The sequence below is a fragment of the Sivoneniella epilithica UHCC 1019 genome (assembly GCF_040830845.1).
Taxonomy (GTDB): Bacteria; Cyanobacteriota; Cyanobacteriia; order Leptolyngbyales; family Leptolyngbyaceae; genus ULC077BIN1.
Window position 1 is genome coordinate 1 of the sequence record NZ_JBFPDP010000044.1, and the last position, 46,011, is coordinate 46,011.

37 protein-coding genes and 1 tRNA gene are annotated in these 46,011 nt (G+C 48.3%); 15 read left to right on the plus strand and 23 right to left on the minus strand.

Annotated elements, in window-relative coordinates; all coding sequences use genetic code 11:
* Positions 1–36: 36 nt before the first annotated feature.
* Entirely contained in the window at positions 37–1,746 is a 1,710-nt protein-coding gene (locus AB3R30_RS20925) for an NACHT domain-containing protein (protein WP_458651147.1), read from the minus strand.
* Between the two features lie 117 nt (positions 1,747–1,863).
* Here AB3R30_RS20925 and AB3R30_RS20930 point away from each other — a divergent pair, with 117 nt between their 5' ends.
* From AB3R30_RS20930 to AB3R30_RS20940, 3 genes are all read left to right on the plus strand, one after another.
* The gene (locus tag AB3R30_RS20930) at positions 1,864–2,025 is read left to right on the plus strand and encodes a hypothetical protein (RefSeq protein ID WP_458651148.1); all 162 of its coding nucleotides are present in this window, start codon (positions 1,864–1,866) and stop codon (positions 2,023–2,025) included.
* A gap of 118 nt (positions 2,026–2,143) precedes the next feature.
* Positions 2,144–2,734 (plus strand): hypothetical protein, encoded by a 591-nt coding sequence (locus AB3R30_RS20935; protein ID WP_458651149.1) that lies wholly within the window; start codon positions 2,144–2,146, stop codon positions 2,732–2,734.
* 175 nt (positions 2,735–2,909) lie between these two features.
* A complete protein-coding gene (locus AB3R30_RS20940) occupies positions 2,910–3,257 on the plus strand; it encodes a P-II family nitrogen regulator (protein WP_458651150.1) in 348 nt (115 codons plus the stop codon).
* Between the two features lie 182 nt (positions 3,258–3,439).
* Here the strand turns inward: AB3R30_RS20940 and AB3R30_RS20945 are convergent, their stop codons facing one another.
* The 7 genes from AB3R30_RS20945 to AB3R30_RS20975 form a co-directional block, all read right to left on the minus strand.
* A complete protein-coding gene (locus AB3R30_RS20945) occupies positions 3,440–4,267 on the minus strand; it encodes an ABC transporter ATP-binding protein (protein ID WP_458651151.1) in 828 nt (275 codons plus the stop codon).
* Positions 4,231–4,821 (minus strand): hypothetical protein, encoded by a 591-nt coding sequence (locus AB3R30_RS20950; RefSeq protein ID WP_458651152.1) that lies wholly within the window; start codon positions 4,819–4,821, stop codon positions 4,231–4,233. Before AB3R30_RS20950 ends, AB3R30_RS20945 begins: the two co-directional genes overlap by 37 nt.
* 51 nt (positions 4,822–4,872) lie before the next feature.
* Complete coding sequence (locus AB3R30_RS20955) at positions 4,873–5,310, minus strand: DUF4079 domain-containing protein (RefSeq protein WP_458651153.1); 438 nt, start codon at positions 5,308–5,310, stop codon at positions 4,873–4,875.
* 135 nt (positions 5,311–5,445) lie between these two features.
* Positions 5,446–10,074, minus strand: a complete 4,629-nt coding sequence (locus AB3R30_RS20960; protein ID WP_458651154.1) for a hypothetical protein — start codon at positions 10,072–10,074, stop codon at positions 5,446–5,448.
* Positions 10,075–10,441: 367 nt separating this feature from the next.
* Entirely contained in the window at positions 10,442–11,155 is a 714-nt protein-coding gene (nfi, locus tag AB3R30_RS20965) for a deoxyribonuclease V (protein WP_458651155.1), read from the minus strand.
* A gap of 6 nt (positions 11,156–11,161) precedes the next feature.
* Complete coding sequence (locus AB3R30_RS20970; protein WP_458651156.1) at positions 11,162–11,803, minus strand: antibiotic biosynthesis monooxygenase; 642 nt, start codon at positions 11,801–11,803, stop codon at positions 11,162–11,164.
* Between the two features lie 191 nt (positions 11,804–11,994).
* Complete coding sequence (locus AB3R30_RS20975) at positions 11,995–12,309, minus strand: RNA recognition motif domain-containing protein (protein WP_171575956.1); 315 nt, start codon at positions 12,307–12,309, stop codon at positions 11,995–11,997.
* A gap of 308 nt (positions 12,310–12,617) precedes the next feature.
* Here AB3R30_RS20975 and AB3R30_RS20980 point away from each other — a divergent pair, with 308 nt between their 5' ends.
* On the plus strand, positions 12,618–13,331 hold the full coding sequence (locus AB3R30_RS20980) for an EcsC family protein (RefSeq protein ID WP_458651157.1): 714 nt from the start codon (positions 12,618–12,620) through the stop codon (positions 13,329–13,331).
* A gap of 231 nt (positions 13,332–13,562) precedes the next feature.
* Here the strand turns inward: AB3R30_RS20980 and msrA are convergent, their stop codons facing one another.
* From msrA to AB3R30_RS21005, 5 genes are all read right to left on the minus strand, one after another.
* Positions 13,563–14,225 (minus strand): peptide-methionine (S)-S-oxide reductase MsrA, encoded by a 663-nt coding sequence (msrA, locus tag AB3R30_RS20985; protein ID WP_458651158.1) that lies wholly within the window; start codon positions 14,223–14,225, stop codon positions 13,563–13,565.
* Positions 14,226–14,350: 125 nt separating this feature from the next.
* Positions 14,351–15,469: a tetratricopeptide repeat protein gene (locus tag AB3R30_RS20990; RefSeq protein WP_458651159.1), complete on the minus strand. Its 1,119-nt coding sequence runs from the start codon at positions 15,467–15,469 to the stop codon at positions 14,351–14,353.
* A gap of 163 nt (positions 15,470–15,632) precedes the next feature.
* Complete coding sequence (gene metH / locus AB3R30_RS20995; protein ID WP_458651160.1) at positions 15,633–19,346, minus strand: methionine synthase; 3,714 nt, start codon at positions 19,344–19,346, stop codon at positions 15,633–15,635.
* Between the two features lie 190 nt (positions 19,347–19,536).
* Positions 19,537–22,230, minus strand: coding sequence for a hypothetical protein (locus AB3R30_RS21000; RefSeq protein WP_458651161.1), 2,694 nt, complete (start codon positions 22,228–22,230; stop codon positions 19,537–19,539).
* A gap of 927 nt (positions 22,231–23,157) precedes the next feature.
* A complete protein-coding gene (locus tag AB3R30_RS21005) occupies positions 23,158–24,483 on the minus strand; it encodes a glutamate-5-semialdehyde dehydrogenase (RefSeq protein WP_458651162.1) in 1,326 nt (441 codons plus the stop codon).
* A gap of 103 nt (positions 24,484–24,586) precedes the next feature.
* On the opposite strand from AB3R30_RS21005, the gene AB3R30_RS21010 reads away from it, so the two are divergent.
* A complete protein-coding gene (locus AB3R30_RS21010) occupies positions 24,587–24,919 on the plus strand; it encodes an arsenosugar biosynthesis-associated peroxidase-like protein (RefSeq protein ID WP_458651163.1) in 333 nt (110 codons plus the stop codon).
* Positions 24,920–24,987: 68 nt separating this feature from the next.
* On the opposite strand, the gene AB3R30_RS21015 is transcribed toward AB3R30_RS21010, so the two are convergent.
* Positions 24,988–26,106 carry a glycosyltransferase family 4 protein gene (locus AB3R30_RS21015; RefSeq protein WP_458651164.1) on the minus strand — a complete coding sequence of 373 codons (1,119 nt, stop codon included), beginning with the start codon at positions 26,104–26,106 and terminating at the stop codon, positions 24,988–24,990.
* A 591-nt stretch (positions 26,107–26,697) separates the two neighbouring features.
* On the opposite strand from AB3R30_RS21015, the gene AB3R30_RS21020 reads away from it, so the two are divergent.
* Positions 26,698–27,708, plus strand: coding sequence for a tetratricopeptide repeat protein (locus AB3R30_RS21020; RefSeq protein ID WP_458651165.1), 1,011 nt, complete (start codon positions 26,698–26,700; stop codon positions 27,706–27,708).
* 164 nt (positions 27,709–27,872) lie between these two features.
* Here AB3R30_RS21020 and purE read toward each other — a convergent pair whose 3' ends face one another.
* The 3 genes from purE to AB3R30_RS21035 all read right to left on the minus strand — a co-directional run bounded on the left by purE (position 27,873) and on the right by AB3R30_RS21035 (position 29,598).
* On the minus strand, positions 27,873–28,400 hold the full coding sequence (gene purE / locus AB3R30_RS21025) for a 5-(carboxyamino)imidazole ribonucleotide mutase (protein WP_458651166.1): 528 nt from the start codon (positions 28,398–28,400) through the stop codon (positions 27,873–27,875).
* A complete protein-coding gene (gene lspA / locus AB3R30_RS21030; protein WP_458651167.1) occupies positions 28,400–28,894 on the minus strand; it encodes a signal peptidase II in 495 nt (164 codons plus the stop codon). Before lspA ends, purE begins: the two co-directional genes overlap by 1 nt.
* 104 nt (positions 28,895–28,998) lie before the next feature.
* Entirely contained in the window at positions 28,999–29,598 is a 600-nt protein-coding gene (locus tag AB3R30_RS21035) for a biotin transporter BioY (RefSeq protein ID WP_458651168.1), read from the minus strand.
* A gap of 168 nt (positions 29,599–29,766) precedes the next feature.
* Between AB3R30_RS21035 and AB3R30_RS21040 the strand changes: the two genes are divergently transcribed.
* The 3 genes from AB3R30_RS21040 (at position 29,767) to AB3R30_RS21050 (ending at position 34,105) form a co-directional block, all read left to right on the plus strand.
* Positions 29,767–31,326: an FkbM family methyltransferase gene (locus AB3R30_RS21040; protein WP_458651169.1), complete on the plus strand. Its 1,560-nt coding sequence runs from the start codon at positions 29,767–29,769 to the stop codon at positions 31,324–31,326.
* A gap of 41 nt (positions 31,327–31,367) precedes the next feature.
* Positions 31,368–32,363 carry an FkbM family methyltransferase gene (locus AB3R30_RS21045; protein ID WP_458651170.1) on the plus strand — a complete coding sequence of 332 codons (996 nt, stop codon included), beginning with the start codon at positions 31,368–31,370 and terminating at the stop codon, positions 32,361–32,363.
* Between the two features lie 401 nt (positions 32,364–32,764).
* On the plus strand, positions 32,765–34,105 hold the full coding sequence (locus tag AB3R30_RS21050; protein ID WP_458651171.1) for a hypothetical protein: 1,341 nt from the start codon (positions 32,765–32,767) through the stop codon (positions 34,103–34,105).
* Here the strand turns inward: AB3R30_RS21050 and AB3R30_RS21055 are convergent, their stop codons facing one another.
* A complete protein-coding gene (locus tag AB3R30_RS21055) occupies positions 34,106–35,146 on the minus strand; it encodes a cysteine hydrolase family protein (protein WP_458651172.1) in 1,041 nt (346 codons plus the stop codon). It abuts the gene before it with no gap.
* 111 nt (positions 35,147–35,257) lie between these two features.
* Between AB3R30_RS21055 and AB3R30_RS21060 the strand changes: the two genes are divergently transcribed.
* Positions 35,258–36,493, plus strand: a complete 1,236-nt coding sequence (locus tag AB3R30_RS21060) for a DUF790 family protein (protein ID WP_458651173.1) — start codon at positions 35,258–35,260, stop codon at positions 36,491–36,493.
* A gap of 37 nt (positions 36,494–36,530) precedes the next feature.
* Here AB3R30_RS21060 and AB3R30_RS21065 read toward each other — a convergent pair whose 3' ends face one another.
* Positions 36,531–37,343: a COP23 domain-containing protein gene (locus AB3R30_RS21065; RefSeq protein ID WP_458651174.1), complete on the minus strand. Its 813-nt coding sequence runs from the start codon at positions 37,341–37,343 to the stop codon at positions 36,531–36,533.
* 258 nt (positions 37,344–37,601) lie between these two features.
* Between AB3R30_RS21065 and crtR the strand changes: the two genes are divergently transcribed.
* The 3 genes from crtR (at position 37,602) to AB3R30_RS21080 (ending at position 41,533) form a co-directional block, all read left to right on the plus strand.
* On the plus strand, positions 37,602–38,645 hold the full coding sequence (gene crtR, locus AB3R30_RS21070; RefSeq protein ID WP_458651175.1) for a beta-carotene hydroxylase: 1,044 nt from the start codon (positions 37,602–37,604) through the stop codon (positions 38,643–38,645).
* A 157-nt stretch (positions 38,646–38,802) separates the two neighbouring features.
* Positions 38,803–39,363, plus strand: coding sequence for an NUDIX hydrolase (locus tag AB3R30_RS21075; RefSeq protein WP_458651176.1), 561 nt, complete (start codon positions 38,803–38,805; stop codon positions 39,361–39,363).
* A gap of 133 nt (positions 39,364–39,496) precedes the next feature.
* Positions 39,497–41,533: a DUF3747 domain-containing protein gene (locus AB3R30_RS21080; RefSeq protein WP_458651177.1), complete on the plus strand. Its 2,037-nt coding sequence runs from the start codon at positions 39,497–39,499 to the stop codon at positions 41,531–41,533.
* A 60-nt stretch (positions 41,534–41,593) separates the two neighbouring features.
* Here AB3R30_RS21080 and AB3R30_RS21085 read toward each other — a convergent pair.
* From AB3R30_RS21085 to AB3R30_RS21095, 3 genes are all read right to left on the minus strand, one after another.
* Positions 41,594–41,666, minus strand: a tRNA-Arg gene (locus tag AB3R30_RS21085).
* Positions 41,667–41,771: 105 nt separating this feature from the next.
* Positions 41,772–42,962: an 8-amino-7-oxononanoate synthase gene (bioF, locus tag AB3R30_RS21090; protein WP_458651178.1), complete on the minus strand. Its 1,191-nt coding sequence runs from the start codon at positions 42,960–42,962 to the stop codon at positions 41,772–41,774.
* A gap of 6 nt (positions 42,963–42,968) precedes the next feature.
* A complete protein-coding gene (locus AB3R30_RS21095; protein WP_458651179.1) occupies positions 42,969–43,190 on the minus strand; it encodes a hypothetical protein in 222 nt (73 codons plus the stop codon).
* Between the two features lie 370 nt (positions 43,191–43,560).
* On the opposite strand from AB3R30_RS21095, the gene AB3R30_RS21100 reads away from it, so the two are divergent.
* Positions 43,561–44,589: a hemerythrin domain-containing protein gene (locus AB3R30_RS21100; protein ID WP_458651180.1), complete on the plus strand. Its 1,029-nt coding sequence runs from the start codon at positions 43,561–43,563 to the stop codon at positions 44,587–44,589.
* A gap of 105 nt (positions 44,590–44,694) precedes the next feature.
* Positions 44,695–45,561, plus strand: coding sequence for an SDR family oxidoreductase (locus tag AB3R30_RS21105; protein ID WP_458651181.1), 867 nt, complete (start codon positions 44,695–44,697; stop codon positions 45,559–45,561).
* A 101-nt stretch (positions 45,562–45,662) separates the two neighbouring features.
* Here the strand turns inward: AB3R30_RS21105 and AB3R30_RS21110 are convergent, their stop codons facing one another.
* Positions 45,663–45,926 (minus strand): hypothetical protein, encoded by a 264-nt coding sequence (locus tag AB3R30_RS21110; protein ID WP_458651182.1) that lies wholly within the window; start codon positions 45,924–45,926, stop codon positions 45,663–45,665.
* Between the last annotated feature and the right edge of the window lie 85 nt (positions 45,927–46,011).

A 46,011-nucleotide genomic window follows, 5' to 3' on the forward strand; every position in this document is an offset into this window, starting at 1 on the left:
AAACTTTCATTTATGTTGCCATGATTCGTCTGATGCTCAGGCGGCTAGCGTAGCCCCTAACTTCTCAGACATCCTCTGAGATGTTATTGATCGCGCCTTCTCATCCACCCAACGCAAAAACTCCTGTAATTTCTCATCTTTTGCTAAGAGCGAATTTACTTCAGCCTTCATCATTCGTAGCCACTCATCGGCATTGGGCAATAGTTCTGTCACCCGCAAAAACACCTCTCGCCAGCGTTTCTCGGTGATGTGGGTTGCCAACGCCTGCAACGCTGCCGGATCTCGTGACTCCACGATGCCCCGCGCTGCAAAATACTCGTGAAACGTCAGGTGTGAGAATGAATAGATGTTTCGTGCCCGTTCCACAAACAGCCCATGCTGTGCCTCGATCGCCTTCAGCACCGCCCCACTATCCACTTCCAGCGCGGCAGGATCAGCATTCGGCAAATTTTGGATATATTCGCCAATCAGCCGTTCCGCCTCGCGCTGCTTAAAGAAGTAGTTCCCTGCCTCAAAAGTCGATCGCGCCACATAACTGAGCAAATCTTCCTTCCGCTTCAGCGACAGCCCTTTGTAGACCTGTTGGCGATCAATATTCCGCTTCGTGTCCCACTTTTTCAGCAACACCTCCACGCCCGTTCCATACAGTTCCGCCCGATTGCTGGGGAAACTGCCCGAATTCTCAAACACCAGACACAGCAGCGTCAGCAGTAGGGGGCTAGTGGCAAGCTCGGCGATCGCTTTCTCGTCCTTCAGCTTTGCTAAAAACCGCTCTGCCTTCACCGGATCGTTTTTGTGGTTGAACCAGTTTCCCACGAACTCCGCCACCTGCTCCGGGTTAAAGTCGGCAACCTCCACCTCAGTGAATTGCTCAAAGGTGTATTCTCGCGCTGCAATCCGGCAGGTGATGACAAACTGGTTGCCCGGAAACTGCACCGAAAACTGCTGAATCTGTCGCAGCACTCGACTGGCATCTGCCTCCCGCACCTCATCCAGCCCATCCAGCAGCACCAACGCTCTGCCGTTGCGGAATAGCTCGATCGCCCCCATCCTTGCCAATCGATCGCAAAACTCCAGCAATCCCGGTTCTCCCTTCTCCTCTGCAAACTCCTTCAGCGTGATGAAAAAGGGGACGCGATCGCCCTGAAATTTGCCGTCAATACACTGCATTGCTAGATGCTTCAGAAAGGTGGTTTTCCCCGCTCCCGGCTTGCCCAAAATCATCAGCTTTGAGAACTTCTCCACCGCTTCCAGTCCCGGCACTCGCTTTTGTTGCACATTGCCAATGCAGAAGCGATCGAAGTTTTCCAGCGACCCTTCCCGCAGCAGTTCCGCCAGTTCCGATCCCCGCGATCGCGTCAGTTTGTGCAGAATGTTGACCTGAATGTAAATGTTGTCCAAGTCGATCGGCTGGGTCATATCCAGCACCCGCATCGTCCCGCACCGTTCCTGCGTGTATGTCTGGATCTGCGATCGGGCTTTGGATACCAGTTCAACAATGCTCGGATCTGGAGTTTCTTCTTCAGGTTCAGCAATATCTTTGATCAACAGATCCAGCAGGCGACAGGCTTCCTCAAAAATCCATCGATCTACAGGTTTTCCATTAGCAAAATTACCAATAGTGGAACGACTTACTTTCAAGTCAGGCGCGTCTGCCAGATTCTGCTGTGTCCAGCTATCCCGATTCATTGCCTTTCTGATCTTCTTTACGCCTGCTTCAGATGCCCGCAACGATCGATCCACCATATCTTCACCAAAAGATTCGATTGCTTTTGTTCTAACTCATGCAAGTCACGCAAGTCACGCACGGGTTGTCATGCACACCCCAGCAATTCTGGAGAAGTCAACTCACAAGAACTTCCAATGAAACCTTCCAACTTCAAGAAATGGCGTAAGGTGACTGAGTTTGCGATCGTTGGTTTCGCCATTTGGCTCAATCCCCAGGCAGGTCTACCAATTTTTCTGCTTAAACTCAGCTTTCAGATCCTCTGGACCCTGCAAGACAAAGACGACCTACAGAAGTAAACGTAAGGGGCGATCGCGCAAGGGTGACTTGTCAGTTCAAGAAAAACGGTCACTTTTTAAGTTTGGGTTTATCGTGTGGGCAATCATTTTTTGCTGTATCCACAAACACTTCTTTCCTATGACCTCTAACGTCAATACTAAACCGATGATGCAACTTGCCAAAACATCCACGCCTTCAAAACTAGAAGCACCCCGTAGCCCGTCTGTTCCTATTTCGGTCTATCGAGAAGTCGCCAGTGAACTGCAATCTACTCGAACGTCCCTCGATTCTTTAAAGGTTCAAAATAACGATCTGGTTCAAAGAAATCAGCAGTTGCGGCTAGAAATTGAGCGAGTAGTGCAGTCAGCCCTCTATCTTCGTCAGCTTGCAGATACTACTTTACAGGGAGACAACTCACAGGGAGGCAACGCAAGTCCAGACAACTTTTCCAGCTCAGTTGCCGAGACTTCACTGACCGCTGAAACCCTAGCACGCCCTGTTCACTTAAATCGTTCGTCTGCTGGAACTCCTGCCAAAAACGCTTTGAAGCAGCTTACCAATTTCCCTGGGAAACTGTTTACGGGGCAGCCTAGTCAGTCTGCTTCGACTACTCAAGCGGAAGCGAAAGAAATTGGGGCATGGTGGCTAGTTTTGGTCATTTGCATGATTATTGTGACGGCGTTTGGCACCGGATTTTTGATTGTGCGCCCGTTGCTGCCTTCCCGTTAGAGATCTTTACTTCCATGAATGCTTGAAACATCTTTAGTATCTTGCTATTAGGCAAGTATTTGATAAAGTGTGCGATCGCCAGACAGCAGACTGTAGTTTTTGTTACAAAATATTCGCTCTGGACGGTGATAGAAAGTGACATGCTAAATAACAAAGCAGCCCATAAAAATAAGGAGTGAAGGAGTTGAAAAAAGTTGAGGCTATTATTCGCCCGTTTAAGCTTGATGAAGTAAAGATTGCGCTTGTCAATGCAGGCATTGTTGGCATGACGGTTTCTGAGGTCAGAGGCTTTGGTCGCCAGAAGGGACAAACTGAGCGCTATCGCGGGTCAGAGTATACCGTTGAGTTTTTGCAAAAGCTCAAGGTTGAAATTGTGGTTGAAGACGAACAGGTAGACATGGTGATCGATAAGATTATCGTAGCGGCTCGAACGGGTGAGATCGGCGATGGCAAGATCTTTGTGACTCCAGTTGATCAAATTATTCGCATCCGCACCAGCGAAAAGAACCAGGAAGCCGTTTGAGCGGTTTTAGTTGGGTTTCTAACAGTGTTGGAGGCTTTTACCCGTTCGCTTCCCCTACTCTGTCGCCAAATCTAGACAGAGTTGTCCTAGTTTATAAGCGTTTGTAAAGTTCTGTTTCTAACCTCTTGATTCAGTGGCTCCCCTATAGGAGGAGCCTTTTTCATTTTCAGATTTTTGACCTCTCACGCCCATTCTTCTTCCTGGGCGATCGCGGTTTGCTGCAAGGCTTCTTCAAGGGTTCGCCAGTTAATCTTACTTGCGGGTTGATCTACAACTAACTGTCCTCCCTGAAAGTGTAAAACACGAGTACACCATGCTTGAGCCAGATCCAGTTGATGTGTCACCATTAAAACCGTGGGCGCATATCCAGATTGCTTAAAGACCGCGAAAAACTGCTGGCACTGATTGGCATCTAATGCGGCAGTGGGTTCATCGAGCAATAAAACTTGAGGCTGGGCAATTAGGGCACGGGCGATCGCCACCCATTGCCGTTGTCCTAACGATAATTGCGGCTCAGTTCGATGCAGCCACTCAACCGGAATGGGCAGGCGATCGCGCCACTCGCTCACCTGGGCTGCGATCGCTTGCGGCGAAAAACCCCGTAGTTGCAGCGGATAAGCTAAGGCATCTTGTACTGTCATTCCCAGCAACTTAGATTCTTGGGGTAGCAAGAGAATATGTTGTCGCAGGTCAACGGGAGAAATTTCGGTATTTGGGCGATCGCCCAAATAAATCGATCCCTGAGTTGGAGAAATTAGGCGGTTCAGCAGCCGTAATAGAGTAGTTTTACCGGCTCCAGCGGCACCCACAATCGCAACGCGATCGCCCTCAAAGACTTCAAACGACACCTCCCGCAGCGAATAGTAAGCAGGCAGGTTGAATTGATCCCTGCGCCCCAATTTGGCAGACTTCAACAATTGCGGTGCGAAACTCACCCGATCTACGCGAATTTGGGTAGGTTGAGTCGGGGAGATCATGCCGTGAGGGAAAGTGCCGTCCAAATTGTCCAACTATCCACCAACAGCAACAGCACCGTTAACCCTAGCAGCATTAAATACATCCATGGTTGCGACAATGGACGCACATCACTGGTATCAATCCCTGTTCGTTCTTGCACTAAGCGAACTAACCGTGAAAACCCTGCAACGCGCATTGGCAACAAATACGCCTGCCCAGCCTGACTCAAAAAATAATACACAATGCCTCCCTGCCCAGTAGAGCGAGGTTTCAAAGCTTTTACTTCTGCCCAGGGTAAAACCCATCCTTTCCGCAAAAAGCGCGGCATCCAGGCTGGATAGGTCACCTGAATCTCTGTTTCAGTGACAATCACTCGCTCTGACAATGCTCCATATAGGGCAACAAAGCCTAAGCTAATGCCCAACCACAGCCATTGGGGAGAAACAACCACTCCGTCTGTTTGCGGCAGTAAGGGCAATGGCGATGTTAATGCCCCATATAACCCCAGCAACGTTATCCGAATCAGCGGTGAAAGCCTAAACGTTACCGGAAAAGTTTCTTTTACAGAAATAGACTGCGTTTCGGGTGATGATTGAACCGATTCCACTCATCTTGCTCCATTTTTCTATACTTTACACCCTACCGTCGAGTCGCTCCTTCAAGGCAGGTATTTCTGCACCACTGTCCAACCTGTAGCCGATACCCCAATAAACCCCACCAGCAAGATTGTATTAATGCCAATGTGTAGCCGCCTTGCCCATAGTCGCTCTGTAGTGATCTGCACGGCACTCCAAGCCGACAGAAACACGAGATAGACAACGGCTAAACCGGATATGAAATGCACGGAATGCCCTAAACTGCCATATTCGCCCAAGGTGCCAACAATGCCGATCGCCAATAGCACTAGTACCAAAACGGCTAAAGTTAATCCCAGCATGAAATGCACTGGGCGTAACCAATCCGGGCGAGCCTGTCCATTTTGCCGCAGCGATCGCATCCACAGCCCAGAAATTCCCAGCAATAAATAGGCAAGCCAGGATAAGCCCATTGACCATGCTGCAATTCGCCACAGCCAGATGAAAGAAGGAAGATTCACGAGTCGATAGGGTTTGAAAGATCACTTTTTAGCTGGTTCATCCTAGGGTACAGCCCAATCCGTGAGAAAAGGGACATGAAAATCCACGTCCCTTTGTTTATTTATTTAAGGAGTGAGATCGCCCCTCTCGTTTTCCTACATCGACAGTAGCCGCTGACCTAGAGCTTTGGCGCTACCAACCGGGTCGTTGAAGTTGAATGTCATTGACAGGTTAGTGAGCTTATCTTGATAGGTGAGGCTGATTGCCATCGTCACCACTCCACCAGAAGCAGTATTTAAGTCTGCCTCGAAACTGGCAGCATTCACCACCAGCAGAGCATCTAAGCCGCGACGGGTAATGAACTCGCTGGCAACCCCGACTGCACCCAAACCCCGCTTGGTTGCTTCAAGGGTTTGTTTGTAGCCGTTGAGAACCCCGATCGCCGTATCACGACTGACGATCAAGCCTGACACACGCGGATCGAGATCAATTGGCGTGTTGACGGCACCTTTCACCACCTTATCAAGAAATGCCTCGGCAGCGGCTAGCCCAGCTTTTTCGGTGCCTAATTGGGTATACAAGCCGGTAATTTCTCCTTGTAGCACCCCTGCCTTGGCGACTGATACTGGATTGGGCACACAGGTTGTGCGGTTTTCCCAACGACCAGCCCAAGGTTTTCTCCAAGAGGGGGTTGGCACCCAAATCCTGATTGTGGTACAGCTTTGATCTCGACCCAAGCGATCGCGCTCTGCTTCTTTTTGTCGAATTGTGTTACCCAGATTATTGACCTTCGTTTGTTCATTGGCGACTTTACGGCGAGCATCGTCAATCCCACGGTTGGCAGCAGCCCGTTCGTTGTTTACAATCGCCCGTTGGGTATCAATTTGCTGATTCAAGGAATTGACCCTTGTTTGCGCCTCATCAACTTGTCTCTGCTGGGCGTCAATGCGAGATTGCGCCTCACCCACCGCTTGCTGAATCACCTTTGTGGCTTCCGTTTTGAGGAATTGCCGCAGATCATTTTGCAGGGTGGCAGCCACCCGGAAGTTTGCCGTGTTGTTAAGACGAGTTCCCGATGCGGTTAAGGCGCACCTGAATTTGTTGAACAGATTGCCCGTCGTGGTGAATTGGAAGCCGCGATCGCTCACACTCACTTGGGTTTCACTCTGAATACCGAGCAACTGCACCGCTCCAGACAATGCCATCGTTGGAACTTGATTCGAGCGAATTTGAATGGCAACGCTAGGTTTTGGTCTGCCGCCTGCTCCAGTCAGCTTGAACACGCCTAGGTCGATCGCATTCAGGTCGCCCCGCAGGTCTGCACCTTGGTCACGATCAATTGCCAGCATCACGGAACCGCCTAAGCCATACAGGTCGAGGCTGCCCTGACACTGGAAGCGGCGATCGCTGATTTGCACATCACCCTGAAAGATCCGTTGATTCAGGAAGGTGAGGTAGCTTTGTCCTGTCAGTTGGAAAGCAGCATCGCTAGCAGTGCGGCGAGAACCCGCTTGTCCAGGCACTACCACACGACCGTTGATGCCAAGCTCCAGCCCATCGCTGACTTTGCCTACCATGCGGAAGCCCGTATTGAAGCCGAGGGTTTTGGATGTCGCTAACCCAAACGTGGTCTCGAAGCTTGCCAGATTGTTGATGGCGCAGGTGCCCCTCAAAAATGTGACTAACCCTTGCTCGTTGCCGACTCCTGTGGGTGCGGGTGGCAATACTGAGAGCATTCCAGTGGCTTGAGCGTCAGTGGTCAAACCCAGCCGTTGATAAGCCTGAGCTTTCAGTTGAGGTTGGCTGGCAATTTGGCGAAACTCATCGGGGGTGGTAACGAACCAGCCTAAGCTGCCGGAAAAGGGACCAAAGGCGATCGCGGTGCTGTTGACCCGTTGTTCGATCGGCATTGCCTGGATGAGTTGATTCACCGACAGGGTTTTCATGCCGTTGAGCAACTGCGCCAGACTGCGGTAAGCATTGATTTCGGGTCCTGATTGGCGATCGCCTAGCAATGCTGTGTCAGGCGCGAGATAGGGCGGCAGTTGCAAAAAGTTCTTTCTGAGGGAGAACTTCAGGTTCATGTTTTCAGGGGCGGCGTTAGGGTCGAGCAGATAGCTGCGATCGCTAAAAAACTGCTTGAAGCCAGAGAGTAACTTACCTGCTTCCACGAGATTCAGCGTGGGCATCGGGAATTGCGCGTGGGCACCCAGTTCCAGTCCTTCCAGTCCCAAATATTCAATCCCCACTTCGTTGTAGAACAGTGGAATGGGGATGGGAATCACCGTTTGATACACAATCACCATAAACAAGTCATTCAACACCAATCGCCGATGCAATGTTCGGGTGGAGGGCAGCAGTTTGGCAGACACCTCCGGCAGCGCGACTGAAGTTGCCAGCGTCACCAAGTCAAATTGATCGAGCGTGGCATCCACTTGCAGCAGGAACAAACTACCACCTGCCAGTTGACCAAATGACAGCTTGCGGAGTTGGATGCCATTCAGCACGGGCACAATCCCCAGCATTCCGGGTAGTAATAGCTTGATTGGGGGATCACCCTGTTTGACTCTGGCATCAAAGCGAACCGTGCCTTCGGGCGTAACGGCAATGTCAAAGGCGAAGCTTTGGGGAATCTCAATATTGAGATATTGCTTGAAACTGTCGGGCAGTTTATCAAGCTGCTGACCCAGGGTCGCGATCGCCTCTTTCACCTCGCTCGATAAACTGGTGCCCAAGGTTCCTAACACTTTGAACAGTTCGTCCACTTTAAAGTCGCCTTGCTTGTCCACAATCTCCACACCCTTGAGCGGCAAGCCAGCAGGGAGTGCATCCGCAGCCCCCTGAAGTTTGCAAGCAGACAGCAGTTGTTTCATTAATGTCATTGGCAACGACAACGGACGCACCGTATCAAAAGCGCCACTGGCGGCAAAGCTAGACGTTTGGGTGTCGTAACTGAAGGTGGGCACCTTAAATTTGATTGCGCCAAACTCTTGTAGATCACACAGCCACCAGGGATCTTCACCCGGTTGCAGAAGTTGCCCCTGTTCGTTGGTCAGGCTGATGGCGCGAATGATTGAGGACGTGGGCACTACCTGAATACCTGCTGTACCAATCCGTAGTTCGGCTTTGATGGTGGTTTGGTCGCGATCGCTCGGATCAAACGTGTTGAAAAACTCCAGTTTAGGGGTGCCGTCCGGATTCGTGCCGAACAGGTTATTCAATTGAGAAGGCAAGCCCACACCTAGTTGAGCGGCGATCGCAATTTCTTTGCCTAACAAAATGAACAAATCGGAGACATCAATGCTGGCACTGCCCAATTCAACGGAAGCATCGCCCACTTCAACGTTTGGCAACGCAAAATCAAACGGATTGACCACGCGATCGGCGACCAGTTGAACGCCTTTGCGATTCGCCTTGAACTCAGTGGCAATCGTTTCAGGCAAATAGCGGTGTACCTTAGGATGCCAACCTTTAAAGGAAACATCAACAGCCGCTTCAAACTGCCAATCTGCTTTTCTCGCTGGATCGAGGCTGGGTTGACGGATGATCGCCACTTCGCCAAAACTCAAATCCATTGCAGCGGTTTTGTCGGGTGGCAAGGGAATATGAACCAGTGCTTGATCGGGCTGGAAGACCAGGCTAGCAGTGCCATCAATCTGTTTTGCCAACGTCAATCTGCCGTTGACATCCACCACATCCGTTAGCGCGATCGCGCCCGTTGCCGAGACACTCCATGCCGACTGCGGTGGGGTTTCGGGTGTTGGTGCAGGCTGTTGCAGCAGATCCACAACCAGACTGGAAACGCTCAGGTGTCCCGTTGAATCCAGGTTGATCAAGGTCACTGCTGGATTCGCTGCCAGTGATAGCTGGAAATGTTTCTCTTCCGGCGTTTGGTAATACTCCGCCTTGAGCATAAATGCTGTTGCAAAAATATCGGCTTCCACTTCACCGATCACTTGCCAATCTTGTCCGGTCAATTTCATCTCCAGTTGGAAGCGGTTTAGAACCAGTTCCTCAGCAACTTGCAAGGGTTGATTGCCACTCAGGGCGATCGCGCAGTTAATCTGATTTGTTGCCTCTACTGCGACACGAGCCACCGAAATTTGAGTTTGCGTAATGCTGAGTCCATTGCCGCTAGCCGGGAAGTTAAGCGGTGTCGCAGTGGATGCCTGGAAAGAAAAGGTGCGGGATTGAGGCTTGATCACGGTTTCCACATCTTTGAATGCCAGATTTGGCAGTTCTGGTGGCAGAGAAGCGCCTGCCAAAAAGGTCTGAGCGATCGCGGCGAGACTAATTTCGGCAATCGTCCATTCAAATACCAATTCGCCCTCTTTCTGCCCAACCAGCAGAACCATGGCAATGTCGCGATCGCCTGCCTGAATGGAACCGCTGATGCTACCTGCAACCGTCGAGTCATCGACTTGCAATGCCAGTTGTCCACTTTGTAGGGTCAACCAATTAGCGCCAGGAACCTGGCAGCTTGGCAGGACTTTGACGCTAAAGTTTAAGCGAATTCCTGCTTCAAGTTGTTGGAAAGTGATATCAAGTGAGACTGTAGTTCCTAACAAGCTCACGTCACCCATCACTGAAACACTATCGTTAGTGGTAGTGATATTGGGCTTGGAAAAGGTCAACCCCTCAACTTCTAGGAGGGTGAAGAGCAAATCCAGACGCAGGGCTGCGATCGCCGAATCTTGTACAGATTGTAGGGTCGCTTGATTGAATGACAGTTGCTCATTTTGAACCAAGTTGCGTAGAGCAGATGCAATTTGATTGACGTTCATGGACGAATTCTCCTAGGGGCTAATTTTTGACGCGCATAGTGAACTTAGGAGCAGGACAATATTGCCGACCCGATTAAAATGGGCAGGGTGGAATGCTCCTAACAGATCAGATGAACATCAACAGGAAACTTTTTGGTGCAGGCGATCGCGGGCTATTGCGATCGCTTCAGTGGAGTCAGCGAAATATCACAGCGCGAAAGGATAAGTGAGTGGCTGGGGAACGTTGTTTTCGCTAAATTGACTTCCCGCACTTGCTGTGGGATTTCGTAAAAGCTCGAAAATATCACTCGTATGGGTACTTGAAGTCCAGTTTTAATAGGATCAAGATCACACTTGACGACTAGCGGAGTGCATCATCTTCTGCAAATCAAAAGAGAGAAAGCTGATCGGGTGGAATCGGTAAAACCGCGATCGCGTCGATTGCGGGTCCCGATGCCAGTTTGTGAGCATGGCGAGTTGTTTCGGGTAGGCGATATTTGGTCGTGCAGCGCATGACATAGGAGATCGCGGTGTTTAAACTAATCCGATGCCCCGGAGAAATGTAAACAGGTTTCGTGCCAACCCGAGTTCGCAAGGCAACACCAATCGTTTCACCTTTATGGATTAGGGGTTGATGGTGACCTTTTTCGTCTGCCAAATCCGCATGTTTGCCGACCAACAAAGATTTAGCAACGCCAATGGTGGGTAAATTGATGATTAGTCCCAAATGACAGGCAATACCAAACCGCCGGGGATGAGCCGTTCCCTGACCATCACACAGAATCAGATCAGGTAAAACTGTGAGTTTTTCCAGCGCATCTACCACAGCAGGAATTTCACGAAACGAGAGTAAGCCTGGAATATAGGGAAAGGTGGTAGGACGACGGGCGATCGCGAGATCGATCACCTGCAAAGTATCCACATCCAAGACCGCAACAGCGGCACGGGTAATTGTTCCCTCTGCTTCAAAACCCACATCCACCCCTGCCACATAGCGCACCTTACCCAATTGATCCGTCACAATCACCTGGCTGCGAAGTTCTTGCTGTAGCGCGATCGCCTGCTCTGGCGAGAATGACCAATCAGGTAAAGCAATATTCATAGAATTCTAAGCTGAGTAAGCAAAAATAGAGCGCATCAATGCTAGTGCTGTCACAACAAGCCCTGCACCAATCCAATTCATTTGCGTCGAATTGCGTTTGGGTTGTAACCACGCTTTGAGCAGCCACGCCACAAAAGGCATCACTAGCCAGGTTAGTAGGCAGCAAGAGAGGAAGTTGCTCAAGAGCATGACATCTGCAAACGCCCATGAATTTGTCCATTGTAAAGAAGCTTGCACCAGGCTTAACAGCATCACCGTTGGATAAAGCCCCAACAAAGTTGCCAAAATTTGCTTCCAAGCAGGTGGGTGTGCCTCTTGCTTAACGAACCAGCGTTCTAGACCCGTTTTGAAGTGAGTAATTTTGGAAGTTAGAAAAACTTGCTTACCAGTTTCAACTAGATCACGACGTATCTTTGATTCAAGCCAGTTAACTAAGTTGTCGGAAGAGTCAAATTGAACGATGACATACCACTTATTGTCATGTTCTATCGGTGGGCAAACAGTGGTTCCTAAGTAGCCATCAAACTGGCTAACCGCTTGAGTCATTTTATGTTGCCATTGCTTGAACTTCTCTTCTTTCTGTTGAGAAACTTTGTGTTCAATGACATAACTCGCAGTATCGTGTTTGTAAAGTTGTTTTTTAACCATGATGTATTAGCAGACTATAAAGTGCTGTCATGAGGACACCTGTTTATACCAAGTACTGCTCATACAAAAAGCTCAGGAATAAACATCCTGAGCTTTTAATGATTAACTTCAGTATTCAGAATCTAAGAGAGAAAGATAGGTTAGTTCTCTCTTGCCCTAAGTAAACTGATTCGATACTCTAGCTATAGGAACTAGTAGCTACGAGAGAAACTGTTGCTACGACGACCACCGCCACCGCCGCCGCCAAAGGAGCCGCCGCGATCTTCACGGGGCTTCGCTTTGTTGACTTTAAGATCTCGACCCATCCATTCTGCACCGTCTAGTGCATCAATGGCAGCTTGCTCTTCAGCGTCGGTGCCCATTTCGACGAAACCAAAGCCACGCATCCGACCGGTTTCCCGATCAGTAGGTAGTTGAACGCGCTTAACTGAACCGTATTCTGCAAATACAGCAGTTAAGTCAGCCTCAGAAACGTCGTAAGATAAATTGCCTACGTAAATTGACATATTGTCTCCAAAATCGAAAAGGTTGCAGAGAGTGAGATTTCGGAGAGAAGCCTGTCAATACAAAACGGAAAAACTCGTCAATATTAGACACAAACACTACAGCCGATCTTATTCTCATCCATACTTTAACACCTTGATTATAGTCGTTCTACCGAAAACACGCTAGGGCATTGTAAAGATATACAACAAGAAGTAGGTGTTCTTAGCACTTTTCATAAGCCATCTTGAGGTAGATATGATCTGTTTTAGTTTTCAATACAATGAAGCTTCGTCCAAACTAATGACATTTTTGAAAAACTGTTAGCGTAATGACCCCAAACCCCGAAACCGATAATTGGAAACAAGCTCAGGCTACAATGCAACAGTTTCAGACGGCGATCGCATCAGCCGCTAGTACGCTAGAAGACGCGATCGCCCCGCCTCTGCAAGATATGGTTGAGCAGGGAACTGAAACCATTGGGAATATCGTTACCCCGATCGCAGAAAATCCCCTAGTAAAATACGCAACCAAATTGCCAGGGATTAATTGGCTAATGGCGGCATTGGGACAGGTAAATGCTGAAGCCGTGAAGCAAGATGTAGTCACTCTGCAACAGCAATATCCTCTGGAAACTCCTCAGCAGTTGGCACAGCGTGTTGTTGCGGATAGTGCATTCAGAGCCGCTAGGATTGGACTGCTAACAAACATTGTGCCGCCTTTTGCTTTAATGCTACTCGCAGTCGATATTGCGGCTGTGACCGCTCTGCAAGCCAAGATGGTTTATCGGATTGCAGCCATTTATGGATTTTCGCTGGATGAACCGGCTCGTCGTGGAGAAGTTTTAGCGTTATGGGGACTCTCTATGGGTGGCTCCAGTGTTCTCAAAGCAGGATTAAGTGTGGTTGAAGTCATTCCTCTTTTGGGAGCAGCGGTTGGGATTGCAAGTAACGCCGCACTATTGCAGTCGCTTGGCTATGTTGCCATCCAGTTTTATGAAAAGAAACAAGCATCGATCCAGGAGATTTCTCAAAAAGATCTATAGTCCAAGTAGCTGACTGGATATGCTGACTGCTAAAAACTTGTGAGTGATGAATAATATATGTAATTCTGACGGATTGTGTGTTGAAGATCTTGTAGGGGCGTGGCATTTGGGCAATGTTTTTAGAGAACTGCCAGGATTTGCTGCCAAATGCCGCGCCCCTACTTGCGCCAAGTCAACACAAACTGAGTTAGGGGCAGAGATATGGGTGCGATCGCTCTGGGCATTCAAAAATCAGCCAGCAACTTCTGCAACACCCATTGGGCAAGAAACATTAGTGCCGCCTAGCCCACAATATCCACCAGGATTCTTAGCGAGATATTGTTGGTGATAGTCTTCTGCATAGTAGAACGGTGGCGCATCCAAAATTTCAGTCGTAATATTGCCGTAACCCGCTTGACTTAGCATCGGTTGATAGGCTTTCAGACTTGCTTCTGCAACCTGGCGTTGTTCCTCGGAGTAAGTATAGATGCCAGAGCGATATTGTGTTCCGGTATCATTACCTTGGCGCATCCCCTGAGTAGGGTTATGGCTTTCCCAAAATACCTTTAACAGTTGCTCGTAAGAGATAACTTTGGGATCATAGACTACTAAAACGACTTCATTATGCCCTGTCATGCCGCTGCAAACTTCGTTGTAGGTGGGATTTGGGGTAATCCCGGCAGCATAGCCAACAGACGTGCTGAAAACACCGGGTTGCTGCCAAAATTTGCGCTCTGCTCCCCAAAAGCAACCAATGCCAAACATTGCGGTTTCCAATCCATTAGGGAAAGGAGGTTTGAGCGGGTTGCCGTTAACAAAATGACGATTCTTAAGGGGCATTTCCTCAGTGCGACCCGATAGTGCTTCTGTCACAGTAGGCAGGCTTAATTTCTTGCCAAATCCAAAAAGTCCCATTGGTTTTAACTCTCAACTTTGGAATTCTATCTTTACTTTAGTTCACAATCCTGAGAACCTGCTGAGTGGGAGGGGAGAAAGTTTTGAGTTTTAAGTTTTGAATGGTTAGCGATCGCTCGGTTTGGCTACTTTCTAAGTTGGTTCATCAGGGTATCGATGTCTCGGAGGCGATCGCCCGTATTCCCTTGAGCTTTGGTCAAGTTCCGAGCTTGGTCTAATGCATAAACGGCTTCTTGTTTGCGTCCGGATTCTTTTAACGCCTTAGCTAACTTGTAGTGACCATTGGGATCGTTAGGCACACTGGCGATGTATTGACGGTAGAAACTGGTGGCAGTCGAGTAGTTCCGTTGTTCAAAGAACATATCACCGAGTCCTTCCTGTGCTTCTGGAAGATTGGGGCGGAGAGCGATCGCCCGTTGATAGGCACGCAATGCATCTTCATAACGTTGCGCCGCTTGCAGCGATTTGCCCATTTGAAGTTGAATACTTGGGTTTTTGGGTTCCAGTTGCACTGCTTTGTTAAAAGACGCGATCGCCTTTTCAAAATTATTTAACTGTAGCCAAGCAGAACCAATATGAACCCGCGCCATGCCTTGCTTTGGAGCAATGCGAGCCGCTTGTTGCAAAGCGGTAAAGGCTTCTTGGGGACGTTTCAATTGAATCAGCGCAGTTCCCAACAGTTCAAACCCCTTATAGCTATTGGGTGAAAACGCGGTGACCCGCCGATAAATGTTCATTGCCTCGTCGTACTGACCTTGACGGGCAAAGATAACGCCCATACTTAGGTTGGCATTGACGTGACGAGGACTAAATGCGATCGCCTGACGATAGGCGGAAAGTGCCTCATTATTTCTGCCTAAACTAGCAAGATTGAACCCCAGCGCATAGTGAAACTCAGCGTTTTTGGGGTCTAGGGCGATCGCCTGCTGATAGGCACCTAAAGCCGCATCATAATTTCCTTGGCTAGCATAGAGAAAGCCCATACCCGCAAAAATCTTTGGATTCGCCTGATCTAAAGTTGCTGCTTGCTGATAAACCGCCAGCGCCGCCGGAACATTACCAGAGTTTGCTAAACGCCGTCCTTCACGCAGCAATTGAGTCAGCGGATCTTTACTGTTGGGTCTGTTAGCGTTCGTAATATTAGTTGGACTATTTTCTAGCCGCTGCGCTTGCGCTAAAGCTGGAGAAACATTCAACGTGGCAACAAAAATAGAACCCGCAACCCATAAAATGTGCTTTCGCATACGTTTCCTTTAACATAACTATTGCAATTACCAAAGACGAATCATGATTCTACAGGGATAACTCAATAGTTGCAAAAGTTTACTCTTGAGATTGGTCTATACCTTCGCATATTTAGGGAGCGATCTCAAGTTAGATACGTCATTCATCAATAATCCAATTGTTTTAAGCACTAAAGTACTTTGCGGCTGGATGATATGCCACGATCGCGGTGGTGGATTGCTCAGGATAAAGCTGTTCGCTCTCATCCATCACCATGCTAATGCGATCGGTGCCTAACAGTTCCAGTTGTTTGTACTGGTAGGAAATTTCTGGGCAAGCAGGATAGCCGAAACTATAACGCGATCCTTGATAGCGCTGCGCCAGCATATCCCGAATATTGTCAGGGTCTTGTGCGCCAAAACCCAACTCGCGACGAATTCGGGCATGAGTCCATTCTGAAAGCGCTTCGGCAATTTGCACCGATAGCCCGTGAAAATAAAGGTACTCGGTATAGCTGTCGGCTTTGAATAGGGCTTGGGCAAACTCTGTGGCGGCATGTCCGGCAGTGACCGCCTGCATGGGGAAGACATCCATCTGTCCCGATTCTTTGGCAGCGAAAAAGTCGGCAATGCAATAGCGCCGCAGGGATTTTTGGCGAGGAAAGTTCCAGGTGACTAGAGGCGTAGAAGGGGTGTCACTTGGAATTTCTGGATTGTAAACGTGAACGGAATTTGCTTCCGATTGACAGGGAAAGTAGCCATATACCACTTGGGGCTGGAGCAGATTTTCTGCCACAATTCGGGTTTTCCAACGCTCCAAAATGGGATAGACAGTCTCTTGCAAAAACTGGTCGTACTCTTCTTTCGACTGCTCTCGCGGCTTGCGAAATTGCCACTGTCCGGCGATCAATGCCTGCAAATCCAAATGCCAGAAAATTTCATCCCAGGGAATCTCTTCAGAATTGAGAATTTGTGTGCCCCAAAACGGCGGTGTGGGGCGAGGAATATCGGCGGCGATCGCTTCTGATCGGATGAGATCTTCTGGAGATTCAGAATTTTGTTCACGAAGCGTCTCCGCAGGAGATATTTTGAGTTTTGAATGTTGAGTTTCTTCAGAAGTTATTAATGGCTTTTCTACCTCATCAGGCAGCGCTGTAAACTCAGCATCCACCTGCTCATCCAAAAATCCTTTCAAATCATCCCAGTTCTCTGACGCTTTGGCAGGCATCAGCTTTTCCATAAAATTTAGGTCAGAGAAGGCATCTTTGCCATAAATGACTTTGCCTTTATAAGCATTCTGGCAATCTTCGTAAACAAATTTAGGCGTGAGTGCGGCACCACCCAAAATCACAGGCACCTGAATGCCGCGCTGGTTAAAAACCTCCAGATTTTCTTTCATGAATGCCGTGGATTTGACGAGTAAGCCGCTCATGGCAATACAGTCGGCGTTGTGCTGCTCATAGGCTTCGATGATTTTATCCACAGGCTGTTTAATGCCCAGGTTGATCACGCGATAGCCATTGTTAGAGAGAATAATATCCACCAGGTTTTTGCCAATATCATGCACGTCGCCTTTGACTGTCGCAATCAAAAAAGTACCCTTGGCAGTGTCTTTTCCATCTTCAGCTTTTTCCATGAAGGGTTCTAGATAAGCGACGGCTGACTTCATGGTTTCGGCAGATTGCAATACAAACGGTAGCTGCATTTGCCCGGAGCCAAACAGTTCACCGACGACTTTCATGCCGTCCAGCAAATAGATATTGATGATATCCAGCGGTTTGTAGGTTTGCAGGGCGATCGCCAAGGCATCTTCTAGCCCAATCCGCTCACCGTCGATGATGTGGCGCTTCAAGCGTTCTTCGATCGGTAAATCCGCTAGCACATCTTTAGAACGGGCTTCTTTTGCCGAAACTCCTTCAAATAGCGTTGTTAGGATGGTTAGCGGATCGTAAATGCAGACATTATTTTCATCAAACCGGCGCTCGTCGTAAATTAAATGCTGACAAACTTCCTGGTGTTTTGGATCGATTTTTGCTAAGGGCAGAATTTTTGCCGCACTGACGATCGCTCCATCCATGCCTGCTTGCACGGCTTCATGTAGAAATATTGAATTCAGTACAATTCGTGCCGCTGGACTCAATCCAAAGGAAATGTTAGACACACCCAGCAAAATGTGGCAGCCAGGCAGATTTTCGCGAATCAGGCGAATCGATTCCAGCGTCGCTTTGCCGTTGGCACGGTCTTCTTCAATTCCGGTGGAAATGGGCAACGCCAGGGTATCAAAGAAAATTTCGTGAGCCGGAATACCGTATTCCAATGCTTGACGATAGGCACGTTGAGCAATCTGGAACTTCTTTTCGGCAGTTCGTCCCATGCCATCTTCGTCGATCGCGCCAATGACCACCCCTGCACCATAGGCTTTTGCCAGTTCCAGCACCTTCAAAAAGCGCGCTTCGCCATCTTCATAGTTGGTGGAGTTGAGAATGCATTTGCCGCCTGCGACCTTCAGACCCGCTTCCATTTTTTCCCATTCGGTGGAATCCAGCATCAAGGGCAGAGTGACATCCGTAACTAGACGAGACACCAAATCGTGCATGTCCTTCTCGCCATTGCGCCCAACGTAATCCACGTTCACATCCAGCACATGGGCACCTTCGCGCACCTGCGATCGCGCCACCGCAACCAGTCCATCCCAATCTTCCGCATTCAGCAATTCCCGCACTTTTTTCGAGCCGCTGGCATTTAACCGTTCGCCCACTAGCAAAAAGGAATTGTCTTGATCATAAGGTTGGGCTGAATAGATAGAGGCAGCGGCGGGGATGTAGTTGAATGCGGGACGGGGATCAAGAAGAGTTTTAAGTTCGGAGTTTTGAGTTTTGAGTTCAGCGTTTTGAGTTGGGTGTTCGCCATTCGTCATTCGCCATTCGTCATTCGCCACTCTCACAGGTCGCTCTTTGGGTTTTAATGTTTTAGCAAGTTCGGCAAGCTGGTGAATATGGTCGGGGCGAGTGCCACAGCAGCCACCAATGACTTGTACGCCCAAATCTTCAACGAAGTGCAGCAGCGCCATTCGTAATTCCATGGGGGTCAGCTTGTAGTGTGCGTGACCGCCGACGTTTTCGGGAATGCCCGCGTTGGGAATGCAAGAGATGACAAAGGGCGAATGTTGCGACAGATATTTGATGTGGTCTGCCATGCGATCGGGTCCTGTGGCACAGTTTAGACCCAAAATATCGATCGCGAAGGGTTCCAAAATTGCCAGCATGGCGGCGACATCGGAGCCAACTAACATGGTGCCCTGAATTTCCATGGTGACGGAAACCATCAACGGACGGCGATCGCCCTTTGCTGCAAATACTTCTTCAATCCCACTCAGTGCCGCCTTAATTTGCAGCACATCCTGACAGGTTTCCACCAAAAACAGATCTACGCCGCCATCCCACAAGCCCTCTGCTTGCTCTCGAAACGAGGCTTTCATGGTGTCAAAATCAATGTGCCCCAAGGTGGGCAATTTGGTGGTGGGACCGATTGAGCCTGCCACAAACCGGGGTTTTTCTGGCGTAGAAAACTCTGCGGTCACGCTCTTTGCCAGTTCTGCTGCCTTCTTGCTGAGCATATAGGCTTGATCCGCCAAGTCGTATTCCACTAACACAATCGAGGCAGAGCCAAACGTGTCGGTTTCAATCACATCGGCACCCGCTGCCAAAAAATCACGATGCACCTTGGCGACGGCTTCCGGTTTAGTGTGTACCAAATATTCATTGCAGCCCTCATACTCGGCTCCGCCAAAGTCTTCTGCGGTCAGGTTTTGCACCTGCAAATTAGTTCCCATGGCTCCGTCAAACACTAAAACGGGGCGATCGGGATGATAAAGGCGCTGAAGAAATGGGCTATTCATCAATGATTCTGAGATAAAACGCTAAAACGACCAGCCTGTCTGAACATTCAGCTTAGCTTATCCCGTAAAAAATCGTAACCACTTAGGAATAGCGAATGGCGATCGCCAAGTTCAAAACTCCGTAACGCATCAAACTTGGAAGATGATGCATCACGGAGTCCTAGCGTATGCTACTGAGTTAACAGCTAACTTATGGATTAGCGTTGATGAAGTCCATGAGTCCTAGGTATTTGGGAGCCGCGCTAGGGTTTTGGTTTTGATATTCCAGTGCGCCCCAGAAGCCCCATTTACTGGGAGCCGTGACATCATTGAACTGGTTGAAATCGCCACCTCCGCTGCTTGCCTGCCACTGATCAAGATAAGCTTTGTACACATCTCTCATGCGGGGATTGCGATTGACTTCTGTAAATAGGTCAGTCATTTTGGTCAGTTTGTCGCTAGGGAATTGGTAGCTAGTTAGGTGGGCACCGCCTTCGTAGGAGACTAAATCGATGCCAAATCGTTTGGCAACGGTGGCATTGTTGTCGAACATAGCTTTGATTTCTGTAGGAATCTCTCTCAACATGCCATCAATGATTTGGTCGGCGGTCATGTTGATGGTAATGTTGACGCGATCGACATCATTGATATCGCTCCAGCCGTCTCCATCGGCATCACCCAATCCATCGAAGTAGGGCGCGATCGCGTAGGCATCGGCATGTTTATAGGCATCCTTCCATCCGAGGATTTGTTCACCAACCCAAGGATTGGCTGCATGTCCTGCCAAGACGCGCTCAACCCGTTGGCTGGTGCTGGCACCAAACACGTTCTCCCAAATCTTGAAGATTTCGACGGAACGCTCGGAATAGTAGCGTAAACCAGCCCCAAAACTCGTACTATCTAAGCCACGCTCCAGTCCTTTTTGTCCGGCATAATTGGATTGCGTAAAAATGGTGTTCCAGGTTTCGTTGGAATATTCCACATGGGCTTTGAGAGTGGGATCGAGGCGATCGCGCACCATCGTGGCAAAATTTCGCACATAATCATCGTTTGCCTGGGCTGGCAAAGTGAACCAGGGATCAATCTTCAGCGTATTAGCAAGCTGGATCATATATTCCAACGCTACGCCTTTGCCTGTTGACTGGGTGGCATTGGCAGTTGTGGCGCGATCGCTCCAGTTTGCCAAAGTTGAATTATTCGTCGCTCCCCAATCCATAAACCGGAGCGTGTCAAATTTTGCCAATCGGTCTAAAAACACCGGGTTAAACGGCTGAGTTTGATAAGTGTTTTCCGCTCCGGGCATGATAAACCGGATATTGCGGACGGGGTTACTTGGATTGGTTTCCGACAGCCGCAGGAAAACTCCAGCATCATCTGGGGTAACATCCACAGTCATTCTGCCGGGAGACTGGCTAATAATCTTGGCATTGGCAAAGGTGAAATCTAGTTTGCCTTCCCCGTCATAGAGCAAGGTATAGCGACCCGCCGGAAACGTTTTTCCGGTCATCATTACCGTTTCAGCAAACTGTCCTGGCGCTAAGGATGCAATCCAGCCCTCAGCCGTAAGATTGAGATTGCCCCCTTCGCCCCACTTGGCACCCGATCGCTGAGAGATCCATTCCCGTGAGGTTTTGAACATGTCCACGAAGGGAATTTCTGTAGACCAGTCGGCAATTCCTGCTAGGTTGGTTCCGATTTGCGATCGAGTTCCCGTTGGCGCGGGTGTGGGCAATGGCGCAGGAGACGGTGTCGGTCTGGAAGTAGACCCATTGTGGAAGACAAAATTATCAAGCGCTCCATAAGCCATATTGCTACCCGCCGCAAAGTTAATGGTGACTCGCGTCAATCCAGTCCAATCTAAACTCAGCGTTTGCAATTGTTTGGTAGATGCAGTGAAGGTTGAGACTTTTGTAGAACCGTTGGCTAAATACCCAGTAACAGTCGCATCTGCTTTATCTCCAAAGTTGCTGGCTCCATAGTCAAACGAGGATAGGTCAAAATTGCCGCCGCCTGTTTTGGTCACTTGAATCGTGCGACCCCAATCGCTGTTCTGCAACACTTTGCTTTGAAAGCCATTGCCTGTTCCATAGATCTGTAAGTTGCCTGAACCTGCGGCATCGGCAAAAGTGTAACCACTAGAATCGCTGTAGCTAGCTTTGCCGGAATTGCCAACCGCTAAGTTCTCGAACGTGACCTTGGTGGTTGTGCTGCTTGCTGGGGCAGGGGCGGGTAAAGGTGCTGGAGCGGGCAAAGGTGCAGGTGTTGGCGCAGGCGTAGGTGCTGGAGCAGGTGTCGGGGATGGGGTGGAAGTAGACCCATTGCGGAAAACGAAATTATCGAGCGCTCCATAAGCTGTGTTGCTACCCGCCGTAAAGTTAATTTCTACTCGTGTTAACCCAACCCAATCCAAATTCAATGTTTGCAATTGTTTGGTAGATGCGGTGAAAGTTGAGACTTTTGTAGAACCGTTGGCTAAATACCCGGTAACAGTCGCATCTGCTTTATCTCCAAAGTTGCTGGCTCCATAGTCAAACGAGGATAGGTCAAAATTGCCGCTGCCTGTTTTAGTGACTCGAATCGTCCGTCCCCAATTACTACTTTGCAGCACTTTGCTTTGAAAGCCGTTGCCTGTTCCATAAATTTGCAAGGTGTCTGACCCTGTGGCATCGGCAAAAGTGAATCCGCTGGCATCGTTGTAAGTTGCTTTTCCAGTATTGCCAACGGCTAAGTTTTCAAACGTGACCTTAGTAGGATTGGTTGTGGTTGTGGGTGAACTAACAGAACTGCTGGCACTCAGAAATTGTGTGCTGGGATCAATGGTCAGACCGCTATCTACGGTTGATAGTGAGGGGGCACTCAGCGAAAGGCTTGCACCTGGATCAAGAACGTTTGTATTATCTGGCATCAGTAATTCTCCAAATGCTAATGAGAAATTGCATTCGGTAGATGGCATCCCTGTGAGGTGAAATCAGTAGCGTTTGTTTAATACAGAGCTACAGCGTGATAGATAGCTGCGATCGCAGCTTATAGTCAATGTGATATTTCAATGCGATTTGCACACTAACCAACGGCAGGCGGTGATTTGGCAATCTGATTGCCTACGTTTTATGGGTAGAAAATGTTCCAGCGAGGGGCACTGGATGCAAAAGGCATGAAGGATTGAGTGGATTGATAGGTGCTGCCAGGGAACCTATGCAAGCAGCAGTTGTTTTAACCAGTGACTGACGCGTCAATGCATCAATTGACGATAGATGACGACGGATTTTCAGGAAACTTTTTAGGGATGCTGAAATAGCATCATGGGAATTGTGAAACTCAAGGTATTCCCAAATTAGTGCAAGGTAACTCAACGGGGTTCAGCGATCGCCTGATCTAAACATATGTGGTATAGAAAATTACGCCACCTAAAGATGCATGATTAACAGGGAAACAGGGTAGACACTTGATCTTTGGTAGATACCCGAAGGCACTGAACCGATCTGTAGAAAGATTAACGTCGTCTTTCTAGAATTAAGGTAGGGAACTGCCAGTTTTTGAGTTGTCCATTCCCACCGCAAAAATTGGGGATGTAAGGCTGAGTGAAAAAGCCACTTAGCGCCACCCACCTTTTGATTAATGTATGACTTTCAAAAAACTCTTACTTTCAACTGTACTGACTGAATCCTCAAATCACCACAGCATTCATCGAAAATTTACGGAAATGCAGTGCTTGTACGGTATCCATTTTTACAATAGACTCGATCAACTCTTGATGCCACAGTAGTTTTACAGAGTTCGTGGTCGTTGAAGAATTGTGAGGGTTACGCAAAGTTGATGGAGCAGCGGTTGAGATCTAAAGCAACTCTTTGTGAGTGAAAGGTTTAGCGCGATCGCCCGTGTAGGTTGCCACAATGTGACCGTTGCCAACGAGTTGATATTTATAAGTCACCAGTCCTTCTAGCCCAACGGGACCACGGGGCGGCATTTTTTGAGTGCTAATGCCCACTTCTGCCCCAAAGCCATAGCGGAAGCCATCGGCAAAGCGGGTTGAGCAATTGTGATAGACTCCCGCTGCATCCACTTCCGCCATAAAGGTTGCCGCCGCTTGAGCATTTTCTGTGACGATCGCCTCGGTATGCCGCGATCCATAGGTATTGATGTGGGAGATCGCAGCTTCCAAGGAATCTACAATTTTGATTGCCAGAATCAAGTCGCTATATTCGGTTGACCAATCTGCTTGGGTTGCCGGCTTGATATTCAAAATCTCCAGCGTTCGTGAGTCGCCCCGTAATTCCACTTGCTTATTTTGAAACGAGGTTATGGCTTCTAGTAAAAAATCCGGTGCGATCGCCTGATGCACTAATAGCGTCTCGATCGCGTTGCAGGCAGCCGGATACTGAGTTTTAGAGTCGATCGAGATCGCAACTGCTTTTTGAATATCTGCCGCTTGGTCTACGTACAAATGGCAAATTCCGTCGGCATGACCTAATACCGGGATGCGCGTGTTGTCTTGAACAAATTGCACAAACGAGTTGGAACCTCTTGGAATAATTAAGTCTACAGACTGTTCCAGTTTTAATAACTGCAACGTTTCTTCCCGTGTGGTCAAAAGTTGTACTATCGCAGGATCAATTTCTGCGTGCTGCAATCCTTGGTGAATGGCTTTAACCAACGCCTCGCAGGAACGAATGGCTTCCTTGCCGCCTTTCAAAATTACACCATTGCCCGACTTCACTGCCAAACTAGAAATTTGTACGACTGCATCCGGGCGCGCTTCAAAAATTACGCCAAGCACCCCCAAAGGACAGGTGATTCGCTGTAAAATCAGCCCTGTGTCTAGCTCTCGGTGCAATTGCACGATCGTCAACGGGTCAGGTAGTTTCGCCAGATCGCGCACTCCGGCGATCGCTTCTTTCAGCTTGGTGTCATTCAATTTCAGGCGAGCATATAGAGCCGCCGCAATGCCCTCAGCCTGCGCCCCTTCACAATCCACCGCATTCGCCGCTAAAATTTCGGGTATTGCTGCCTCAAGAGACTGCGCGATCGCCTCTAGCGCCTGATTTCGCGCCTCTGCACAGAGCATTCCTAACTGCAATGCACTCGCGCGAGTTTGTTGGGCTAGATCAACCAGCACCGTAGACTCGGTAGATTGGGAAGAAGCGATCGATGAAAGCGTCATAACCTAAAGCAAACTAAACTATTCACGCCACTCTTAGTCTACGAGAAACAGCCAACGACGAAAACCCGAAATTCATTTCCCATTCTTTCTTTCCTAATTCCCCATGTCGCCCTATTACAACCCCGATCATCTCCCCAACTTTGGCAAGATTGCCGAAGGCAACCCCGAACTGGCAGAGAAATTTTTTGCCTACTACGGAGCCGTTTTTGCAGAAGGCGCTCTATCCACTCGTGAAAAAGCCTTGATTGCGCTAGCTGTTTCCCATACAGTGCAGTGCCCCTATTGCATTGATGCCTATAGCAAGGAATGTTTGCAGCATGGAGCAGATCTGGAACAAATGACCGAGGCAATCCATGTTGCAACGGCAATTCGAGGCGGAGCTTCTTTAATTCACGGGTTGCAGATGCTCGATCACGTTAATCAAGTCGGAATGTGAGAAAAGTTTTGAGTTTTGAGTTTTGAGTTTTGAAGGCTGACTCCGAACTCCCAACCCCGCACTCATTTTTAGGGTATCCGCCCAACATCATCTAAAATCCGCTGGAGTGCTGCTCCTGCTGCTTCGTCAGAAAAGTGCTGAGCGGCATAATTCTTTGCATTTTGTCCAATCCTGTTGCGTAGTTGGGGATCATCCCACAGCGTTTCGATCGCCCGAATTAATGCAGGAGTCGATCCGGGTTCAACCAATAACCCGGTTTCGCCATGGGTGATGTAGTCTTCAGCGCCATTGCAACGAGAGGCAATCACAACTCGCCCCATCCGCATTGCCTCAACAATGGTGACTTGTCCGGCGGCAGTGATTTGGGAATTAGTTTTCATTGGTAAAATATTAATCCGAGCTTCCTGCGCCAATCGCAAACAGTCTTGCTTTCCAATGTCAAGCGGAGCCTGTACCAAGGATGGCAACTGTAACCCTGCCAATGCGCGTGAGCCAGCCGCAATGACTGTCGGCAACTTCAGCGTTTCTACTGCTTGAAAAAGGGTTGGAAAATCGCGATGGGCTGAGCCGATCGCCGCAATAAACGGTTGAGTCGTGTTTTCTGAATAGGTGACGGGAATATCAGCCACTTGGTAGGGCAAAAACACAAATCGCTCTTTTGGCAATCCTAGCCATTGGCTATACATCTCGCATTCGCGCCGTGTATGCACTACAAAGCGATTAACCTGCTGCAAACTTGCTTGTGCCATCCAGCGGCGCAGCCCCGATTGGCAAGTGCCTACGTTAAACAGCCAAGCAACCACAGGAATTTTTTTTCGAGAAAACTGTTGGTACATCCCCACAGCACTAGCCAACTGTGGAAAAACTGTAATGACCCCGCCATCGGTCGCTTCAGCCGCATCTTTGCCATGTTGCAAATAGATTAACCACTCAGCGCAGTTGGTGAACGTGGAGGATTGGCTGTGCCAAGAACGGAGCGGCTTAGGGCGAGGAATAATATTGAAGTGATGGCGATCGCCTGAAACATACGGGGCTAACCATTGTCCATCTTGCTCTAGATCGTGAATAAATGGAGCGGCGATCGTCCAATGGGTTACATTTGAGTGACACGGAGTAGATGAAGGACACTGCATGACGGAAGTATCTTTGAATTCGGGTAACACACGCTGATTGACGATCGCTTTCATGCTTTTTATGGGTTTTTCTAAGTTAAAAATTGAACGCAAGCATCGTTGTTCATAGTCTGCCCAATTGCTTGATAAACATTGGGGGAGTACATCCCAGTTTTGCAAATATGCCTCATCCCCCAGCCCCTTCTCCCAAAATGGCAGAAGGAAGCCGATTCAAAGTCTCTCTCCCAGAGCGGGAGAGGGATTTAGGGTGAGGGCTGCAAATATGGAATGCACCTTATTGAGGATCTGGTCTTTAAAGTAGCTCTTTTAAGCTAGCCCTTCAGATCAAACTTTTAAACTTCTCAATGACTTAAATGTCAGTATCTTAAATGTCAATATACTTACATGAAAATATTAAGCAAATAATGTCTTCATCGTTACTTTACATTTTTAGACCAAACACTTAGGTCTGAAAAAGATAGCATGACTCACTATTTGGACTCTATGAAAAGCCTTTTACTGGATATAGCTTCATAGAAAGCGAATTGAAAAGTTTGCTATTCCAGTAGCTCTACGGAGTATTTTGTCAGTTAGTGTCATATGGTCTGAAAATCTGGGTATTCTGTGTGCAACAGACAGAGATTATAGAAGCATAGAGGTCGTCCCATGAGTCAGACAATTCAACTCGATGTGGCTGGTGCTGAGAATGCTTTTCAACAGGGGTTGGAGTTAACCCAACAGGGAAATTATGCAGATGCGATCGCCTACTTCGATCAAGCCATTCAGCTAAATCCGACGGATGCAGTCCTGCACTCCCACTTGGGCTGGGCAGCGTTTTCTCTAGAGCAATACGACACAGCTATTCAGGGTTATCAAGCCGCATTAGTGTTGCAGCCGGATCTAGAGACTGCCCACCATAGTTTAGGGTTAGCTCTCTATGCCACCCAGCAGTATGAAGCGGCGATCGGGTATTTCCGTACCGCCTTAGAACGCCAGCCAGATTCCGAAGACATCTGGTTTTGCCAAGGGTATTGTCTCTATGCCACTCATCGATATGAAGGGGCGATTCAGCATTTTAATACTGCCTTAAAATTGCAGCCTAGCTATTATGAGGCGCTCGTTTCTCGGGGAGATGCCCTAAAAGAGTTGGGAGACTGGGAGGCAGCCCTTGCTAGCTATAGCAAAGCTTTAGAGCAACGAGAGGATGATGGCGACCTGTGGTTTCGTTGGGCAAATGGACGGAAGCAGGTAGGGCATTTTCAAGCTGCCCTCAATGGCTATCAAAAAGTGATCTCCTTTCAACCCACCCATTGGGAAGCTTGGTATGGTCAAGGCGGTTCTCAGATGAAGTTAGGCGATTTTGAGGCAGCGATCGCCAGCTACGACCATGTTTTAGTACTCAACTCTGATTCCTATGAAGCTTGGTTTAACCGAGGCGTGGCGCTAAAAAATCTAAACCGCTTAGAAGACTCCATTGCCAGCTACGATAAGGCATTGGAACTGCGCCCTGACGACCACCGAGCTTGGAACAATCGAGGCGGTGTAATGGTCAGCCTAGGCAAGTTGCGCGACGCGATCGCCTGCTTTGACAAAGTACTCGAAATTAATCCCAATGACACCAAAGCCCAACAAAACCGAGCCATATTAGTCAAACGGTTAGAATCTAGCCAAGGGTAAAGGCGGAGGGGAGTTTTGAGTTTTGAGTTTTGAGTTTTAAGTTTTAAGTTTTGAGTTTTAAGTTTTAAGTTTTGAGTTTTAAGTTTTGAGTTTTAAGTTTTAAGTTCGGAGTGCTGGGTTTCTTCTATTCTCTACTCGCCGATACCTAAAACCTGAAACCTGCTCTACATTTCCTCTAAATACTTCTCGTATCCCACCTGCTCCAGTTTTGCCTGCTTGTCCATTACCATTTGCTCCAAGCTTTGACGGTACTGCTGGACTTTCTTCAACAAATCAGCGTCATGACTTGCCAGTATTTGCACTGCGAGTAACCCGGCGTTTTTAGCATTGCCGATCGCCACGGTGGCAACGGGAATTCCCGCCGGCATTTGCACAATCGAGTAAAGGGAATCGATGCCTTGCAAGTGGCGACTGGCAACAGGCACCCCAATCACAGGCAGAGGGGTGAGAGCGGCAACCATTCCCGGTAAGTGAGCGGCTCCTCCTGCCCCCGCAATGATGATCTTTAAGCCGCGCTGATGGGCAGTTTTGGCATAGTTCACCATGCGTTCTGGGGTGCGATGGGCAGACACGATCGCAACTTCGTAGGACACGCCAAACTCTATACACACTGCGATCGCGGCTTGCATCGTCGGCAAATCTGAATCGCTGCCCATAATGATGCCAACGACTGGTTGTTTGAAGGGTTCCATTAAGAAGATTTATCCTTTTTGGCGGCGGAATGGGAGGATTGGACAAAAGTGCTGATTAACAAACACGCAATTCCAACATTAATAAAAGTGTCTGCTAGATTAAATACGGGAAAGCGGATCAGGCGAAAGTCAATAAAATCAACGACCTGACCTAGAATAAAGCGATCGATGCCATTGCCCAGCGCTCCAGACAAGATAAACCCATAGCCCAGTTGTTCCCACTTACTGAGAGTAGGTCCAAACCACGCGAAAAGTAGCAGCCCGACGCTCACGCCCAAAGACAGCCAGCGCAGCCAACTTACTCCTTGATTGAAAAAGCTGAAGGCAGCCCCAGTATTCACCACGTAAGTAAAGTGAAGCACGTTGGGAATCAGCGCTAAGGTTTGCGGCGGATCGGTGAGGGGAAAGGTATAGACAACCCAAAACTTGCTCAAGCGATCAAGCACTAAACCCGCTACAGCCGCCAACCAAAAGAAGCGATTTTTAGAAAACATTAGCTATTCAAAAAAGATCAAAAAAGGGCGATCGCATAATAAGCAAGTTTTAAGGTGAAGAGCAACTAAAGCTTTTTAGGTTCCCTTTCCCACCGACAAAGGGCTTAATAAAACAGCAAGCGGCGCAATCCATACGCCAAAATCGTCACTGCACAAACAACAGCAAACTGACCCGGCAACGCCTCCACCGAAAATTTTAGCAACAACTGAAGAAAATTTGCTAAGTTGACCACTCCCAAGAGCCTCAATCCTCCTAAATAGAGTAATCCAGTGAGGTGAATAGTGAGCAATCCTGCCAGACAGCTAACTAAGAGTATTTCTAATTTAGGAACCGCTTTAAATGCCAGATAGCCACAGATCCAGGCACCTGGAATAAATCCCAAAATATAGCCAAAGCTGGGTTCTGCCAAATATCCCAATCCGCCGCCCTTTGAAAAAATGGGAAACCACGGCGTTAGCCCTAGCAACACGTAGGCGACTTGAGACAAGGTTGCCGGATTTTTGCCCGCGACACAGCCCACCAGTAACCCCGCCCCAAACTGGTAAGTAATGCCTAAGGCGTGCATTTGAATAGCTTGGTGTCCCCAATCGCGACTAGGGACTGCTAGCGATGCTGGCAGAAAAGTACCCGCGATCGTCAGAAGTAAGCCAATCAGTGCCCATAATAATTCGGTCGGAATAGCCACAGTGAAACGGTCAACCATTAAAATGCAATCAATGCTTCGTTCACAGAACGATATTCGGCTTTAATAATGTCACATTCGGCAAAAATGGAGCGAAATTTAGCGGAATGTGATGAAACGTGAGCGTACGGGTTAAACGTATCGTTCTTTGGGCAAACTCATAGGGTTCGGCATCCATAGGGTCTTTGAATGGAATCCTCATCCTACACCACTTCCTATTGGCAATATCTGCAACGTGGCAGTCTTGAGCAAACTCAGGCAACAACGGCTCACGTTGACAAAATGCTGGAGGCAACCGACTGGGAAGAGCCTCAGTCTGCGCTAGACCTGAATAATTATGCAGTGGTGGCGTTGATCGAGGCTGAAAATAGTCTAGATCGCGTCACCCGTGACATGTATCTAGAAATGGCGATCGCGGCTTTGAGTGAGGGTGCCGCCAGTCATCCGCTGTGTGCGGCTCATTTGGCAATTATACAAAGCCTTTTGGGAGTAGGCGACGAAGCGATTCAGCGATCGTTTTCTAGCTTTATGAATGGGCTGCAATCTTTTCATACCCATGACCCTAGTCCTTCGGGTTTAGTCTACTTGCCCCTGCAATGGTATTCTCAACCCAAAGCGCACCATGAGTTGCTCAGTGATCTGTTAAACCCCAGTCATAGCGATGATCAAAGTTTGTTGCTGCTGGCAGAGATTTTGCAGCAGGTGCAGTTTGTGTTCTATAACGCGGTTGGGCTGCGCTTCTTGCAATTGGCGATCGCCCTATTTCCACAGTCAGCATTCCTACAGCACAAACTCGGCATTTCTAGCCTGATGAATAGTCGCTGGGAAGGAACGCTATTTTTACATCGTGCCCAGCAGCAGCAGCCTAACAATCCCCTATTTTTGCAAGCGCTTTATCTGGCATATCGAGATTTGGAGCAGCCAGAACAAGCCAGTTACTGGAAAGAGGCAGCGCAAATTGTCGAATTATCAGACGCTAAACCAGAGTGGCAATGGATCACTTTATCCAGTTCTAGTCATTTCACCTATGTTCCGTTTGAGCAAACTCTGGCGCTGGCGGTGGAGCCGAGTTTTCGCAGCGTGGTTACGGGGGTGCTGTTGGCAGAAGGCGATTGGTTTGAGGCAGAGATGGAGTTTTGGCGCGATCAGGCTCAGCCGGGAATGACGGTAATTGATGTGGGAGCGAATGTAGGCGTGTACACTTTTAGTGCGGCACAGCGAGTTAGCGCGACGGGGCGAGTGCTGGCAGTGGAACCTTTTTCGGGCTGTGTGGATTGTTTGGCAGAAACTCGCCGAGTGAATCAATTAGATTGGGTGACGGTTTGCCGGGGTGCTGCCAGCGATCGCGATGGAACTGCCCATCTTGCGCTCCACAGTGCTAGCGAAATGAACCAAGTGATGACTGAAGCAGATGCGTCTGAGATTGCGACCGAAGCCGTTCCTTGTTTCACGTTGGATACGCTGATGGAGCGGGAAGGCTTGCAGCGGGTTGATTTGCTCAAAATTGATGCAGAAGGACACGAATTACAAGTGTTGAAAGGCAGCGATCGCCTGCTAAAAACCTATGCACCCATTATCCTGTATGAAAATATTGCGGGTAGTCAGGGAAGCAACCTTCCTGTTGCAGAATTTCTCATCGAAAATGGCTACCAATTGTTTCGCTATCAGCCCTTTGTCAAGCAGCTAATCCCTCTAGATTCCCTATCAGAACTTCAGGGCAATCTCAACATTATTGCGATTCCCGCTTAAGAAATTGTCTCGCTCTCTTTCCTCTTTATCGGAAAAATTACATGACTTTTTTGTTGCCTGAATTGAAAGAAAAAGACTATCTCAAATCCATGTCTATGACTATTTGTAGTGTTGGCTCCCGCAAGCTGACCGATGCTCATGATTATGGCAGTCAAGATTGGGAATTGTTTGCCCCAAATCTGACGATTTATGGCTTCGATGCGGATGCCGATGCTTGCGAGTTTGCCAATGCTGACATTGAAGCGAGACAGGTGAACTGGAAAGAAAAGCATTTCCCATATGCTCTGGCAAATAAAATCGGCGAGGCAACTTTATATGTCACCAATAGCCCAATTTGTAGCTCTCTTTATCCACCGAATGATCCCTTTCTGAATCGCTTTCTTGACTTACCAGAAATGGCAGGATCAAACTTTTCCATTGAAATAGAAACGACTACATTAGATGCGATTTGCCAGGAAGAAAACATTGCAGAAATCGATTTTTTGCAAATTGATGTGCAGGGAGCCGATTTACAAGTGTTGGAAGGCGCTGCTAATTTACTCGATCGCAGCGTGTTTGCGATTCAAATTGAGGTGGAATTTTCTGAGCTATACCTGAACCAACCTTTGTTTGCCGATGTGGATAGTTACCTGAGAAAAAAGGGATTTGTGCTGTTTGAATTGGAACCAATGGCACGGCGTTTTCGCTCTAGCCTGTTTTCCACTCGCCATCCAGGGCAGGTGTTGTGGGCAGATGCAATTTACTTGCGCGATCCGCTTCAGGACAGTTGTCCAGATTACTTTAAACAACCAGAACAACTGTTTAAACTTGCCTGCATAGCCGATGTTCTCGACTTTACAGATTATGAGATTGAACTGTTAGAGTTCCTGACTGTAACCTATGGGACGGGCGATCGCCGATTCAACTTCGCAGACCTATTAGTTAGCAATTTCGCTAAAGTGCCCGAATTGGTACAGGCAGGTCTAGAGTCTTTACCCACAGTCGCCAGATTGCAGCCTTTTCTAAGCCAACCACTGGCTAAATTCTTACCGTCTTAGTGATTGTTTCATGGGGAAAAGGTTTAGCACGAAGGAGAAACTCCATCATTTTGATGACGGTATCAATCGCGGACGACATAGAAATTTTTTTGAGAAAACTGTGCTAGCTTTCAGACTAGCACCATACACCTTCTACACGCTTTGTTTGATTAGCTGATCAATATTCTCAAAATGTTTGATACCCACAAGTTACTTTTCAGCTACCGCCATAACCTGTAAACATTGTTCCCGTCCAGCGGCGACAAACTGGCTCAAATGTAGTGCAAAGACTCTGTTCGTCCACTGCAATAAGGTTATACCGTTTCGAGTTTTTACAGTGCAGATGGGCACACTGACTCTAAGTCGGGAATAAAGTGTTGCTGAATTGAATCTACCTGTAAACTCAGTTTTTTCTTAAATCTATGGTTCGCCTCAACAAAAAAGCCTTTGAAATCCTCACTGCTGAACTGCAACGAGTTAGCACAAACGACGTGGCATCGCATGTGCAGCAGCAGATTGTGCTGAAACGGTTAGAAAAGCTGCGGCTGCAAACCGGAACTCCGATGACTGAAGATGAGTTGCGCGGCACCCTAGATGACCTGTTCCCCACCTTCAATCCTAAAGTTTTACGGCAAGCAGCAAAGGCAAATCGTCCGGTTTCCCCCCTGCCCACTGTGATGGTACTGGGCGCGATCGCCGTAGGCGGCATTGCAGGCGGCATCTGGTTTTTGAATTTGCCCTACCCGATGATTCGCTATCCCGTGGCGCGGATGATGCCGATGGTGCTGTTGCCCAGTTTCATGAGTATGGATCACAATTATCGACAGGCGATCGCCACCACGGAACAAGCCGATCAGTTAGTCAATAATGCGACGAGTTCAGCCGATTTTGACTTGGGCGCAACCAAGGTGAAAACCGCTCAGAAGCACCTAGACGCTTTACCCGTTTGGTTTTTAGGGTATTATCCCAGCGCTTATTGCGGATGGTTTGGCTGTAGTTGGCGCTTTACCCTGGATGAGTTTCAGCGGGCGCGCAAAGACGTTGCCCGCATGGATGCTCGTTTATTTCAGGAAAAAAATGCTCAAACCCAGTTACAAAAGGCTGATGTAGGAGTTAATGGTGCGAAGCGATCGTATCAAGCGGCGCCCAATCCAGATAGAAAAGAAAACGCGATCGCCCAATGGCAACAAGCAATGGATCAATTGCAAGAAGTGCCGAGTGAAACCTTAGCAGGACGCACTGCCCAAACGAAACTCAAGGCTTACGAACGTGATTTTCAACAAGTCGTTGGTTTTAGTGTAGACAATGCGCGATCGGGCAACTTAATCCAGGCGGCAAAATCTTCAGCAGAGGCGGCTCAACAATTTTCAGCAGATAAAGCACAAGGCGTAGAAGTCTGGCAAGAAGCGGAGAAGTTGTGGAATGAGGCGATCGCACCTCTAGAAACCATTAAGTCCGAAGACCCTGATTATCGCCAAGCCCAAAATCTACGGAGTCAATACCAACGAAAAATCGGTTCTGTCCGAATCCGTTTGCAACAAGAGCAGCAATCAGTCCAGGCATTTGAGCAAGCTCAGCAGTTGCAAATAGTGTTGCTTGGCTCCGTTGAGCAAGGAGCAAAAACAGCGACACCCGAGCAAATTAGCCAACTTCGCAACATTGAGAATATTTTGAACAAAGTAAAACAGGGCACGACTGTTTACCCACCGGCTCAAACTCTACTAAAAGCGGCTCGAAAACGACTCCAGCCTATTGGTGGCTAGCTAAAGGGTCATGCCATCCCAATCGGCGATCGCGCTGGTAGATTGAACTAGGTGCATTCCCGCCGCTGCAAAACGTTCATAGGCAGCATCGGCTTGTTCGGTAAAATCAATCACGCCGGGAACCACCACGGGTGAGGTGCAATCTTCCAGCAAATACACTTTGCTTGCCAAAGCTGGATCAAACACTTGAATTTCTGTCAGCAAATCGGCGATCGTCCAGGCAACGCAGTGACTTTTTGCCTGACCTGCCACAATCACCGCGTCAAACTCTAAGAGGGTTTGAATCAGCGATGTGTTTTTTTGTGCTAGAACACCGCCCTCCACGTTCTCCATCACTTCTGGACGCAAGACAGAATAGTTTTCGGTCAAAGGATGGCTGCCCTTCAGTTCAAACTGGGTTTGGCTGCTGCGGGCGATCGCGTGAAAAAACATTGCTTCCTCCACGGCTGAGACGATCGCGTGTCCAATGCCGCCCAACATGGAATGATAGGGCCACACCGCCAGGGGATATTTGCCTGCGTCAGTTAGCTTTTTGGTATAGTGCAGAGCATGTCGCTGTAACGCTTCCAGGTTGCCATTGGATAGACTGGGAGCGATCGCGGGATTGACTCGCCAAACGCCCTGTTGCACCTCCTCAAAAGTAATCATCGTTGCCGCTGGAGTTGGATGTTCCCCCGCTGCATTTATCCAAAAAATCGGATGAAAAATTTGCATTGCCGTATGGGTATCCATCGTCGGGGTTATTTGGGTAATCACGCCCAAGTTCCGGTAGATAAACTCACACAGCCGCCTGCTGTCATCTACTGCGCCCATGCCCGACTGTCCGCCCACAAATAGCTCAAAATCGGGTATGCAAAAAGTGTTTTGCACATCGATCGCCAGCAGACAAATCCGTGTGGTGTCCTCTGCCGCAGGTTGAAGACTATGTTGCCGTGTCCACCGTGCTGCCTGAGCCGCGCGATCGCCATAGGGAACCCGCCAAACATCTTTCACAGTCTGAGGGTCAAAGTGGGTTGGAATGGGCAATTGAGCATGAGTCATACGGCAACTCCAGTACACTGAAGAGGTTGATTATCAGCCATTATAGTCAATTTTAGTAGAAACTACCATAATTGGGTTAGGGACGATTTTGAGTGATTGGAATGACGTGCTATGTTGCCGAGTGATTTATTAATGCATCGCTATAGTGGCGAAACTGTGGTGCCAAAACGGTTGGCAATCAATTCAGCAAATTTGGCGATCGCAGCGGATTTGATCGACCAGTTTGGGGAGGCAAAAGGCGGCACGAGGGGCGAACTGAACCGTCAACTGCTAGAACTCGAAGGCGAAGATACCGACTATCGGATTAAGCGCGGCTTGGCACATCTCTTGAGTGCCGATGCCTTCAGCACCTTTGAAACCGTCAGTCCGCTTGATCCAGCCACGTTACGACAGCGGGTGTTTGCGATCGCGGCTCAGGCTTCGTGCAGTGCGATCGCCACCACCGCTACCCTTCAGCACCTTGCCGATGCCCTTACTCAAGAACTGGGTCGCGAAGTGTTGACCCAACACATTCAAGATGGACTATACGCCGATTTATCGGACAATCAAATTCTGACTAGCTTTGAACCCCCAACCCCAGAAGCCTTGCTCCATCGCTACAACCTCTCCCAAGTACAGGGCATTTTTTACCGCGCCAGCCACATCACCCTCAACGCCCATCGCAATGATCCGGGTGAATATAAATTGCTGTTTCGCTACCTAAAATTATTTGGACTGATGACCTACATTGAGGGCGACGCAGACCACGGCTTTACCCTCACCATTGATGGTCCCACCAGCTTATTTAAGCCCAGTACCCGCTACGGTTTGAAACTGGCAATGATGCTTCCCGCTTTGCTGCATGTGACCAAGTGGAACCTGACCGCCACATTACAACAAAAAGATTCCTACTCTGGCAAAACCCGCCAAGGACGCTTCAGCCTGGATGCAACCTGTGGCTTGGTCACCCACTATCCCCCCGGCAAACCCTACGACAGTATGCTGGAGGCGGGATTTGTTGATCGCTGGGCGAAAACGAAAACCGATTGGCAGCTAGAGCGAGAAGTGGATCTAATTCCCATTCCCGGCAGCGTCATGATTCCCGATTTTCGGTTGGTTCATCCCGATGGGCGCACCTTCCTGCTAGAAATCGTTGGCTATTGGCGACCCGAATACTTGCAAAAAAAGTTCTATCAAGTGCAGCAGTCGGGGCGAGATGATTTGGTGCTGGCAATTTCGGAGCGGCTCAATTTGGAAAAAGCCGGGGTTAACTTTAGCCAAACCCCGGCTCGATTAGTCTGGTTTAAGGATCAGTTGAGTCCAAAAGCGGTGTTGGAAGTCGTGGATAGAGAATTGAATGTCGAGTAAAACTAGCGATCGCGCAGAAATGCACTATGGCGAATGGCTACCGAAAGCGATTAGGGTTCAAGCGCCGTCCGGGGCTAGTTGCCGCAGATTTTCTTAAGGAAGTGCCTGTGCCACCATCGGCGCGATCGAGGAAGGGGCGCAGATTAATCGCATTAGAAGTTACGGCTTGAGAAGTGCCTAACCCTGGAATATTAATGTTGAGCATTCGGGCTGCTTCGCCAATCCAGCCACCCGATCCACCTGATCCGCCATTCACAAAAGTATTTACGCCTTGGGTTTGCTGACCACTATCGGCAACGGTCAGGTTTTGAAACACGCGATCGCGGGTTGCAGTGGCATCCTGTCCAGGGGGAATCGTTAGTACAATTCGGCAACCTGGAACTCGTTGAGTTGTCACACAAACCGTGTTGTAGCCATTTTCCACAGCCGTTTGCATGTCTATCAACCCATCCGGGCGATATTGCTCCAATCGACGGCTAATCTCACTACAGCGCTTCGTTGGATTCCAGCCGCCGCCCATGGTGCTAGGCACTGCCCAAGGATAGGACTGTCCAGGTTGGCTTTGAGGCTGGTACATTACGGTATATTGCCCATTGACAATCTGACAGCTAAAGCGAGTTCCACTCAGGGCACTGCTTGGGTTGCTACCCGGTGTTCCAATCGGACTAGTAGGATTTCCAGTAGAAGGAACGCCGCGTGAATTCTCAGTCTCAACAATGACATCGTCTGAGGGACTTGTGGGGAGTTGACTAATAGTGATAGGAAGCGCGATCGCGGTTGCAGCCTCACCGCCCACTAGCACCATTATTCCTAAAACTGCGGCGACGGTTTTGCAAGTTTGAGTCAGCATTGTAGGGTTCCCTAAATATGAACGCTTATGGGTCGAGAAAGTTGCGATCCGGCAAATCTAACAAGACAATACAAAAGCAGACGACACAAGCGATTAAAAGTTCCCAGGCTCAAGTAACATTGGACAGTTCAATTTACAAAAGGAGGAATTTTTATTCAACAATCCTAACTCTTCTTTATGAGCAGATTTTACAAAACTTTATTTTGTGTGGTTAGGTAGCGTATACTACGCCATGTGGCTAAAAGGAGTAAGAGATAGATGTCGGAGGCAATTAAGCCCCTGACCGCACCAAGGGAGTTAATGGGTGCACCGGGCGATTTTAATCCCACATTGCTCATGTTCCTTGTGGCGATCGCGATCGCGGTAATTTCTACGGTGGGTTTCTTTCGTTGGCATTGGGCAGACTGGTGTTGTTTTGTCATGAATGTCATCGCCCTACACATGGTGGGGACGGTAATTCATGATGCTTGTCACAACGTTGCTCATCGTAACCGGGTTGTGAATGCCATTTTGGGACATGGCAGCGCGTTGATGCTAGGGTTTTCCTTCCCCGTGTTTACGCGGGTGCATATGCAGCATCACGCTAATGTGAACGATCCAGAAAATGATCCCGATCATGTAGTATCTACGTTTGGTCCCCTGTGGCTAATCAACGCCCGCTTCATGTATCACGAGATTTATTTTTTTAGACGACGGCTGTGGCGCAAATATGAGCTTTTAGAATGGTTGATTGCCCGTCTCGTCGTTGCTGCAATCATTTACTTAGGCTGCCGCTATGACTTTATTGGCTACATTTTTAACTTTTGGTTCGTCCCCTTGGCGATCGTTGGCTTAGCCCTAGGGTTGTTTTTCGACTATTTGCCCCATCGCCCCTTTCAAGAGCGCAATCGCTGGAAAAACGCGCGGGTATATCCTAGTCCGGTTATGAACTGGCTGATCATGGGTCAAAACTATCACCTGATCCACCATCTATGGCCATCAATTCCCTGGTATTACTACGAACGCGCCTACTATCAATCTAAGCCGTTGCTTGATGAAAAAGGCGCTCATCAATCCTTGGGCATCTTACAAACGACTAAAGATTTGTTTGGGTTTGTCTATGACGTATTTTTGGGCATTCGTCTGCATAAATCTCCTCAGCCTGATGAAACGGAGGCGTTAGAAATTGCAAAATCTTCTTTAGAAGCCATTGAGATCGAGACAGCAATAGACAATTTTACCGATCCACCGCTGACTACAAAAGTGACTCCATCACCTGTAAACCCGCAAAAGGCATTGGTAGGTGTTGCGATCGATGAATAAGGCGATCTCGGTAGGTATCTTGCGTTAATTATCTTCATCTAGAGGCACTCTGAACCTTACTACTATTAGGGTTCAATTAAAGCAGAATGATAGAGGATGGCTAATCTACCTGAAAACTAGACTAAAATGCTCTGCGAGATTGAAATCTATTTAGCCTATGCAGCCGCGATCTCTTGAACCCTGGAAAACCCTTAGCACAAAAATAATATTTGAGGCTTTGCCCTGGCTGACGCTTTCGGTGGAAGAAGTTCAACTGCCGGATGGTCAGGTTGTTTCAGACTACTATCACATTCAACTACAGGACTATGTAGTTGTTTTTGTTCAGCTTCCTACCGATGAAGTGATCCTGTTACGGCAATATAAACATGGGGCAGGTCGCGTTAGCCTAACGTTGCCAGGGGGTGGGTTGGCAGCAGGGGAACCCCCTTTGGCAGCGGCTCAACGAGAATTATTAGAAGAAACTGGCTATGAAGCCGAGGATTGGCAGTTACTGTGTCCATTTGTTACCAGCGCAAATTATCGATGCAGCCAAGGCTATGTTTTTGTGGCTAAAAACGCTCACCAAATTGCTGAACCTAGTTCAGGCGATTTAGAAGAAATGGAAATCGTGTTGATGTCTCCTATTGAAGTGATTGAGGCAGTGCAGCAAGGTGAAGTTGTAGTGTTGGGGGCATTGACCGCGATCGCCTTAGCGCTAAATCCCAACTTTAGGTATTAGGCTTCAAGTATTAAGCTTCCTTAGCCGACTAAAATAGTTGAGCAACTTTTCTTTTTCCTGAACGTCAGCAGAACCACGCGAATAAAATTCACAGGTTCAGACTATCATTGCTAGGAAAATTGGACGCTGAAACATGATGAAACGGATATTTAGCTGGCAGGGGGCGCTGCTTGCAGCAGCAATTGGAATTACAAGCACCGGACATCCAGGTTCTGTGTTAGCGGCGCAATTTGACCACACCGAAATCAGTGACCAGAATCGGCTGATTGTGATTGCTGCGCCTCTCGGAACAACAGGTGGCAATCATCGGCTACTGATACTGGAGCAACTGAACGATCGCCGCCTGTGCTGGCAAGAAGCTGGAAATAACCCAACTTTGGTTGACCCGCTGTTACTAGAGTTTGACTTTACAGGCATTTGTGGACGGGGCACCGATAGCAACAGCTACTCTGTGAGGGTGGCAGGACAGGACTTGGCAGGTCGCTACAATCTACGAATTGTGCGGAAAAGCAATGACCTCGTTTTAATTGCATTTTCGCTAGTAGACAAAGAAATTCAGTTTTTTGAGATTGGCAGAACGAATGGGGTCACTGAAGGGTTTGCCAAAATTAATCTTGATCCCGGTTGGCGGCTAGCACGGCGATCGTTTCAGGGTAAAAATGTAGGGCACCTCTACTTAATTCATGATCAATCTTTAGCTGAAGTTGCCAAAAAAGCTACGCCGCTTCAGCAACCATCCCCACTGCCATCCGGTCTAGCTCCAATTCCTGCTCCGGTAGTGATGCCAGCCCAACCCCCCAAGGTAGAGTCTGCATCTCCTAGCCCGCAGCCAAGTCCGCAGCCGCTCAGCTATCCGATCTTAGCGCCGCCTATTCAACCAGTACAGCCTGCGCCCACTAATCCTTCATCGCCTATGCCACCAGCGGAGCCTGTATTTTCTAATTCTCCATCGCCGCTTCCAGTTGCGCCGCCTACTCTTCCTACAAATCCGGTAGTTCAACCGAGTTCGACTCCTTCTGGTGCAGTGGCTCCGCCGCCAGCGCAAAATTTTGTTGTACCCACTGTTGCCCCTGAAAATCCTGCTAGTCCGCCTTTCAATCCAGTTCCTCCTGCGCCTTCTACCGGATTTCCACCTCAGTCCTTTGTGCCGATGAATGGTTCAAGTGTTGGAAATTTAAGCTATCGAGTGGTTGTGGATGCTGCCACTCTAGAACAGCAAGCGCAAGTAAAGCAGCTTATTCCAAGCGCTTTTCGGACTTCTTTAAACGGTCAGACGATGATGCAGGTGGGTTTATTTCGCGATCGCGTTCCTGCCGAAGCTCTAAAACAACAACTCAATCTCCAAAATTTGTCAGCACAGATTATTTCTACTCAAACGACAGCAACTAGCCTGATCTTGCCTAATCCATTGATTGCTAGTACTTCCCTCAATACGCCCCTTCTGGCAACAGGCACGAATCAAAGCGCATTCAATTTTCCAGAACCCAACTCAGCTTCTGCCATACAGAACTTGTCTATGTGGGCAACCTATTACACAACTCACCAAGCAGAAAATCAGAGTAGCGGCTATCCACTACTTGATCCAACAGGAAATAGCTTGGGAGTTTTATTGTCGGAACGAGACTGGTGCGCGGCTGCACTAGAAGGGAGTGTGCAGGTGAGCAGCAATCAAAGTCTTTTGGGTGTTTATAACTATGCCGGACGGGGCAATGCGGACCAAGTGAATTGCGCTACTTACTACCCCACTTTGAAGAACATCAGTGCTACAAACCGGGTGCGCTTCCGACGTTCCAATACCCTATATGGGGAGGGAGTGGGCGGTAATCTGGTGCCCTATCGGACGATCGCGGTAGATCGAACCCTAATTCCCATTGGCGCTGTTGTATATATTCCAGAAGCACGAGGAGTCACTGTCACTTTGCCATCGGGCGATCGAGCCGTGCATGATGGCTACTTCTATGCCGGTGATGTAGGGGGTGCAATTCAAGGAAATCACATTGATGTATTTTTAGGAATTGCGAAACAAAATCCGTTTCCGTTTGTGAAAAGCACGGCATCAGCAACGTTTACTGCTTACATTGTCAATGCTCCCACTCTTAAGGCAATGCTCACGACCCAGCATCGCTCAACTGGCACCTCAATACCTTTAGGGCAAATTAGTAAGAATTAGTAGCCCAAAAAATACGGAGCGTAGATTAACTTTTTGATCTACGCTCCGCCAAAATCTCAACGAGCATGGAGGGACTCGAACCCCCGACCCTCAGGACCGGAACCTGATGCTCTATCCACTGAGCTACATGCCCTCGTGCTGTGAGTATAACACGTTGAAATCAAGAACCCGTGGATAAGTTTACAGAGAAACAGCAGAGCTTTCCTCATTCATGGGTGGTAGTGGATCAAAAGTGACATCATTGGCTAGAAAAAAGCTTATGCAATGACTCAACTAATTGTTCAAGTTGGGTGGGCTGGTGAGTTGCCATGATGGTAATGCGGAGGCGGCTGGTGGGCACAGTTGGCGGACGAATGGCAGGTACAAACAAACCCTGTTGCAAAAGCGTGTTGCCCATTTGCAGGACGGTGAAAGGGCGATCAACTTGCAGGCAAATAATGGGGGAATGGGAGGGTAACTGGGCGCTTAGAGGGTCACTGAAGTTTTGTTTGAACCAGTTCACATTTTGCCAAAGAGTTTCGCGGCGATTGGTTAAACCATCTTTGGGGGAATCGCGGTCTTGGACGATTAGGCGAATTGCTGCTAGGGCAGCCGCCGTATCAGCGGGAGAAAGCCCGGTTGTATAAATCCAGCTAGTGGCACGGTTTCGCAGAAAATCAATTAGAGGTGCGGAACCTGCAACATAGCCGCCGAGACTCCCAAGGGCTTTGCTGAGGGTGCCTATTTGAATGATAGGTCGCGCGGTACAGCCAAAATGTTCAACGCTGCCGGAGCCGGTGGCACCCAAAACACCTGTTGCATGGGCTTCATCGACGAGCAACATACTGTCAAATTCATTAGCGAGGTCAAGCAGTTGAGGCAAGGGGCAGAGATCGCCATCCATGCTGAAGATGCTATCGGTCAAAATCAGGCAGCGACGATGGCGATCGCGCTGGTGCTGCAAAATTTCTCGCACATTTTCCACGTTGCAATGGGCATAATCGCGCAGGGTTGCCCCACTGAGGATGGCACCATTCCGCAAGCTAGAGTGATTGTATTGATCGGATAGAACCAGATCGCGTTTGCCAACTAGCGCAGCAATGGTGCCCAAATTTGCCAAATAGCCAGAGCTAAAAACGATCGCGTCTTCAGTTTGTTTTAGATGAGCGATCGCCTGTTCTAAGTCTCGATGCAGTTGGCGATGTCCAGTGATCAGCCGCGACCCAGTACTACCTGTGCCATATTCTTTCGTCGCCGCAATCGCCGCTTGGATCAATCGCTCATCTCCTGCCAACCCTAAATAATCGTTGCTGGCAAAGTTGATGACTAATTGCCCGTTTAGCTGCATGATTGCCCCGGCGCGACCCGTCAGCAGTTTGGGCGATCGATACCAATTCGCTCGATGAATTGCGTCTAAAGCCTCATCTATCCAACTATAAGAATCGCTCACTGTTGGTTATTGGTCAGCCTCTAAAGTATCTGGAACAACATCTGCACTGGTGCCCCGCACTGGCGGCAACTTATCCACCAAGCCCATTTCAAACGCTGCATCGGGCAATTCACCGACCAAATACTTTCCCGGCTCGAAAAAGCGTCCCATTGTAAAACAAGGTTGTCGCAATGCTACTAATTCCCCAGATGCAAACATATCGCGAGACAGTCGTCGTTCTAGCGGCATTGTTTATCCTCTTTCATAGCGATTGATTAAGTAGAAACAATCTAACTGGACAGTTGCCTTTTTGCCTCTTCTTAAGCGATCGCAATAAGTCTACAGCCTGTATTGAATCATATTTTCACGGATCAGTTTCATTAAAAAGCTTTATCGTATTGCTCGAAGAGAGCGATCGCTGCCCATCAAAGCTCAGGGTGAATCCTGAAATTTAGCATCCTCCATTCTGATGGACTGTACTGATTTGAAAATTGCTATCAGCGATCTATCTTTTAATTTTAAATGCTCCATCGCACGACAGATGGAGCATTTTTTTGGGCGATGCACACTGTGAGTGTTGACGTTGATATAGAATCCTCACCCTCAGGAGAACACTGAAATGGTTTTAACTTTAAATGACACCAAACGAACTGCGATCGCTGAAAAGCTAGCAGATATTTGTGCAGTCCAAAATCTGATCATTGAAAACGAAAACGAGTTTCTCAGAGTTTGTGATGATTCAGAAATCCACGATCGTTTTCAACGCATGTTAGCAGATGACAAGAAAAATATAGGTGTTATAGAAACAGTCATTACTCAATATGGAATTCAAGAACAGCCCACTGAAAAAACCCAAGAACTCGTTCAAAAAACTCAGGAATTGATGAAGGGTTCAAAACTAAGTTTTTACGAAAAAGTAGTGCAACATGAACTACTGAAACATGCTCAATTTATGGCGGGTGTAGTTGTTCATAAAGCGGCTCAAGTTGTGGGTGCTGATGTGGAAGTTGCTATCACACCACTGAATACTTTTAACTTTGAAAGCCGTGCCCACCAAGAGCAACTCAAAGGCGTTTTAGAAGTATTAGGAACCCGCGAATTAACGGGACATGAACCTGACCAAAGCGTCTGGGCAAGGGTACAAGACGCGATCTCGGCGTTTTCTGGAGTAGTCGGCAGCGCAGTGACTCAAAACAGCAATAGCTCCGACATGAACATTCAAGAAATCATCTTTGCGGATCATCGTAAAGTAGATACATTGTTCATGCAAATTGAGAAGACAGATGATGCTCAAAAGATTCAAGAATACTTTGGGCAACTGTATAAAGATCTCTCAGTTCACTCTGAAGCTGAAGAACAAATTGTCTATCCTACTGTGCGACCTTTCTACGGAAACGAAGACACTCAAGAATTGTATGACGAGCAAGCAGAATTAAAAGTTTTGCTTGAAAAGATGAAGGCGATGGATGCAAATGCACCTGAATTTAAAGCTTGCCTCAAACAAGCGAAAGAGATGGTTCGCGATCATACTCGCCAAGAAGAAAGCACCATGTTTGCTGCGATCGGCAAGAATTGTAGTAAGGAAGAGCAAGAACAATTAGGTTCGCGTTTTAAGGAAGCTAAAAAGCAGTTACAAATCAAAATGTAATTATCTACGCAATTAACAATCGTAGATTGTGTAAAGGGTGGGGACGTTACTTTTAGCGTCCCTCTCTACTATCAACTTTAAATACTTAAATAAAGGAGGTTAAAAATGACTCAATCACCATCCAAAACACTCCAACCCCCTCAGCAGCAAGAATCACAACCCGGTTTAGAGTCTGAAATGAACCCAAAACCCCAATCACTAGGGTCTACTTACCAGGCAGCGAATAAGCTTAAAGGTAAGGTGGCGTTGGTCACTGGAGGTGATAGCGGCATTGGTCGGGCGATCGCGGTTTTGTTCGCCAAAGAGGGCGCAAATGTTGCCATCTCCTACCTAAATGAACACTCTGATGCGGAAGAAACCAAGCAACATATAGAAGCAGAAGGGCAGGAGTGCTTACTAGTTCCAGGTGATATTGGCAGTGAGCCATTTTGCCAAAAAATTGTGGAGCAAACCGTTCAAAAATTTGGACAGCTAGATATTTTGATCAATAACGCGGCGGAACAGCATCCTCAGCAAAGTATTGAAGAAATCACCGCCGAACAGTTAGAGCGTACTTTTCGGACGAATATCTTTAGTATGTTCTACCTGTCAAAAGCTGCGTTGCCGCACCTAAAAGTAGGCAGCACAATTATTAATTCTGCTTCAGTCACTGCTTACAAAGGGAATTCGAGCTTGCTAGATTACTCCTCAACCAAAGGGGCAATTGTGGCATTTACGCGATCGCTCTCTGCGTCACTGGTTGACAAAGGGATTCGAGTCAATGGTGTGGCACCTGGACCTATCTGGACTCCGTTGATTCCGTCTACTTTTCCTGAAGAGAAAGTGGAGAAATTTGGTGCCCAAGTGCCCATGCAACGAGCCGGACAGCCCGAAGAAGTCGCACCCTGTTATGTGTTTCTCGCATCCAACGACTCATCCTATATGACTGGGCAAATGCTGCATCCCAATGGTGGTGATGTGGTGAATGGCTAGTAGTTCTATCTATTTTGCAGAAATGCAATATTTGCCGATTCCAACCACTAGAAGATCTTACGGGGGCAAAGTTCTAAGCAATCTTGCCCCTGTAAACCAGGTTATCCATCGATCTGAATACTTCGCCTAGACTGAGGATAACTCTCTTCAGATCGTGATCTTTGTGAATCATTGGTTAGATTGATAAAGAGAGTTAGTGTGATTGCGATCGCCACAATAGACCAAAACACACCCGGAACATCACTACCAATCTCGTTAATATTTCGATGTTTTTCACAGACCCGACAATACTCAATATCCTTGCGATTGGGGTGGGGCACAATTTGGCAGGGTGGCACAATGCAGCCTTGATGAGGGCAATTCATAGGAAACTCCTAGTAGGCTGTCAACTTTATTTTGGTGGATAGATGGGAGAGAATAGAGCGGCAGCTACCTCTGAACCAATCATGC

Excerpts from the sequence above, each read along its gene's own strand:
- AB3R30_RS20925 (WP_458651147.1), bottom strand. The coding sequence starts at position 1,746 with ATGGTGGATCGATCGTTGCGGGCATCTGAAGCAGGCGTAAAGAAGATC.
- msrA (WP_458651158.1), bottom strand. The coding sequence starts at position 14,225 with ATGGGACTTTTTGGATTTGGCAAGAAATTAAGCCTGCCTACTGTGACA.
- AB3R30_RS21045 (WP_458651170.1), top strand. The coding sequence starts at position 31,368 with ATGACTTTTTTGTTGCCTGAATTGAAAGAAAAAGACTATCTCAAATCC.
- AB3R30_RS21080 (WP_458651177.1), top strand. The coding sequence starts at position 39,497 with ATGATGAAACGGATATTTAGCTGGCAGGGGGCGCTGCTTGCAGCAGCA.
- AB3R30_RS20935 (WP_458651149.1), top strand. The coding sequence starts at position 2,144 with ATGACCTCTAACGTCAATACTAAACCGATGATGCAACTTGCCAAAACA.
- AB3R30_RS20990 (WP_458651159.1), bottom strand. The coding sequence starts at position 15,469 with ATGCGAAAGCACATTTTATGGGTTGCGGGTTCTATTTTTGTTGCCACG.
- purE (WP_458651166.1), bottom strand. The coding sequence starts at position 28,400 with ATGGAACCCTTCAAACAACCAGTCGTTGGCATCATTATGGGCAGCGAT.
- AB3R30_RS21075 (WP_458651176.1), top strand. The coding sequence starts at position 38,803 with ATGCAGCCGCGATCTCTTGAACCCTGGAAAACCCTTAGCACAAAAATA.
- AB3R30_RS20975 (WP_171575956.1), bottom strand. The coding sequence starts at position 12,309 with ATGTCAATTTACGTAGGCAATTTATCTTACGACGTTTCTGAGGCTGAC.
- AB3R30_RS21095 (WP_458651179.1), bottom strand. The coding sequence starts at position 43,190 with ATGCCGCTAGAACGACGACTGTCTCGCGATATGTTTGCATCTGGGGAA.
- nfi (WP_458651155.1), bottom strand. The coding sequence starts at position 11,155 with ATGAATATTGCTTTACCTGATTGGTCATTCTCGCCAGAGCAGGCGATC.
- metH (WP_458651160.1), bottom strand. The coding sequence starts at position 19,346 with ATGAATAGCCCATTTCTTCAGCGCCTTTATCATCCCGATCGCCCCGTT.
- crtR (WP_458651175.1), top strand. The coding sequence starts at position 37,602 with ATGTCGGAGGCAATTAAGCCCCTGACCGCACCAAGGGAGTTAATGGGT.
- AB3R30_RS21100 (WP_458651180.1), top strand. The coding sequence starts at position 43,561 with ATGGTTTTAACTTTAAATGACACCAAACGAACTGCGATCGCTGAAAAG.
- AB3R30_RS21110 (WP_458651182.1), bottom strand. The coding sequence starts at position 45,926 with ATGAATTGCCCTCATCAAGGCTGCATTGTGCCACCCTGCCAAATTGTG.
- AB3R30_RS21055 (WP_458651172.1), bottom strand. The coding sequence starts at position 35,146 with ATGACTCATGCTCAATTGCCCATTCCAACCCACTTTGACCCTCAGACT.
- lspA (WP_458651167.1), bottom strand. The coding sequence starts at position 28,894 with ATGTTTTCTAAAAATCGCTTCTTTTGGTTGGCGGCTGTAGCGGGTTTA.
- AB3R30_RS20930 (WP_458651148.1), top strand. The coding sequence starts at position 1,864 with ATGAAACCTTCCAACTTCAAGAAATGGCGTAAGGTGACTGAGTTTGCG.
- AB3R30_RS20960 (WP_458651154.1), bottom strand. The coding sequence starts at position 10,074 with ATGAACGTCAATCAAATTGCATCTGCTCTACGCAACTTGGTTCAAAAT.
- AB3R30_RS20970 (WP_458651156.1), bottom strand. The coding sequence starts at position 11,803 with ATGGTTAAAAAACAACTTTACAAACACGATACTGCGAGTTATGTCATT.
- AB3R30_RS21010 (WP_458651163.1), top strand. The coding sequence starts at position 24,587 with ATGTCGCCCTATTACAACCCCGATCATCTCCCCAACTTTGGCAAGATT.
- AB3R30_RS20980 (WP_458651157.1), top strand. The coding sequence starts at position 12,618 with ATGACCCCAAACCCCGAAACCGATAATTGGAAACAAGCTCAGGCTACA.
- AB3R30_RS21060 (WP_458651173.1), top strand. The coding sequence starts at position 35,258 with ATGTTGCCGAGTGATTTATTAATGCATCGCTATAGTGGCGAAACTGTG.
- AB3R30_RS21050 (WP_458651171.1), top strand. The coding sequence starts at position 32,765 with ATGGTTCGCCTCAACAAAAAAGCCTTTGAAATCCTCACTGCTGAACTG.
- AB3R30_RS21015 (WP_458651164.1), bottom strand. The coding sequence starts at position 26,106 with ATGAAAGCGATCGTCAATCAGCGTGTGTTACCCGAATTCAAAGATACT.
- AB3R30_RS21035 (WP_458651168.1), bottom strand. The coding sequence starts at position 29,598 with ATGGTTGACCGTTTCACTGTGGCTATTCCGACCGAATTATTATGGGCA.
- AB3R30_RS21040 (WP_458651169.1), top strand. The coding sequence starts at position 29,767 with ATGGAATCCTCATCCTACACCACTTCCTATTGGCAATATCTGCAACGT.
- AB3R30_RS21000 (WP_458651161.1), bottom strand. The coding sequence starts at position 22,230 with ATGCCAGATAATACAAACGTTCTTGATCCAGGTGCAAGCCTTTCGCTG.
- AB3R30_RS21105 (WP_458651181.1), top strand. The coding sequence starts at position 44,695 with ATGACTCAATCACCATCCAAAACACTCCAACCCCCTCAGCAGCAAGAA.
- AB3R30_RS21065 (WP_458651174.1), bottom strand. The coding sequence starts at position 37,343 with ATGCTGACTCAAACTTGCAAAACCGTCGCCGCAGTTTTAGGAATAATG.
- AB3R30_RS21020 (WP_458651165.1), top strand. The coding sequence starts at position 26,698 with ATGAGTCAGACAATTCAACTCGATGTGGCTGGTGCTGAGAATGCTTTT.
- AB3R30_RS21005 (WP_458651162.1), bottom strand. The coding sequence starts at position 24,483 with ATGACGCTTTCATCGATCGCTTCTTCCCAATCTACCGAGTCTACGGTG.